The organism is Providencia sp. (genome assembly GCF_052096715.1).
In the GTDB taxonomy this organism is placed as follows: Bacteria; Pseudomonadota; Gammaproteobacteria; order Enterobacterales; family Enterobacteriaceae; genus Providencia.
The window spans coordinates 1-57,671 of record NZ_JBQDNB010000014.1 but is presented as its reverse complement, the minus strand read 5'-3'; the positions used below and the strand labels follow the sequence as shown (position 1 = coordinate 57,671).

The window sequence follows — 57,671 nt, the reverse complement described above, 5'->3', positions numbered from 1 at the left end:
ACCGCGCATGTCACTGGACTGTTGTCATCAGCTTTTTCTTGGTTGCTTTGTCTGGTATCGCACTATTTTTCCCAACATTAAAATGGTTGACGGAAACTTTTGGTACGCCACAAATGGGGCGTATTCTTCACCCATTCTTTGGTGTATTAATCTTTGTCGTATTGATGTTTATGTTTTTCCGTTTTGTTAAACATAATATTCCAGACAGACAAGATCTACCTTGGTTTAAAAATATTATCGAGGTACTTAAAGGTAACGAACACAATGTTGCTGATGTAGGGAAATATAATGCAGGCCAGAAAATGATGTTCTGGAGCATCATGAGTTTGATTTTTGTGCTCTTGATCACCGGAATTATCATCTGGCGTCCTTACTTTGCGGACTTATTCCCTATGTGGATGATCCGTTGGAGCCTGCTTATTCATGCGGTTGCAGCCATTGTGCTTATCCATGCCATTTTGATCCATATGTATATGGCATTTTGGGTGAAAGGCTCGATTGGTGGGATGGTTGAAGGTAAAGTTAGCCGCCGCTGGGCTAGAAAGCATCACCCACGTTGGTATCGTGAAGTAGAAGCTGAAGAAGCGAAAGCAGAATCTAAAGCTAAAACCGAAGAAAAGCATAAATAAACTCATATCGAGTTAAAAATAATCAAGCCACTGTAAGTACAAACGTACTGATTACAGTGGCTTTTTTATTAAAAATGACAGTTTGATTTATTAAATCGCAATTTTATTATCAAATTAAATTAGCGTGATAATTTTGTCTTCAGTTAAGCGCGATTTAGTCAGTTTAGCATTGAAATCGTCTTCAGCGCGGTAACCTAGTGCAACGACAGCGATAGGTTTGAGGCCTTGTGCACTGAGGTTAAATTCGTTATCAAGGATATCAAAATCAATACCTTCCATCGGTACTGAATCAACGCCCAATGCGGCTGCACCGAGTAAAAAACCACCTAAATTGATAAAAACCTGTTTTTCGAGCCAGTGAGGCAAATCGTGCAGATCGTTTTTATGAATATTAAGAAAATAGTTTCTTGCCCCTGCCATCATCTCTTTATGTTCTGGAAGCGCAAAGCGGCCATCGGTATCTTCTTGTTGCAGAATATCCGATAGGTACTGGTCATTGACGTCAATTTTTGCACAAAAGACGACGACATGTGATGCATCAGTAATTTTGACTGTATTGAAGTGATAATCGCCTTGTGTTGATTTTGCTATACGCGATTTTGCATTTTCACTTTCGGCAATAATAAAGTGCCACGGTTGAATATTGACGCTTGATGGGCTGTAACGTAATAGCGTTGTTAATTTATCAAATATTTCAGCGCTGATTTTTTTAGTTGGATCAAATAATTTAGTTGAATAACGTTTCATTGCAATATCAGTAATAGTCATAAATCTTCCCTTTAAAATAAACTCGTTACTATTTAAATTTATGATAACGTATATACTATTAATTAAACAAGTACGTACATTTTTGATACATAGGTACATAATGGATACTGTTAAAAAACCGCGTTATGAAACGTATATTTATGAAGCTTGTCCCGTTGAGGCAACTTTAGAGCTTATTGGGGGGAAAGGGAAAGGCATGATCCTTTACCATCTGATGACCAATGGTACGCTACGGTTTAATGAGCTAAAGCGATTATTGCGATTTATTACGCCGCGGATGTTAACTAAACAATTACGTGAGTTAGAGTCCTGTGGATTAGTTGCGAGAAAGGTATTTGCTGAAGTTCCTCCAAAAGTAGAATACAGCCTAACGGAACGGGGGGAGTCGTTGCAATCAATATTGCTCATGTTGAAAACATGGGGAGAAGAACACGCGCTACCCTTTCTTCCAGAATAAAAATTTACTGAACAAATGGTTATGGAACTAGCCGTAACCACGTCAATAGTGTCTAGGGAATCATTATCTTTATATTTTATTGGATTATTTAAGCTAGCAAATCTGCCGAAAAACGTATTTATTTATTATTCAATCGTACTGAGTTTCATGTGTAAAATAGGGAATGGGTTGCCTTCCCCATCTATTTCCGAACGAGCATATTGTATAAATCCCATATGTTGATAAAACCCAACGGCTTGTGGATTTTGTTCGTTGACATCGACTTCAGTAATGCCTAATTGATCTATGGCATATTGAAGGAGTTTTTTTCCGGTTCCTTTGCCCCGATTATTGGGAGCAATGAATAGCATTTCAAGGCGATTTTCGTCGGTTCCAATAAAACCAATAATTTTTTGAGTTTCATCAACAGCGACAAAAACGGCTAAGTTAGGCAAATATTGCTCTTTAATAGCGATTTTTAAATCTTGGATGTTTTGCTCGGTTATGAAGTCATGTGTTGCCCTAACAGATGATTCCCATACCTGAATAATCTCGTCGTAATTACTAGCAATAGCAGGTTTAATTATCATTTCTATATTCCTAATATTTAAGATGCCAATCTTAAACAGACTAAAAATTGTGTCAATAAATTAGTCAGAATAAAGCTGATTAATATCTATTTTTTAATAATTCATTAATTATTTTATTAAAAATAAACACGCTGATAAATAACCGTTTAATTTAAGTTAAGCGGTAGTTTTGGGAGGTTAGTCTCAGAAAAAAAAGGTAAATCCTTCATTATTGGAATATATTTAAATGGACAGGTTAATTTTTTATTTTCTAACATAATTACAACGTTATGTATTTTTTGCATTTTCATATTTTGATAAAATTGTAGGAGTATTTAGATGAAATATAAACTGCTAACATTGTGTTTATCTGCTGCTTTATTCACCCCTATCGCCCCTGTTTTAGCAAATACCGATAACGCAAGTGATATGGTGCTCGACCAAGTTTTAGTCCTTAGCCGCCATAATTTACGAACGCCAATTGTTAATACGGGTATTCTGACAGAAATTACAGATAAAAAATGGCCAGAATGGGATGCGAAAAGTGGCTATTTAACCACGAAAGGCGGTGCTCTTGAGGTTTATATGGGGCACTATTTTAGGGAATGGATAGATCAAAATAAATTGTTGGCCGATGAACTTTGCCCGACAAGTAGTGAAGATGTTTATATTTATACCAATAGTTTACAAAGAACCATTGCTACGGCGCAATTTTTCGCGACTGGTGCTTTCCCCGGCTGTAAAGTGAATATTCATCACCAGCCTGAAATTGGTACAATGGACCCTGTATTCAATCCTATTATTACCAATGCAACGCCTGAATTTAAACAAAAAGCGATATTCGCAATGGAAGAACATTTAAAAGGTCTTAATCTTAAACCGGGCTATGATGAATTAAATAACCTGCTTAATATAAAAGATTCTCAAAAATGTAAGACGGATAAATTTTGTGATTTAGCGACGCAAAAGAATACTTTTATTGTAGAGGCGGATAAAGAGCCAGGTGTTAGTGGCCCATTAAAAATAGCTAATTCGGCTGCGGATGCGATAGATTTACAATATTATGAAGGTTTCCCATTAAAAGATGTCGCTTGGGGATTGGTTAATTCAGATGAAAAGTGGGTTAAACTGAATACCCTGAAAAATGGTTATCAGGAAACATTATTTTCACCTAAATTGATCGCTAAAAATGTGGCTCATCCAATACTGAATTATATCAACAATGGTTTTGTTTCTGTAGATAAAGGAGAAACCGCTAAATTTATTTTTTTAGTCGGACATGACTCTAATATTGCTTCAGTGATGTCAGCGATGGATTTTAAGCCTTATCAATTACCACAACAATATGAACATACGCCGATTGGCGGTAAGTTGGTATTTCAACGCTGGCACGATAAGCAAGCTAAAAAGGATTTTATGAAAGTTGAGTATGTATATCAAACCTCAGACCAACTTAGAGATAACGCTTATTTATCGTTAAAAACCCCCCCTAAACATGTCACATTAGAACTCAAAGATTGCCCAATTGATAAAAGCGGTTACTGTTCTTGGGATGATTTCCAAAAAGTCATGAAGTCAGCATTACAACAGTAATCAACTTAAATTTATTTTTTGATAGCCTATCTTGTAAGAGATAGGCTTTTTTATCAGTAGAATTAATACGTTATGATTTATAACACCATGATTTTTTTCATGTTTTAACATTGTAGTGCTATTGAATGATGGTTTTGTGGAAAAGGTGCGGATGGATTTTAAGAGAGTAAATATTTAGGCTATGGCTAGAAAGAAAAAACCCTGCAAAATGAGCAGGGCGTGAAAATCACGAAAATGTTTATGAGTCTTTAATCTACCCTAAATAAATATGTAATAGTCATATTTATTGTATGGGTTTATTGTTTTGTGTAACAATTATTAAGAACTTACATGACCTGTGTTTTTTAAGACCTTAAAGCGTTTTATTTGATTTAATTCATCTTAGCGAACGACAAGCACACTAATCTTAGCATAACGAACTACTGAGGCGGCATTCGAACCCAATAAATAGGTCGACATGCTTGGTCTACGGGAGCCGAGTAGAATGATATCGGCATTAATATCTTCTGCTGTTGCTAAAATTTCATCTTTAACTGAGCCAATTGTTGCTTTTACTTGCACTTTATCTTCAGGAATAGAAAACAGCTTAACTTTTTCATTTAATTCTTTGAGAATAATTTCTACTTGCTTTGCATCATCTGGAAAATCGCCAGGTAAAATAGTTCCGCCATAGCGTAAATAATTTGAGATAGGAGCTGTTACTGCAAGGAAATGAACTGTCGAATTATTCAGCTTTTGCAATGAATTTACATGGGGAATGAGCATATTAGTGAGTGAATCTTCGGTAACATCAATCGGAACTAAAATAGTATTGTACATAATTTCTCCTTTTTTCTTTTATATTATAAGTTTAGAACAATATCATGAATTATGATAATAATTGTTAATAAATTAATAATAATAAATTTTAGAACGAAAGGTGTGATCAAGTGTATGTTATTTAATATTTTAGCGTGAAATTTGAAGTATTTATTTTTGAGTAGGCAAAACGCATGGGTAAGCGTATTGCCTATAAAGATGAAAAATAGTTTGTATCATTAGTATCAATTGGATTATTTATTTTGTGTTACGGCTTAGTGCATGCCTCTTTGAGACCCGCTTTACAGGCTAACGCTAAATATTCTGATGCTGATTTTTCGTTAATTTCGGTTCCTTCACCATCTTGAAGCATTTTCCCAACTTGGTATTGTGCGGGTGGAAATTTTTTATCGGCCGACTTTTTAAACCATTCAAAGGCCGTAATATAATTTTGTTTGACTCCAATACCTTGGTAGTAAAACTGACCCATATAGTTTAGCGCTTCGGCATTACCTTTATTTGCGGATTTTTCAAACCATCCCATCGCTGTTTCAAGGCTAACTTCAACACCATTACCATTTAAATACATATCGCCAAGGAAAAGTTGTGCGTCTGAATTTCCCTTGTTAGAGGCCATGGTTAGCCATTTTTTTGCTTTAGGATAATCTTGTTTGATTTCTGTTCCTAAATAATAGCCAATTCCAAGCATCACTTGTGCTTTAACATCACCTTTTTGGGCTTCTTGTTCTATTAGTTTTAATGTTTCTTTAGGAACCGCAGCAAAACTAAGATTAATAGAGAAAATAAACAGTAAAATTAATGAAAAAATTCTGAACATGATATTTTTAATGTCTTCTGTTGGTGATAAGTATTTTTAATAAGCAATGACTGTTAAAATCTAATTGTTAATTGATTTTTAACGTATTGTTTACTGCTTTTTATTAATCAGCCTTAGTTTAAAATGCGAATAAAAATTAATAAGATTAGATTATGAATATCTTATTGAGTTAAACGCCCATTTTAATAATTTAGGGAGGTTAATAGCAAGTTACGACGATCAATTTATTATCCAATACTTTACGACGATATTTGATAAATATCAATATGTAATAATAGATACACATTATGAGAGTTTTTAAATGGGCTGAGCTACAATGCTGAATTAATTATTGAAGTCAATTTCTAAAATAATTCAAAAATGAGTAGCAAATTAACTTAGTCACAATGAAAAAAAAGCTTTAGCGCATTCATATAGGAACAATTAAAGTATAAATTATATGTAAAATACCCATATAGTGATTTATTCTAAAAAATCACATAATTGTTACAAAGTACAGAGTTATTGCGATACTTAATATTAGTTATCATATAATACTGTGATATTTAGCACGTATTAAATTTATGATTGTTGAAATTGTTAATAAGTGAAAACTCCAGTTAATATCAATTAAATATTTAAAAACAATAAGTTAGTTTTTGTTGGGTTACGGTTTGGTGAACAAGTTTTATTTCCTCTTCTAGATAGAGATATTTTTGTCTTAATTCACTTAATAGAGAAAAATTTTCTATAAATAGCCCATTTTGCAGGCTAATAAAGAGTCGTTTTTTCTCCTACATATCCTTTATGATTTGAACATGATAAAAGCCTGCGAATAACTAAGGTTATTAATATAAATAACTATTAAACCGTATTTTAAAATCAAAAAAAGCTTTTCATCACAAACTTAAATATTGAGTGAAAAATTATGGCAACGATCCCAACGATAGATAACAATGAAAGAAAAAACGGCTCTACAGCGGCATCTCGAGCAGGTATGACTCAAGAACAATGGCGCGAAGCGACTAAATTTGATGGTACTGACGCAGGTTGGGTCATCATGAGTATTGGTATGGCAATTGGGGCAGGGATCGTATTTCTGCCTGTGCAAGTCGGATTAATGGGGTTATGGGTGTTTTTGCTTTCATCTGTTGTCGGCTATCCTGCAATGTATTTGTTTCAACGTTTATTTATTAACACACTCGCTGAGTCACCTGAGTGTAAAGATTATCCAAGTGTGATTAGTGGTTATTTAGGTAAAAACTGGGGAATGCTTTTAGGCGCACTTTATTTTGTGATGCTCGTCATTTGGATGTTTGTTTATTCTACGGCGATTACAAATGACAGTGCGTCATATTTACAGACTTTTGGTGTGACCGAAGGATTATTATCAGAAACATCGTGGTATGGTTTGGTTCTAATCTGCATTTTAGTGGCGATTTCATCTCGAGGTGAAAAGTTACTCTTTAAGCTATCAAGTTTTATGGTATTGACTAAATTATTTGTTGTCGCTGCCTTGGGTGTTTCAATGATAGGAATGTGGCATCTATATAATGCTGGTTCTTTACCACCAGTAGGGCGTTTATTAAAAGAAGCGGTTATTACGTTACCGTTTACACTGACTTCAATACTGTTTATTCAAACATTGAGTCCAATGGTTATTTCATTTCGCAGCCAAAATACGAATAGAGAAGTGGCGCGCTATAAAGCGCTGCGTGCGATGAATATTGCATTTGGTATCCTGTTTTGTACGGTATTTTTCTACGCGGTTTCTTTTACGTTAGCGATGGGGCATGAAGAGGCAGTTAAAGCTTACGAACAAAATATTTCTGCTTTAGCCATTGCCGCTAAATTCTTTCCGGGTGGTTGGGTCACCGTTGTGAGTGTCATGCTGAATATTTTCGCTGTAATGACCGCATTCTTTGGTGTTTATCTCGGATTCCGTGAGGCGACCCAAGGTATTGTGATGAATATTTTACAACGAATGATGCCAGTTGAACGCATTAAAGATGAGTGGGTTAAAAATGGTATTATGGTATTTGCAGTGCTACTTGCATGGGGAGCGATTATTCTTAATGCACCGGTACTGAGCTTTACTTCAATCTGTAGCCCAATTTTTGGTATGGTCGGTTGTTTAATTCCAGCGTATTTAGTTTATAAAGTCCCAATGTTGCATAAGTATAAAGGCGCCTCTTTATATCTAATTATTTTTACTGGGATTTTATTATGTATCTCACCATTCTTGGCCTTCGCTTAACCGTTGATGATGTAAGAGAATTTATCGTGATAGCGTAAAACAAAAAAAGTGTGTGCAAGTTAATTTAGCACACACTTTTTGCATTTTTATATATCATTCAAACAATGGTGTTGGTTTACCATTATCATCAACCGCTACAAAGTTAAATTGGCCATGGATCACCTCTTCGCGCCCCTCAGAATACATGTCTTCTAGAAAAATGGAGACATTGACTGCAAGGCTGGTTCTACCCACTCGGCTGACTTTGCCGATCAATTCCACGATGGTGCCAGAAGGAATTGGATGGGTAAAATTAATTTTTTCTGTAGAAACGGTCACTAGGCGCTTGCGAGAAAAACGAGTGGCAGTGATAAAAGAAACTTCATCCATCCAAGCTAAAGCTGTGCCTCCAAAGAGGGTACTATGATGATTGGTTGTCGTTGGAAAAATAACTTTCGATACGCAGGTGATAGATTGTTCAATTTTTTGTGCGATTGTATCTTCAACATCTGGAGACATGTTTAAACCTTAAAATTATTTTATGTATTATATAGCTTATTCACATTGATGAGTCAGTGTAATACTCATCACAAATAAATTCAGCAATTAATCAAATATGAATCGTTCCACTTAAAAATAAAGTCGCTTTGCCTGTTAGCTTTACGCGTTCATTTTCGATATCACATTTGACTAATCCACCACGAGCAGATATTTGATGGCCAACTAAGCTGTTTTTATTTAACCTTTTAGCCCAAAGTGGGGCAATTGCACAATGGGAAGTTCCTGTGACAGGATCTTCATTAACGCCTTTTGCAGGTGCAAAATAACGCGAAACAAAATCGACTTTGTTATTGTCACTTTTTGCGGTAATTGTTAAGCCTGGTAAAGGAAGTTGTGACAGTTTCAGCATGTCAGGTTGGCAGTTTTTAACGTGTTCTACGGTAGATAAAAAACAAATATAGCGGTCTTTAGCCAACCATAATTGTTCAATTTCGACACCTAAAATTTTAGTTAATTGAGGGTATTGCGCATTATCTGCAAGTTTACACTCAAGAATAGGAAAATCGAGAGTAAAGGTATTTTCAGTTTCCGAGACGGTTAATTCACCTGAAATTGATTGAAAAATAATTGGATTATCAGGATGGTGCATAATCTTAGTGAGTACAAAAGATGCAGCTAAAGTAGCGTGACCACAAAGTTTGACCTCCATAATCGGCGTGAACCAACGTATGTGAACGCCCACTAAAAATGCGGTTTCAGATAAGTTGATTTCAGCCGCAATAGAAATAAGTTGTTCATCAGGTAGCCACTTTTCGAGTAAAACAACGGCTGCTGGATTACCTTGAAATAGGGTATCAGTGAAGGCGTCAACATAGTAAACAGGAAGTGAAAATACGCTCATACAATCTATCCTTTGAGGTTGGGCATCATTGATGTATTGGAAGATTATAGCGTAGATATAAATGATAAATATAGAATTACACTGCTCAATAGCCCAGTACAGGTTATCGAGCAGTGAATATTAACGTGGATTAGCTCGCTTTCGCTTCGTTTTTATCCGCATTTTTAAGCATATTTCTAACTGGTATTATCAATATAGCCAAAACAATCGCACAGATGATTAATGCGATTGAGACATGGGAGAACAGCTCAGGCATTGAATCCAGTTGATCTTTACGGATATTTCCACCCATGATCCCCGCCGCTAGATTACCTAACGCACTGGCACAGAACCATAACCCCATAACTTGTCCACGCATTTTATGTGGCGCTAATAAGGTCATTGTAGCCAAACCAATCGGGCTAAGGCACAACTCACCAAGAGTCAGTAATAAAATACTACCCACTAACCAAAATGGCGATACGCCCGTTTGTGTTGCGAGAACGTGGTTTGCTGCCATCATCATCACTGCAAAGCCACCCGCCGCAAATAAAATACCGACTACAAATTTTGACATACTGCTCGGGTTCATGTTGCGTTTAGCCAATGATGGCCAGAACCAGCTGAACAGTGGAGCTAATATAATAATGAACAGCGCATTAATCGCTTGGAACCAGATCGTTGGGATTTCGAAATCACCCATTTGCCTATCAGTATAATCGCGAGCAAAAATATTAAATGAAGTCGGTTTTTGTTCGAATGCTGACCAGAAGAATGCTGCGGCAACTAACAGAATTAAACAGGCCAATAAACGCGAGCGCTCACTGCTATTTAAACCTGCAAAGAAGAACATAAATACGAAATAGATACCGACACATGTTGAGATAATGTAAGCCGAACTCTTCGCTATCATTGAGGCATTAAATGGGATCGTACCATTGTCGATTAAAATAACTAATGCAGCGAGCAGTACCATCACCAAAGAGACCCATTTACCGACATTTTTACGTTGTACAGTAGGGCGGTTCCACGTTGAATCTAATCCAACTTCTTTGTCATAACGGCGCATTTGTGGGATTGCATAAAAACGGAAGACTAACAGCGCAATTAACATGCCTAGGCCACCAAGACCAAAGCCAATGTGCCAGCCATATTTTTCATGCAAAGGGCCAATAATGAGAGGGGCAATAAATGACCCCATATTAATACCCATATAAAATAGTGAGAAACCACCGTCACGGCGTGTATCTTCTTTTTTATACAAAGTACCAACCATTACGGTGATACAGGTTTTAAACAGTCCTGTACCTAACACAATCAGTAAAAGGCCCACAAAGAAGAAGGTGTTGGTTAAAATTGCAGACATGGCAATAGACAAGTGACCAAGTGCAATGATGAGAGAACCGTACCAAACGGCTCTACGTTGACCTAACCAGTTATCGGCTAACCAGCCGCCCGGTAATGACGTAATGTAGACGCCACCTGCAAAGATACCCACAATCGCTGAGGCTTGTTCAATAGGCAGCTCCATACCGCCTTGAAGTAATGCGGCACTCATAAACAGAATGAGTAGTGGACGAACGCCATAGAAAGAAAATCTTTCCCACATTTCAGTGAGGAAAAGTGAACTTAGTGGGTACGGATGCCCGAAAAATGTTTTTGTTTTAGTCGCAGAATTATTCATCTGAGAACTCCGATAAATTATCTCTTGAGATGTGTGTCTGATAAAAAACACCAAGCTAAGTGCTTAGGTGTCAATATATAGATATGTTAACTTTCAGGGTGTAAACATATTTTTAACATACATTATTATAGAATCATCTATAAGCAGAATAAATTTATTGCAATATATGTAGTTTTAAGGTGAAAGTTCGATGTAACTCTCATTTTTCACTATAAGGTAGGGGACAATACAGGATTTTAGTTGACAATAAAAGCAAGAATTTTGAATCGATTAAGTATAATAAAAACAATGCACTAGAGAGATAAAAGATAGACTTATGCATAAAATGCTGTAATACCTATAAATAGCTAGGGTTTTACGCAAAGAATATCAGTTCATTTATTGTTCACTTAACGATTATTCACTGGGCTCAGCACGAAGGCCATCAGATTGTTTTCTGATAACCGACCATGAGTAAATGAGATTAATGAGTACCAATATTGCACTAAAAAAAAATACAGCTCTAAACCCATAAGTCGCGGCGACCAGAGATCCCATTAACGGTCCGGTAACATTACCGACGTCTCGTAGTGCTTGGTTATAGCTAAATATCCGTCCAGTAACTTGATGGGAAATATTGTACAAAATTAAAGTTTGTACCGCGGGTAACAGTGCAGCATTTAAAGCACCGAGTAAAAAGCGTAAAGCACCAAGTTCCCAATAATTACTGACGAGTCCCATCGGGAAAAGAACAAATATTGATGCGCCTAATACTGCCAACAAGACCTTTTCAGGTCCTATTCTATCGCTAAGCTTACCTAGCATAGGGGCTGCTATCAGTGCTGCAACACCAGGAATGGAAGCTATCATACCACTGACAAACGCCAAGTTTTCGATGGAATCAGAGAGTTCTCGAACATAGAGGGTGACTACCGGATTTACTGATCCCATTGCTGCTTGAATAATCATGGTGGTAAAAAATAAACTAATGACTAAGTTTTTATTACGTAAAGAAGCAAAAACCTGTTTGCCAGTTAAGGCATCTTTACGAGAAACGGGTGTAAAACGTTCGCGAACATAAAATAATGTCACAAAAAAGCAAATGAATAATACGCTGGCGGTGATGAAAAATACCGGGCGCAGACCATATTGGTCAGCGAGTAAGCCACCAATCAATGGACCTATCAATGCGCCACTCACTGCACCTGTGGCAAGTACGCCCATTGCCCAGCCGCTTTTTTTAATCGGTATTTGAGTTGCTATCAACGCATTGGCATTGGGAACAAAGCCCCCCAGAAGACCTAAAATGGCTCTGAGGATGAGTAGTTGCCAGATATTTTGCGCAAAACCGATGAGCACCATGACGATAGCCATACCAAGGGCTGAGCGCAATAACATGAGTTTTCGACCTTTTCGGTCAGATAATCGCCCCCAAAATGGGGCTGCAATTGCAGAGAATAGAAACGTGATACTAAAAACTGCACCAGTCCATAGGCTTAATGAGGCGTGGTTAGTTACGCCGAGTTCTTCAATATATAAGGGGAGAAAAGGCATGATCAGGCTAAATGCCGCGCCAGTTAAAAAACAACCGAACCATACGACATACAAATTACGTTTCCAGTAAGTATTCCTGTTAAGCATAGACTCCTAACTTATTCCTTAAGAACGAAACGGCGGTTATATGACTAACGGCCGCTTCATCGATTTAATGATGCAAATCACCATATAAGGAGGGCTCTCCTTCCGGTCGTGTTTTGAAGCGACGATGTAGCCACATATATTGTTCAGGTGCTCTTAAAATTTCTTTTTCAATGAGCTTATTCATCATGGCTGCGGTTGCGACTTCATCATCTTTAGGGAAACCATCAACAGCAGGCTGGATAAGTAGTTCATAACCTTTAGCTGCTGGCATACGACGCAGTGTAAAAGGGATCACTAATGGATTAGCCATTCGTACTAATATTGAGGTACCGGTTGTCGTGGCGGTATCTTTGACGGCAAAGAATGGCGCAAAAACGCTGTTACGTGGGCCATAATCATGGTCCGGTGCATACCACAGAATTTTACCTTGTCGTAAAATGCGTACCATACTTTTAGGATCTTTGCGGTCAATCATGACATCGTTAGAACGTCGGCGGCCTCTGGTTTGAAGCCAGTCGTAGACGGGATTATCATTCGGGCGGTAAACGCCATTTCCCGGGTTATGCATACCAAACATTCGCCCACCAAGTTCGAGGGTCAAGAAATGGATGCCCACAACGATAATGCCGCGCCCGGTTTTTTGCGCTTCCTTCATATTCTGTAGGCCGTCTATTTTGCACCAGCGGCGTGCACGCCAGTCAGGCCAAAACCAAGCCATGCCCGTTTCAAATACGCCCATACCGACAGATTCAAAATTTTTATCGACCATTTGGCGACGTTCTTCTTCGCTCATGTCTGGAAAACACAATTGCAAATTACGGTTAGCAATTAAGGCACGTTTTTTTAGAAAATGTTTGGATAGGCGACCTAAACGTGTCCCTATCCAGTAAATAACTGGGTAAGGCAGTAACACGAGGACATAAAGTACACCTGTACCAAACCAAGTGAGCCAGTAACGAGGGTGTAGAAAACTGAGTTTAAACGTTGGTGCCTGTATCATTAGATTCCGATATAGAGTTGTTTGCTATCAAAGCAATAGCAGGTTATCGATAATGTGGTAATTATAACAAATTATTCATTTAAAATATGAGCAGTTTGTAAGGTGATCATTAATTCAGCTAAATTTCGTACTGCCATTTTGTCCATAACTCGTGAACGATGTACTTCAACGGTACGAACAGAGACACAAGCGATATCTGCAATTTCACGATTGATTAAGCCTTGCAGAACATATTTACAGATATCTTTTTCTCTTGGCGTCAGGGTTTCATAGCGCTGTTTAATTAGGTAACGCTCGGTGGCTTTGGCGGTCTGCAAATGTGCATGTTCAAGTGTTATAGCCAGTTGTTGGCTATCAATAGGTTTTTGCAGAAAATCAATCGCCCCGAGTTTGACTTGTTCGACAGCCATAGGAATATCCCCATGACCGGAAAGAAAAATAACTGCAAGCGTACTTTGTTGCTCTTTAAGTAGATGATGAATTTGCCGTCCATCAAGTTTAGGCATTCTCATATCAAGTAAGACAATACCTTCTTGATGAAGTGATGCTTGCTGAATAAATTGTTCGCTATCATTCCAAACAGTAACCGAATAACCAAGTGTTTCGAGTAAAAATTGGCAGGCATCGGTGACATCGGTGTCGTCATCCACCAGATGAATAACGGGCATTGATTATTACCTCACAGAGTCATGTTATCGATTATTGTGTGGTTTCACATATTATTGAAAATATTCAGCTTATGATTGTCACACATCACCAAGGTGAATGTTATCAATTGTGTGGCAAAACATGCGCTATTGACGGAAAAATTAAGGATAGCTGAAAATTAACGTCACCCTTAAGCCATTAAGTCCATCATCAGTGATATTATTTTCAATCCGAATGTCGCCGCCTTGACTTTGGATAAGTCTCTGGCAAATAACTAGCCCAAGTCCTAAACCTTCCTTTTTTGTTGTCGCAAAAGGGGTAATGCCTTGTTCTAATTGCTCAGATTGCATCCCACCAGCATCATCTTGCAATACTAATAAAAAGCGGTCTTGAGCAAAATGGAACTCAAAACTTAAGGTGTTAGCACCAGCTTGTAGGCTATTGCTAATTAAATTGGAAAGTAACTGGTCGAGCAATGTCTCGGGTAATTTAAGCATAACATCATCAGTATCAGGCAATAATAATTGTGTACCTGAACCATATTGTTCAACTTGCAATAGTTGCCAAATATGGTTGATGGTTTGTTTGACTGACTGCTGATTGAGTTGTTGGCTTGAATCATGACTTGGCTTTCCTGCCCAAAGGCGTAAGTTACGAATGATATCCGCACCACGCTGCGCCTGATGATCAATTTTAGTGAGCGCGCCAATAAGCGGGTGGTCATCAGATTCTTTTTTCAGACGTAAAATACAGCCCTGAGCGTAATTTCGAATGGCAGATAATGGCTGATTTAGTTCATGGGCAAAGCCGGATGCCATTTCACCTAAGATATTCAAACGCTGAGCTTTTTGTAAATTAGCTTCCTGCTGACGCAGGCGGTTGTGGGCAACTTCGAGTTGGCGACTGCGACGCCTGACTAGAAAAGCAATCCAGACATGATTGATCCCTAATAAAATAAAAAATAACGCAATAATACTAATAGTGATTTGGTGTTGTATCGTCCAACTGACAATATCTTGCCAAACTTGGCGTTGCTGTGGATGTTGATTAACATCACGCAATAAGGTTTCGACTTGAGTCACTGAAGCGGGTGCTCCCCAACGCATTGTCGTATTATCTGTGGAAAGTAACGTTTTCGTCACCTTATCGACCAGATTATCAGGGACTCCACTTAATGCCGCAAAGGACCAATTAGGATATAACTCTGTGCTGGTGAGGCAAGAGAGTGAACTTGAATGTTGAATTAATGGGCGAAATTGCTGTTTATCAATCAATCCTTCGCTATCCATGTTCTCCAACAAACAAACAGGAACGATAGCGGCTGACAGCGAACTATCACGTAAAGCATACAGTAAGGCATCCGCAGGAAAACCGAGAAATTGCATTCGGAAATCTTTCTCTGCATCATATCCCATATCGCGTAATACCTTGTAACCTAACAAGTAACCACCAAAAGCATCTGGTGAAATTGCACCGACCTTTTTTCCTATCAAGTGGTTCACATCTTTAATATCGCTATCTGCTCGCACTAATATCAGGCTACCAATCACATTGCGAGTAGTGCTGTTCGGTTCGACATCTGAACGTAACGAAAGCAACCAACGTAGATGGTATCGGCTATCTAATTGAATAAATTGTGCTGGATTAGTCAGTAAAAAATCAATTTTTTGATGAGAAATAGCGTCTTTCATTTCATCAAGATTGAGCGGTTGCAACGTGAAGCGTTCACCAGGAATGGATTCATTCAGCGTATCAATTAATGACTGCCAATGTAATTGGGTTGAACTTGGGCCACGCAAGGCGAGCACGCCAATTGTCCATTGAGCAGCCATAGTCGGTATTGACCACATTAGCAGCACTATTATTAGTATGTGATACAACGGCATAGATGATTTTTTTAACATATTTAGGTTATTCGTTGCGTTAGATCAATTTAGCGATAGGTATGTGGTAAACCACAATAGGGGGGGCGTTCGTCTCTCCCTACAATGAAGCCATTCCCATCATACTTCAAGCTGCACAGGTAGTAAGCATCTTGAATGATTTAGGGTTTATGAGAAACAAAGATAGCATACCGACTTTAAAGAGAAATAAGAATTTCGACGGTTATCTAAAATAGGCTACATCAATAGCCAATAAAACTTTTAAAACCAATAACATATTGATAATTAACTTTTATTTTTGCATTAGCAATGTCAATACTGGAGCCGATTATGGATCTGAGTAAACGAAAATTTCTACAACAAATAGGGGCTGTAACCGCTGGTGCATCGTTAATTCCGATTGCAGAAGCTGGTTTTAGCCTTTCCCCAACGCGTCGAGAAGGTAATCCAGATAAACGTTATGGAATGCTCATCGACTTACGTCGTTGCATTGGCTGCCAATCTTGTACCGTGAGCTGTTCAGTTGAAAACCAGACACCTCAAGGACAATTTAGAACGACAGTTAACCAGTATCAAGTTGCAGTGAAAGGCGAAGAAGGGTTGACTAACGTTCTGCTACCGCGCCTTTGTAATCATTGTGATAATCCACCTTGTGTACCGGTTTGCCCAGTACAAGCAACCTTTCAGCGTGAAGATGGCATTGTCGTCGTTGATAACGAACGCTGTGTGGGTTGTGCCTATTGCGTACAAGCCTGCCCTTACGATGCCCGTTTTATCAACCATTCAACACAAACTGCAGATAAATGCACATTTTGCGCCCATCGCTTAGAGGTCGGATTATTGCCTGCTTGCGTTGAATCTTGTGTGGGCGGTGCACGTATTATCGGTGATCTTAAAGACCCTAATAGCACTATTCGTAAAATGCTCACTGAGCATGAAGCTGAAATTAAAGTGCTGAAACCAGAAAGTGGCACCTTACCACAAGTCTTTTATATCGGTCTGGATGACGCATTTGTTCAGCCATTAGAAGATAAAGGTCAACCCGCATTATGGCAGGAGGTGTTCTGATGAATGGCCAAGTGACTTATATTTCAGAAATAATGGCTCAGCCACAAGAATTCTTTTGGCTACCTTGGGCAGTACAATATTTCTTCTTCATTGGTATTGCGTCTTGCGCGGTGCTTTATGCTTGTTATCTCCATTGGCAAAATAAAAGTGAAAATGGCCGTTTAGAAATGATTTCTGCTTTTATCGCTATCACCATGGGGATTACTGCACCATTGGCATTAACCGCAGATTTGCATCAAACCGCCAGGGTTTGGCATTTCTATGCGCATCCTACCTTTTGGTCTTGGATGTGGTGGGGCTCTGTATTGCTGCCATTATTCACCACATTTATGGGATTATATTTTGTCGCGTTAATTGTGAAACTGGTTTGGAAAAAAGAGTTTAAGGCGACCCGTTGGATTGCGTTATTAGCGGCACTTTCTGCGATTGGACTATTGTTATATACCGGACGCGAAGCATCAGTATTGAATGCACGACCAATTTGGTTTAGCTGGTGGATACCCGTTCTCATGTTCCTTAGCGCGCTGCAAGTGCTACCTGCGTTAGTGAGCCTTGGTGCACGTCGTGAGCCTCAATATCAAAATCGCTTAGCGCGTTTCCAAGTGATTACATTACTTCTGTTCGTGGTGTGTTTTGCGTTGTGGCTGTCAGGCGATACCATTTCCGGCATGGCGGTACGTCAGCAATTAACACTTGCAAGCCCTGGCTGGTGGATGTTAATCGGCGTTTGCGCATTATGGGCAGCGGCATTTGTTATGTCGGTTTGTAATGTTAAAGCTACTCGCTCAGTACCTTACATTACTGTACTTGCACTAGTTTCGATGGCATTGGCTTGGGTATTACGTTGGATTTTCCTGATGGAAGTTCAAGCGGTACCAAAATATAACATTATTGCAAACCCATATCATTTCCCGCTTGGCTCTGATGGATTGATGGCAATCATTGGGACATTCGGTTTGTGGATAGCGTTAATCATTATTGTTCGTGAAGGTGTTCGTTGGTTTGCAAGGAGAGTACAACATGGCTAAATTCTCAAGACGTCAATGGCTTAAAGGTGGTTTAGTTGTCGGTGGTATCGCGTTATTTGGTGCGAGCTACCGCGATGTTGCCAAAAGTGCAGTGGATGGCTTAGTTAACGGTACTTCAGGTAAAGTCACACTTGATAGGATTAACGGTAACTCTTTACGTCCGGAAGGACAGGCAGCCAATGGCTGGCAGGAAAATCCTGAACAAGTCATCGCGATGACTCAATGCTTTGGTTGTTGGACTCAATGTGGTATTCGTGCCCGTGTCGATACCGCTAAAAACGAAGTGCTGCGGATAGCGGGTAATCCTTATCATCCACTTTCCCATGAAAAACATTTTCCTTATGGAATGCCGCTGAAAACTGCATTTACAAAAATGAGCGGAGAGAGTGGACTCGAACATCGTTCGACAGCCTGTGCTCGCGGCGCCACTTTGATGGAGGGTTTAACTAGCCCACTACGTATCCTTGAGCCGATGAAACGCGTAGGTAAACGCGGAGAAGGTAAATGGGAACGTATCAGCTTTGAGCAGTTGATTAAAGAAGTGGTTGAGGGAGGAAATCTATTTGGTGAAGGTCATGTGGATGGACTAAGAGCTATCCGTGACCTTGAAACGCCATTAGATCCAACGCAGCCTAAATTGGGTCCAAAAGCGAATCAATTATTAGTCACCAATGCTGGTGACGATGGGCGCGATGGCTTTATTCGTCGCTTCGCTCAAAATGGTTTTGGTAGTAAAAATTTTGGTGCTCATGGTGCCTATTGTGGTCTTGCATATCGTGCGGGCTCAGGTGCATTAATGGATGATCTGGATAAAAATGCTCACGTTAAACCAGATTGGGATCATGTCCGTTTTGCCTTATTTATTGGCACTTCGCCAGCACAGTCAGGAAACCCGTTTAAGCGTCAAGGCCGCCAACTCGCGACTGCACGTTTGCGTGATTCATTTAATTATGTGGTTGTCGCACCAGCATTGCCTTTAACGACAACGCTGGCAAATGATCATGGGCACTGGGTTCCTGTTCAACCGGGAACCGATGCGGCGTTAGTGATGGGGATGATCCGTTGGATTATCGAGAATGAACGTTACAATGCGCAATATCTGAGTGTACCAAGTGAAAAAACCATGGAAGAGGCAGGTGAGAAAAGTTGGACTAACTCAACTCACTTAGTGATTACCGATGACGCGCATCCATTAGCAGGTAAGTTATTAATTTCATCATATATGACTGGAGAAGGTGAAGATGAGAAAGCCTTTTTAGTCCAAGACGCATCAGGTGAACTAAAACTTGCTGATGATGTGACGAATGCAGACCTGTTTGTGACGCGTTCTGTAACGTTACACGATGGTAGTGAAGTAACAGTAAAGTCCAGCTTCCAGTGCCTTAAAGAAGCAGCAAATCGCATGACTCTTGAAGAATATAGCGAACGCTGCCAAGTTCCAGTGAAAACGATTGAATCACTGGGTAAAGCACTTACTTCTTATGATAGAAAAGCGGCCGTTATTTCACATGGTGGAATGATGGGCGGCAACGGCTTCTACACAGCATGGTCAGTTATTATGCTCAATGCATTAATTGGCAATTTAAACCTTAAAGGTGGTGTTTCAGTAGGTGGCGGCAAATTTAACGGGGAAAATGATGGTCCTCGTTACAAAATGGCCAGCTATCAAGGTAAAGTGAAACCTAAAGGTGTCGTATTATCGCGCAGTAATGAAGTCTATGAAAAATCAGATGAATTTAAAGCACGCATTGCCGCAGGTGAACAGCCATATCCGGCGAAAGCACCTTGGTATCCGTTTGCTAAAGGTCAGCTTACTGAGCAATTGGCTTCAGCATTGATGGGATATCCGTATTCTCTCAAAGCGTGGATTACTAATATGACTAACCCTGTATATGGTATTGCAGGTATTCGTCAGGTAATGGAAGAAAAACTGAAAGATCCAAAACATCTACCATTGATTATTGGTATTGATGCTTTCATGAATGAAACGACGGCACTGGCGGACTACATTGTGCCGGATACTCATAACTTTGAAAGTTGGGGATTTAGTGCACCTTGGGCAGGTGTTCAGGTTAAAGCCAGTACTGCACGTTGGCCAATTGTTGAATCACGCACAGCTAAAACTGCTGATGGTCAGCCGGTTTCGATGGAAACTTTCTGTATTGCAGTCGCAAAAGCGCTGAATTTGCCCGGTTTTGGTGATGACGTAATTGAAGACATGGACGGTAATAAATATCCATTAAACAGTGCAGAAGACTATTACCTGCGTGTTGCTGCAAATATGGCATGGTTAGGTGAAAAACCTGCGCCAGAGGCGGCGACAGAAGATATTCAAATTAGTGGTGTAGCTCGAATTCTACCTGAAATGACGCGTACATTAAAACCTGAAGAGGTGCGTCGCGTTGCTTATATTTATACCCGTGGTGGTCGTTTTGCACCATACGAGAAATCGTGGGATGGTGATGCAACAGGCCCACAATGGAAAAAAGGACTACAAATTTGGAATCCAACTGTCGCGATTAACCGTCATGCTATTACTGGCGAACGCTACAGCGGCTGTCCAACCTACTACCCACCACGTATGGCAAACGGTGACGATGTCAATAAAGTGTTCCCACCGCAAGAGTGGCCATTAAAAATGATGTCATTTAAATCGCATGTGATGAGTAGCTCAACGACGATGATTGAGCGCTTACGACATGTGAAACCAACAAACTTAGTGGCTATTCATCCAGATGATGCTGCTAAAATGGGGGTTAAACACGGTGATTGGGTTCGTATCACGACGCCAGGTGGTCATGGAGAAGCTCAAATCAGTGTATTAGATGGAGTGATGCCTGGTGTGCTTGCTATTGAACATGGTTATGGACATACCGAAATGGGCGCTAAGCAGCACTATTTAGATGGTAATCCAATGCCAATGAATAAGGCAAATGGCTCTGGTATCAACTTAAATGATTTAGGTTTCGCGGATCCAACACGTGAAGTCGCCAACACTTGGTTAGATTGGGTATCGGGCGCTTCAGTTAGACAAGGTTTGCCAGCACGTATTGAGCTTATTAGTTAGTAGTAACGAAGTAGTAAAGGGTTGTTGCCTATATTGCCCTGCATAGCCATAGACGGTTGCAGCCCTTATTTTAAGCAGTTGACATTGCGCAAATACGATGTGGCTACCGCATCGTAAATTCGGCAAGTGCCGGGGAGGGGGAGCCCTCCCTTTTTTCGCTACTATCAGAAAGTTCGTGGCGAAAGGAAAGGCGAAACCACTTCACTCATCATCAAACTTTGGTACATCAATACACCAATTAGTACAAAAATAATACCTGCGACTAGCCTGAGTGCAATACGCCAATAGGGATGCAAATAGATGCCTTTTGACTGAGAAACTCGTAAGGCGCTGTAGCGCATAAAATGAACAAATATAGCAATGGCACAAATAGTGATCGCGGTCCCTACAGCCATAGCTAAAGCGGCAATAATTCCCCAGATATAAGCATCAATTACATAAGAAAACAGCAAGACTAATAAGGCGCCAGAGCAGGGGCGCAGTCCCATAGATAATATAATGAATATTTTTGCTTTTAGGTTCTGTTGTAAATCTTCCTCTTGCACAACATGTTTATGGCCACAATCACATTGTACTGAATTTACTGATAAAACTTGACTTTTGATTAGTGAGATAGGCTTGTTTGAAGAGGGTATAGGTTGTAAATGATGAAAACGGTATGTTTTTGTTCTACTTTCACGCCACCATTGACGTATCGCAGTCAAACACAGAATAAGACCTAAAATAATGACAAAAGCATAGCTAAGTTGTTCAGCATATCGGCTGGCAAGATTTAAATGTTGTGTTGAAAGTTGAAATATAATTAGCACAAATGAAACCAGTAAAATAGCAACAAAACCTTGTAGTAGTGATGCGAGCAAACTGATAATAACGCTTTGTTTTAAATAGGTGGATTGCGTTGCAATATAGGTGGTGATGATTAATTTCCCATGGCCTGGCCCCAGTGCATGTAGCAAACCATATAAAAAACTGACGGCAACGAGTGTACTGCCTGCGTATAGAGGGTCGGTTGAAGTGGCTTGTAATAAGGTTGCTAACCCTTGATTGAGTTCTTTTTGCCAAATCACACTTTGTTGCAACCAAACTCCCCAATACTGATAAATTTCCCAAGCACTGTAACCTATTAAAACAATTATTATCAAATAGATATAGATAGACTTAGTTGATTTTTTTGCTTGTGAAGAAGTTAAGGACATTGAATATTAACCCTTTGAGCAAATTGTTTACCAAGCGCAAGATCTTCATCTGGAGATTGGTCGGTATCTAAAGAAAATGCGTAACTACGCATAGCATCGGTAATTTCTGCTTCTTTCAATATGACATTACAATGAGCTGCGATTTCTAAAGGAACGTCGATTTGTTGTTTGTTTTGATAAGTCATACTGACATAGAACGTTGGATCATAAGTTAATATTTCAACCAGTGAATTAGCGATAGGTAAAGGTTGTGCTAATGAGGTACTGAATGTGAATACCAGCTGAAAACCGTCTTTTTGTAAACGATAGCTATTTGGGATTGTTTTAAATTTTACTTTTTTATTTTGATAATAAAAATCCGTGAAATAATTTTGTACCAAAATATTAGCCATAATGATGGCTTCTTGTTTTTTCCAGCGCGGATCATCATTTTTTATCCCTTTGAGTTCATAAGCTATATCGGCTGAAGTCATCGGATCCATTTTCCAGATATAAGTTATCCCTGAATAATTATCTTGCTGAGTATCAATCGCTATTCTCATATCAATAAAACTATGCGGATGAGCAATAGTTTTTGTCGACGTTAAACAAAAAAGCATCAAAAGGAAAAAAGTTAATTTAATCATTATCATTAGTTAATTGCACATGGGATAGCATGTTATAACATAACAGTGATGAGCAATAAATATATCAGTGTATAAAAATATCACTATTAAATGACAAACAGTTTTTGTTCATGTTCAGCGATAGGGCATGATTCATAAGTCACGCCTATAATTAATCTATGATGATTTCTGCTAACAATAACCTTTCAAAAAAAAGGTTTTTTATTAACATAATTACAGCGATAATATTAGGAATGATCAAATGTGGGCAATTTATGGACGCATTGATATTAAATCGTTAAATATTATCAAGTTATAAAGGAAATGAGAACACCATGCCAGTGTTACATAATCAAGTCTCAAACAAAATTCTTAAAGAACGCATGTTGGCTGAAAGTGAGCCACGTACAACTATCTCTTTTTATAAGTATTTTAATATTCAAGATCCTGCTGCATTTCGTAATAATTGGTATCAGCAATTTAAAGGTTTGAATGTTTTTGGTCGTGTATATATTGCGAAAGAGGGTATTAATGCGCAAATCAGTGTACCCGAATCCAATGTGAATGCATTGCGTGAAGTGATTTATGGTACAGACCCTGTCTTAAACAATTTACGGTTAAATCTTGCAATTGATGATGATGGAAAATCATTTTGGGTATTACGCATGAAGGTGCGTGACCGTGTTGTTGCTGATGGTATTGATGATGAGACGTTTGATCCATCCAATACAGGGCAGTATTTGAAAGCGCATCAAGTCAACGACATGATTGATGATCCGAACACGGTCTTCGTTGATATGCGTAATCATTACGAATATGAAGTTGGCCATTTTGAAAATGCACTTGAAGTGCCATCAGATACTTTCAGAGAACAGCTTCCAATGGCTGTTGAAATGTTACAGCAGCAAAAAGACAAGAATGTGGTGATGTATTGTACTGGCGGCATTCGTTGTGAGAAAGCCAGTGCTTATATGCTGCATAATGGTTTTAAAAATGTTTACCACGTTGAAGGTGGTATTATTGAGTACGCACGTAAAGCGAAAGAACAAGGTTTACCCTTGAAATTTAAAGGTAAAAACTTTGTTTTTGATAACCGTATGGGCGAACGCATAACAGAAGATATGTTAGCACAGTGCCATCAATGCGGTGAACCATGTGACTCTCATACGAACTGTAGCAATGATGGTTGCCATTTATTGTTTATTCAGTGCCCAAGCTGTGCTGAAAAATATGAAGGGTGTTGTAGTGTTTCTTGCACTGAAGAAATGAAGTTGCCTGAAGAACAACAACGTGCTCGTCGTGCAGGACGTGAGGTTAGTAACCAAATCTTTAATAAATCACGCCACCGTTTATCCGATGGCTTATTAAATAATAATAAATGATTTAGTTTATCTATATTTTAGCCCTTATTATAAGGGTTTTTTTAATACAAATATTTAAAAACGTTGTATATAAAAAAAAGTTCAATTCTATTTTTAACAAAAACTTTAGAAGTGATATGTCTTTTTTGTGAATAAACCGTGCTATTACTAATGCCTAACTTTCGAGAGATAATATGATTAGGCGTTTCATTCATCCAGTTGTTAATAATATTTTGTTCTTTCGCTGTGAATATAGATGAGTCAATATTATTTGCAAGCTTGGTTATTTGCTCTATTTGTTCTGGATCTTTGACGACTTTATCGAGCGTTTGAATAATAATATTTTTAGACATAATGAAAAAATTATCTTTTAATAACAATGGTCTATCTGTTGATGGATAGGTGGCATTTATATAGATATAGAAACGAATATTTGCTGAGTTATTTAATAATCTTTTTAACGTTGGACAATAATTAGAATAATGACAGTAATAGGTTAAATTAACTAGCACAATACTTGGAGGTATATCATTTATAAATGTAATCGCTTCATCAATGCACCCTGTACTAATAAACTCTAATTTTTCATTAGAAGATAAATATTCAGTAATACCAAGTCGGGTGTAATAACACTCATCAATAACTAATATTCGCATAGGGAACATCCTTGTTCAGAAAGAGTGTTACAATAAATTGAAAATGATATGGAAGTCAACTAAGTAATAATAAAAATAATCAATAGTGTCTTTATTTTAAATTAATTCTTAGCTAATTATTATTAAATATTAATAAAAACAGTAAATATCTCATGTTACTATTTTTATGGTGAATATTTTAGTTGTATTGATTGGAATTAGGTATTTGATTTTAGCCAAATACCTATTTAGGCAACTAGTGTTTTTTGATATTAAGCTGTATATATTCGCCAGATTCAATTTTATCAATACCTGCTTGAAGAATATTAATAAGTTGTTTAGCGATATCTGTTGTTAACCACATTGTTTTATCAACAATGGCACTCTCAATATTTTCATTTTTTTCTGGGAGATAATGCAGACGTAACATCATTGCATCGTATGCATCAACAGTACTGATGTCCCAGCCAACAACGGAGTGGGTTTGGATCACATCATCTTTTCTATTCATGAAAACCTCCTAATCAAACGGCGTGATAAATAATTAATATCTATAACTGACTAAGAGCAAAGTGCTTACAACGAGCAATATTGAGTATAAGAGGATTTGGCTAATAAGATAGTAAATAAAGATCATTTTTCACATTAATGACAGTAAATGCAAAAATAAAGTGATGTCGTTCAAAGAAATTAAGGGAAGCTTATTCAACTCCCCCCATTAAATTATGCGTTAGTAATAGAGATAGACCAACGAGAGTCTTCACCTGCTAAGAATGGAATTAATTTATCGTTATCACAGTGAATTGACTCGCAAGTTATACTTTCGGTTCTTGTGAGCGTGATATGGCCTTCATTAACCGGGAGACCGTAGAATTTAGGTCCATTCAATGAACAGAAAGCTTCAAAGTGGGCTAATGCACCGAGTTCTTCAAATACTGTTGCATAAGCTTGCAGTGCAGTCGGGGAGTTAAATACACCCGCACAGCCACAAGAAGACTCTTTACGTGATTGAATATGTGGTGCGGTATCCGTTCCGAGGAAGAAACGGTCACAACCGGAAGCGACTGCTTCACGTAGTGCTACTTGGTGAATATTACGTTTTAAAATAGGCAAGCAGAACAAGTGTGGCCTAACACCACCAACAAGCAAGTGGTTGCGATTAAACATCAAATGTTGTGGTGTGAGCGTCGCAGCAGTGAATTCATTAGCTTCTAAGACATACTGGGCGGCTTCTTTGGTTGTAATATGCTCAAAAACAACTTTTAATTGCGGAAATTGAGCCCTTAGTGGCAACATGACTTGCTCAATAAATAGCGCTTCTCGGTCAAAAATATCAATGTGACTTGCGGTGACTTCTCCATGGATAAGCAATGGCATGCCAGCTTGTTCCATAGCAGCGAGCACAGGATATATTTTTTTGATATCAGAGACGCCGTGACTAGAGTTAGTAGTTGCATTCGCAGGATAGAGTTTACAAGCTGCAAAGACGCCTTCATGAAAGCCTTTAATTATTTCGTTAGCATCAGCGCTGTCTGTGAGGTAGCAGGTCATTAATGGTGTAAATTGGTGTCCCGTAGGGACTGCCTGTATGATGCGCTCACGGTATGCTTTGGCGGCTTCAATCGTGGTGATGGGTGGGACAAGGTTAGGCATGACAATGGCTCGACCAAAAAACTGACTCGTAAACGGCACAACAGTCTTTAACATTTCATCGTCGCGAAAATGAACATGCCAATCGTCTGGGCGGCGGATCGTTAGGGTAGTTACAGTTGTCATTAAACCGGCTCCGTAAAGGTAGGATATGAGTTTGAGCTGGATTATAAATTTTAACTTATAAACCGAGTGCTCAGGCCGGGAAAGAATGATAAAGCGAAAGCAAAAAAATAGCTATGTTAATTAATCATTTTTGAAGGGTATGTGAGATTTATTGTTTTGGTTGAGGTGAACTTTAAATAAGGTAGTCAACAGGATTTATAACGTAAGAATAATAGAAAGGATATATTAAGTTGGCTCCTCCAGCTGGACTCGAACCAGCGACATACGGATTAACAGTCCGCCGTTCTACCGACTGAACTATGGAGGAACTCCTTAATACGCAGAGGATATTAGCGTCCTCCACCTTTAATGTCAAAGGGGAAAACAACAAAATTGCACTGACTGCCTGTTATCTGCTCGAATTGTCGGAAGTTTCATCGAAAAGCATTATGGGAATATAAAAATGATAATAAAATGGAAACAACAATCTGATGTTTAACGGTAAATTATAAATAGAGGTAGGTAAAATAAAATCAGAGGGGGAGGTTGATGGGGGTATTTTAGCGTGAGAGGCGCTTTAGCTAGATTAAATTTGTTGGTTTGTTACGTGGGTTTTGCTACGTGCAATTTTTCAAACAATATTATTTCGAAAAACTGCAAATAACAAAAAGCCTGCACAAGGCAGGCTTCTTAAATTTGGCTCCTCCAGCTGGACTCGAACCAGCGACATACGGATTAACAGTCCGCCGTTCTACCGACTGAACTATGGAGGAATTGCATTGTTCCTGAGAACGAGGCGCATATTACCCATCCTGCTTTCACTTGTAAAGCATAAAAATAAAAAAAATGACTAAGTGGGTGTTAAGTAAGCAATTAGGATGTTATTTATTCGAAGATGGATATGAATATAGATGAGAACATTCCTTAATCGCCGAAGTTATTAAATAAAAAGGAATAACGAGTGATGGCATGCAGTGGCGCTAAGTAGAGAAATTGAGCCAAAGAGATGAAAAAGTAGAAGTTATAAAGCAGGCTTATAAGATTGAGAAGAAAAATTAAGTCGTAATAATGAAATAATAGCAAAGTTGAAAATATAATAGCTAGAGATCCACGTCTAGCAAGGGGAGGCGGTATTTTTAAATCGTAATGCAAACGATAGACAACAAAAAGCCCGCACAAGGCAGGCTTCTTAAATTTGGCTCCTCCAGCTGGACTTGAACCAGCGACATACGGATTAACAGTCCGCCGTTCTACCGACTGAACTATGGAGGAATTACTTTGTTCCTGAGAACGAGGCGGATATTAACGACATCGCCTCAGGCTGTCAACGATAAAAACATAAAAAAATTTCAGATGCTTATTCGTTGCTCATTATGACTGATTTTTACGCTAGTTGATTGATATAACTTAATTTTGAGTAGCAAGTTTTGCTTGTTCGGGTGCTGAAACTTCAGGAAAAGCAATGTGATAAATATCGTAAAACGAAATTGTCCCTTTTAATGCTAATAAACGAGAAATTTCTTGCTTGATTGAACTATTAACTTCTTTTGAATCAAGTATTTTACTAATGGCATTATCAGATACGGGTTCAGTGACAAACCACTCACCATTATAGCAGACGCGTAAATCAAGAATACCGATATCGTCAAAATGGTAAACAGGCTTAACATCAAATAATAATACGCTCGTTAATATTAAGAATAATAGGGTGATACCCAGTGTCCAATAGGGGCCAAAGTAAGGTGCGTACCAAAGGATAATAGCTAATGGAATGTAAGCGGCAACCATACCAATACATAAATAGGGATGACCGATCAGAAATTGACTATTGAAATAAGGTTTTCCATCACGTTTTTCATTCTCGTTGATGGTTTGTAAATCTTCTATAAGTATTTGTTTGATAATATTCATATGTGATAGCTCTCTAGTAGAACATCTATGCTATGAGGGTATCATGTGTAGGTGAAATTGTTATATATCAGTTAAAAAAAATATTTAATGTGATTGTCATTGTATCAGATTTTTCTTACTGACATTTTTAGATTTTTTTCACAGTGAAATTTAAAAAATTCTTTAAATTATCAATAAAATGCAAATTCATTGTTAATGAAAAAAGTGAAAAGTGACCTAGTCGAAAAAATAGCAAAAAATTATACTTTGTGGGTATAAAATAGTTGCTATTATCTTTTACTCATGAGTTAATAAACGTCGGCCTGTTTAGCAGTCCTATTTGATGTACGATGACTAAGTTAGTGAGTTATAAAGAAGAATGTTGTCAGTAGCATTATTGTTATTGATGATTTTTTATCCTGACACAATATCTTGGTACTTCCCTATTAAATAGCTGACTCTGGCCATATTATGCCAAAAGGCAAGTTTTTTTGATGTTATATAGGAAAAGTGCAAATGTCCGACAAAATGAAAGGTCAAGTTAAGTGGTTCAACGAGTCTAAAGGCTTCGGTTTCATCACTCCAGCTGATGGTAGCAAAGACGTATTCGTACACTTCTCAGCCATTCAAGGCGCTGGTTTCAAAACTCTGGCAGAAGGCCAGCAAGTTGAATTCACCATCGAAAATGGTGCTAAAGGTCCAGCAGCTGCTAACGTAAACGCTATCTAAGCTAAATTACGTAACTAATTTTCTAAAGCCCGTCATTTTTAATGACGGGCTTTTTCGTATGCGCTACATTGACAGTCTTAGGTTAACTTTAAATTGGAGGATTTTTATATTATGAAAATTAATGATCGCGTTTATGTTAAAACTGATGGGCAAGCGCGTCGCGAAGGGACAATACTATTGATTGAACCTTTTAATGAAGGGGTTATGTATTTAATTTCATTACCTGAATATCCAGGTGGTATTTGGTTCTTTAATGAAAAAGAAAGTACTGAAGGTATTTTTGTTACACCAATAGATGAATAAGAATAAATAAAGAGATTAATAATATTCTATTTATTAACATTTTATTCTTTACTTACAAAAATTACGCCTCTATACTCAGCTCAGCTTTTATTACGGAGATTATTAATTGGACAGTCAGAGTTGTACTAAAAACTTAATGTATGGCAAGTAATTAATCGTCTTTTCTTTTAACTGCTTGCCACTATGGCGGGCGGTGTCTGATATTCCTATCACGCATACCCCTAATATTTATATGAGTATTATTTCATTTTTATGAGTAATTCACTACGGCTGTATTGGGTGAGTATTATGTTGATCTATTTTTATTCTTTATTCCCTCCAGGCAATAGCTAATAGTATTCGAATAACGCTGTTATTCAATAATTAGGCTATATGCTTTTAATTAAGCATATATATCGCTATCCAATTCATTTTTGGAGGAGCAATTATGCTTTTTACTCCTGATATTTTAAATCTAATTGCCGCTATGTGTATGGGGGCATTAATTGGGGCTGAACGTCAATGGCGCCAACGTATGGCTGGTCTGCGAACCAATGCGTTAGTTGCCACAGGCGCGGCCGTTTTTATTCTGAGTTCAGTGACAACATCACCTGATAGCCCAGGTCGTATTGCGGCACAAGTAGTGTCGGGTATTGGCTTTCTAGGGGCCGGAGTGATCATGCGTGAAGGGATGAATATTCGCGGTTTGAACACAGCTGCAACGCTTTGGTGTTCCGCTGGAATTGGTGTTTTATGTGGCCTTGGTCAATATTCCTTAGCATGGATGGCAACGTTGTTAATCCTTTGCGCCAATATTTTGTTAAGAGAAGCGGCATCACGTATTAATCGACAACCTCAGCAGCAAGCGCTTGATGTAGAGCAGCGTTACAAAATGCGAGTAATGTGTCATCAAAGTGATGAGATTTTAGTTAGAACATTGATTCTACAAGCAATTAATGGATTACATATCCGCCTGCAATCTCTCAGTAGTGCTGATACTTTAAAACCGGAACAATTAGAAGTTTGCGCTGAATTCCTTGCGACACCAGCGGAGCAAAAAGAAATAGAAGCATTGGTATGCCGTATTAGTCTTGAACAAAGTGTTAGTGCTATCAATTGGAAAGTGGCATCAGAGCTACCTGCTTGAATGCCGAAAGTTAATTAACTATAGGAGCCGAAATGGACGACCACCCTCCGTCATGGAGATATAAAACGACGCTATCTAGCTGAAAATATAATTCTTTTTCAGTTAGATAGCATTTGAAAAAGCACATAGTGCTGTATTCGAGATAATGTTATGACTGAATTAAGACATCAACGCAAAAGCGTGAAAATACCTGCACGTCAAAAATATATTGTTGGCGAACAAGCGAGTAAAAGCATCGAGCAAGTGCTCAATGAGTATCAAACTAACATGCTTGGGTTATCTGAAAACGAAGCTTTAGATCGCTTGGTGACTGACGGTGAAAATGAAGTTGCTCATGAAAAAGCTCCCCCAGCTTGGAAACAACTAATTTCCTCATTTAAAAATCCTTTTATTTTTGTATTAATCATATTAGCTGTGGTGAGTTTTTTTACTGATTTTCTCATTCCAGAGCGTCATGGAGAAGAAACTGATTTAACTGGCGTTATTATTATCGTCACCATGGTTCTTCTGAGTGGTTTATTACGTTTTTGGCAGGAGTATAGAACGAATAAAGCCGCGGAAGCATTGAAATCCTTAGTTCGAACTACCGCAACTGTTTTTCGAAGAGATAGTAAAACTGGCCGCTCCACGCGTAAAGAAGTGCCTATCAAATGCCTTGTTTCTGGTGATATTGTTTTATTATCTGCCGGAGATATGGTGCCTGCCGATCTCAAGTTGGTTGAATCAAGAGATTTATTTATTAGCCAAGCAATTTTAACGGGAGAATCCATCCCAGTTGAAAAATATGACACGCTTGGGGATATAACCGCCAAAAGTAGTGATGCTATCTCTCCGTCAGAGAATGAATTATTAGAGATCTCTAATATTTGTTTGATGGGAACGAATGTCACAAGTGGGACTGCGAGAGGAATAGTGGTTGCTACAGGTGGAAAAACGTATTTAGGATCGTTGGCTAAATCAATTGTTGGTAGTCGGGCTCAGACCGCGTTTGATCGTGGCGTCAATAGTGTGAGTTGGTTGTTAATTAGATTCATGCTAGTCATGGTTCCAATTGTTTTATTAATCAATGGATTTACGAAAGGAGATTGGTTTGAAGCGACGCTATTCTCATTGGCGGTTGCTGTTGGTTTAACACCTGAAATGCTACCTATGATCGTGAGTTCGAATCTTGCGAAGGGTGCAATCGCAATGTCTAAGCACAAAGTGATTGTTAAAAGATTAAATGCAATTCAAAACTTTGGGGCAATGGATGTGCTATGCACGGATAAAACCGGCACATTAACGCAAGATCGTATTATTTTAGAACACTATCTGGATAGCTATGGGCAAACCGACAATAAGGTTTTGCAGTTAGCATGGCTAAATAGTTTCCATCAAAGTGGTGCTAAGAACATGATGGATCAAGCTATTGTTCGTCGTGGCAGAGGCAACGAAAAGATTGAGCAATTAAAAGGCTATCAAAAAATTGATGAGCTTCCTTTTGATTTTATTCGTCGCAAGCTATCGGTTTCAGTTATGACTCCAGAAGGAGATGCCTTATTAATTTGTAAGGGTGCAGCAGAAGAGATGCTTGCTGCATGCCAATATTATCAACAAAATGGTGAGTTGTGCTCTTTAGATGGATCTGCAAGAGAGAAAATAACAGAACTAGTTAGTCACTATAATAAACAAGGTTTTCGTGTTTTATTACTTGCAACTCGGGTGCTGAATAATTCAGAAGCGCATTTACCTTTATCTGCCAAGGTAGAACAACAACTTGAATTACAAGGTATTTTAACGTTTCTTGATCCTGCAAAAGAAAGTGCTATAAAAGCTATTGCCGCATTACGTGAAAATGGGGTGACAGTAAAAGTGCTTACTGGTGATAACGCGATTATTACTGAAAAAATTTGCCATGATGTTGGGTTAAATGTCAGTGAAATTATGAGTGGACTCGAAGTAGAGGTGCTCAGTGACGAGGAGCTGAGTGAAAGGGTTGAGCAAGTTTCTGTTTTTTGTAAGCTAACACCATTACAAAAATCGAGAATACTGAAACGATTACAAGCTAATGGGCACACAGTCGGATTTTTAGGTGATGGTATCAATGATGCACCCGCTTTGCGCGATGCTGATGTGGGAATATCTGTCGATACAGCAACCGATATTGCGAAAGAATCAGCGGATATTATTTTGCTTGAAAAGGATTTAATGGTTTTAGAGCAGGGGGTAATCAAAGGAAGAGAGACGTTCGGTAATATTATTAAGTATTTGAATATGACGGCGAGCTCAAACTTCGGGAATGTATTTTCAGTCTTAATTGCTAGTGCATTTATTCCTTTCTTACCGATGTTAGCGATTCATTTATTGGTTCAAAACTTATTGTACGATATGTCCCAATTAGCATTACCTTGGGATAAAATGGATAAAGAATTTTTAAAACGTCCTCGTAAATGGGATTCAAAAAATATCGGCCGCTTTATGATTTGGATTGGCCCAACATCTTCTATTTTTGATATCACAACATTTGCGCTTATGTGGTATGTATTTGAAGCTAACAATATATCACATGAGGCTCTTTTCCAATCAGGATGGTTTGTTGAAGGACTGTTATCGCAAACACTGGTCGTTCATATGTTACGAACACAAAAAATTCCATTTATTCAAAGTACAGCTGCCTTGCCTGTATTATTAACAACCGGAATTGTGATGGCGTTAGGACTTTATATTCCATTTTCTTCATTTGGTGAAATGATTGGATTGCAGCCTTTACCTATTGAGTATTTCCCATGGCTTGTTTTAACATTAGTAAGCTATTGTGTTGTGGCTCAGTTAATGAAACAGTTTTATATAAAACGATTTGGAACGTGGTTATAAAATAAAAATGAGGCAGTAGGGACATGCGTGTCTCTACTGCTTATTATTGATAATCTATTTAGATATTATAAGCGAGTTAGACTTAATGTTTCATATTTATTTTTCTTTGATTATAAAATAAATAATAATAAATCAGTGAGTTATGATGTATGACTTTTTATTTTAGATACTAATTTTTTATTAGATAATAAGATGGGTATTCATAGAATGGATTGTATAACAAAGCATAAAGAGGAATAGGTTTAAACAGAAAGAGCCAAAATATGACTCTTTCGTGTACTAAACTGAATTCGGCTTATTACAGACCTAAAGCAGTTTTCATTTGTTTCATTGCATCAATACCTTGCTGACAGGCTTGGTCTTGTTGATCTTTAGGCAGTGCTGCAACTTGTTTTTTGCCTTCTTCCAATTGACCTTTCATCGCATCTAACTGCGCTTTTGCTTGCGGATTTTCTGAAGCTTTTGCAATTAAACTATCAACTTCTGCGAAGTAAGCATTACAAGTTTCAGTTGCACCAGCAACTTCACTTTTCTTTTCTTCTTCAGAACAAGCAGTGATTGTCAGTGCCAATAACCCCATACTACAAGCTAAAATTAACTTTTTCATAATCAACCTTTTAAATTATTTAGTTATAAATATTGCAAAACAAAGTATATAAGAGAAGTTTTTAATATCAATTGTAACAAATCCTAAAAGTAAGATATGATTTTCATGTATTATCGTTCGTGTTAAATGGCTTTTAAATCAATGAATTAAGCTATAACTTTATTAGTGATAGTGTCTTAAATGGCATAATATAAAAATATCACTCTATAAAAATATTAAATAGTAGCTTTTATCTTATTTTTTGTTATCAGTATGTTGGTTTTTTGTTTTTCAATCTGATTTTGGTTATGGCGTTGTTATGTAGTAGATACGTATTCTAACTATTTTGCCATATGACAAACAAACTGTTCACTAAGTAAAAATAACTAAATATTATGAGCGCATTTCAGATATAAACTGAAATTTTAGAGTGTTATAACAATTTCATTCATATTTATAACTTTTTTGTATATGCAGTAAATACAGAATAAAAAATGAAAAGTGTAAATTATTTTTTACGTAATTCGGCATATGTCTGCCTATTCAATATTGTCAGAATTATAAGCTGTACATTTAAGATGCTATTATAGAAGAGAAAAGTGAGCTGAATCACAAATTTACGATTTAAACCTTTGTATGAGTATAAGATTGATTTTTAAATCAAATTTCCTTTGTACGAAACTCGAATTATCAGGTAAAGTCTTCCCCCTTAGGCCGATCGAGAATCGGAATCTTAGGTTAAAATTATGTGTACATAATTAACAATAAATATTTTTTCTTAGTTGACGCTAAATCAAATTCGTATCAAAATTTACTCGTTGTAGAAATTCGCCAAAGAGTGATAGACGAGTTAGAATGTGTCAGACAAAGGGAAATAAAATTTCTTACATTACATTCTCAGGATGAATATTCGCCTAAAGGGAAAGTAAGAAAAATAGATGCGGCTTAGGTCGTATCACTATGCAACATAGTAGACATTTTATTAATGCTATGGGCATGACATGTATGTAACAAGATTTATATTGTTACAATTTTATATTTAGACTTACACACAGGGCTTTACCATTATGTCTGCTTCTATTGTAAAGAAACGGCCACTGAGCCGTTACATCAAAGATTTTAAACACAGCCAAACTCATTGTGCACATTGTCACAAGACGCTTGATCGTATTTCTTTAGTATTCAACGATGACATCTTAAATAAAGAAGCTATCGCTGATATGACTGAATTAGTCGATGAGAGCGCGTGGGTAGAGCTGCAGGGTAAATTTACTGCACTTTGTCGTTTTTGTAGTGAAATTTACTGCAATAGCAATACTGATTATTTTGATATTATGTCATTTAAACAGTATTTGTTCTTACAGACTGAGATGAGCCATAGTACCGTTCGTGAATATGTTGTCCGTCTACGCCGTTTAGACGAACTGCTGTCTTCATCTAATTTCTCGATGAAAGAATTTGCTGCAAGCAAGGTTCAAGAGCAATTAAGTGAAAAAATGACTGATTCTGCATTCAGTAATTATAATATTGCCTTACGTAAGTATGAGCAGTATTTATATTGGGAATCAGAAAAGAACTAATAGACATTAAAACATAATAAAAATTAGGCGGTTAATCTAATTTTTTCTTGTTAATAATGAAATTGGTGTCCTTTGGACACCTTTTGCCGTTTTAGGTACACTCAAATTTTCTCAACCTTAATTAATTTTTTTGTTTGATTTAATCATGCTATTTCTTTTATTAAAAAATAAAATTTTTTTTAATATTGGTGAATGATTAATTAATATTAAGAGATTAATACGTTGGAATGAATAGGGGAGAGAGTGAGTAATATAAAGTATGACCTGAACCTAATTAAATAGGTTCAGGTCTTTGCATTTTAACCTATTGTCATGAGGCTAGCATTTCCACCTGCTGCTGCCGTATTTACGCTTAATGATCGTTCATGAACAAGTCGTTCTATACGTAAATTCGTTTCTCCACGCTCAAAACCTTGAACAGAAATTATTGGTCCTTTACGTGTTGTAACCGCTTGGCAAATGTCTTTTAGTTGGTCGCTATCTCCGTGATAAATAACCCCTTCAATTTGCCCTTGAAATTCTTGCCAGTTTTTTGTCAATGCAATAGTATTGCGCACTTTTTCTGGTAGTGACTTAAATAGTTTCTGATGAAGTTCATCTTCAGGCCACAGTGATTGGCAACCACTTGCTAATACTGCTGCCAATTGGACTAAACAATCTTTTTCATTATCACTAATACACAGTATCGTTCCGCGAGGGCGTAGGGTATAGGTATTTCGTTCACCTGTAGGTCCCGGTAATAAGCGAGAAGTTCCCGCTTGTGTGAGACGAGAAAATTGTTCGATAACCGTAGGTTCAATTAGTTGATCGTGTTTTTGTGCCCATAAAGAGAGTTCATCAAAAGGCATTAGTAACTGGGAGCGTGCACTTGCATCCATTGGCAATTCACTATCTTGTCTTTCTAGCGTGTGACAAACTGCATTTTCTGGACGTTCACTCAGTAAGCGATATAGATACAGTGGACCACCTGCTTTTGGTCCGGTACCCGATAAACCTTCACCACCAAATGGTTGCACACCAACGACAGCACCGACCATATTACGGTTAACATATAAGTTGCCGACTTTAGCTATGGCAATAACTTGATTGATTGTTTCATCAATACGGGTATGAACACCTAAAGTTAGTCCATAACCTGTAGCATTGATTTGATTAACAATTGACTCGAGATCTTCACGCTTGTAGCGAACGACATGTAGAACAGGGCCAAAAACTTCTTTTTTCAATTCACTGACATCATCAAGCTCAATCAATGTTGGCTTAACAAAGGTTCCTTCCATTTGCTCTTGCTGATCATCTTTGTTTTTAAAAGCAGCTTGGAATACCATTTTGCCTTTGCTGCGCATTTGCTGAATATGCTGTTCAATATTTTCTTTGGCTTCCTTATCAATAACTGGGCCAATATCGGTCGAAAGATGCTCTGGATTACCCATTCTGCACTCTTCCATCGCCCCTTTTAACATACGGATTGTACGTTCGGCGACGTCATCTTGAATACAAAGAATACGTAAGGCTGAGCAACGTTGACCTGCGCTATCAAATGCTGATGCAACAACATCAGTGACAACCTGTTCGGTGAGTGCTGATGAATCTACTATCATCGCATTCAGCCCGCCCGTTTCCGCGATGAGAGGGGTCGGGCGACCTTGTGCATCAAGTCTACCTGCAATATTGCGCTGTAATAGTCCGGCAACTTCTGTTGAACCCGTAAACATTACGCCGCGAACACGTTCGTCACCCACCAGTTTTGCACCAATAGTTTCGCCTTTTCCAGGTAGGAATTGCAGCACATCTGTTGGAATACCTGCTTGGTGTAAAATTGAAACCGCAATTGCGCCAACCAGTGGTGTTTGCTCCGCAGGCTTTGCAAGTACAGGGTTACCAGCTGCGAGTGCCGCTGCAATTTGTCCCGTAAAAATGGCTAGCGGAAAGTTCCAAGGGCTAATGCAAACCACTGGGCCAAGAGGACGATGGGTATTGTTATCAAAGTCGTCGCGAACTTGAGTTGCATAATAATTTAAGAAATCAACTGCTTCTCTGATTTCTGAAATTGCATTCTCATAGGTTTTTCCTGCTTCACGAACTAGCACATCTAGAAGTGGCTGCAACTGTTGTTCCATAAGATCGGCTGCACGCAATAAAATAGCTGCCCTTTCAGATGGTGGGGTTGCAAACCAAATTGCGCCCGCATCGTTCGCAATATCTAATGCATGATTGGCTTCTTGTTCAGTGGCTTCTCGTACATGACCAACAATATCACGATGGCAAGCGGGGTTGATGATAGCTATCGCTTCAGGTGTAGGTTGCTCTGATTGGAAGTCTGCACCTAATAATGGTGCGGCTATTTTTTCCTGCATTGCGGCAGTCAATAGTGCACTGGATAAAGATGCTAAGCGGTGTTCATTCGACAGGTCAAGACCCATTGAATTGACTCGGCGTTTTCCATATAAATCTCGAGGCAATGCTATTTTCGGATGTGGTAAACCTATTTGGCCTTCTGTTTTTGCCAGTTCAATAACATCTTTAACCGGATCCGCTACAAGCTCATCTAAAGGAATTGTGCCATCTGCAATACGGTTAACAAAGGATGTATTGGCACCATTTTCCAATAGTCGACGAACTAAATAGGCTAATAGTGTTTCATGGGTACCAACGGGTGCATAAATACGGCATGGGCGATTTAACTTGCCATCAGCAACTTTACCCACGACTTGTTCGTACAATGGTTCACCCATGCCATGCAAACATTGGAATTCATATTGACCTGGGTAATAGTTTTGACCTGCTAATTGATAAATAGCCGAAAGCGTATGTGCGTTATGAGTTGCAAATTGAGGATAAATTAAGTTAGGGGCAGAGAGTAGTTTACGAGCGCAGGCAATATAGGAAACGTCAGTATACACTTTACGAGTATAAACTGGATAGCCTTCGAGCCCATCAACTTGAGCCTGCTTAATTTCGCTATCCCAGTACGCACCTTTAACTAAACGGATCATTAAGCGGCGGTTGCTACGCTGTGCAAGATTAATAATAGAATCAATGACAAATGGACAGCGTTTTTGATACGCCTGAATGACAAAACCAATACCATTCCAGCCTGCCAACTGCGGCTCAAAGCACAGTTTTTCGAGTAAATCTAAAGAAATCTCTAAACGGTCAGCTTCCTCCGCATCAATATTAATACCAATATCATATTGATGGGCTTGTAGTACCAAAGACAATAAGCGTGGATAGAGTTCATCCATGACACGATCATATTGCGCACGGCTATAGCGAGGGTGTAATGCTGAAAGTTTGATTGAAATACCCGGTCCTTCATAAATACCGCGGCCGTTAGATGCTTTGCCGATTGCATGGATAGCTTGTTGATAAGACACCATATAATCTTGAGCATCTTTTTCGGTTAAAGCTGCTTCACCGAGCATGTCATAAGAATAGCGGAAGCCTTTGTCTTCTAATTTACGCGCATTGGCTAAGGCTTGAGCGATAGTCTCACCGGTAACAAATTGCTCACCCATCAAACGCATCGCCATATCAACGCCTTTGCGTACCAAGGGTTCACCACTTTTACTTAGAATACGGTTTAATGATGAAGACAATTTGGCTTCATTATGTGTTGATACTAGCTTGCCGGTAAACAGTAATCCCCATGTTGCTGCATTAACAAACATCGAGCTACTTTGACCTAAATGGGATTGCCAATTTCCATTACTGATTTTGTCACGAATAAGTGCATCACGAGTGGCTTTATCTGGAATACGGAGCAGGGCTTCAGCGAGGCACATTAGCGCCACGCCTTCTTGAGAGGAAAGCGAGAACTCTTGTAATAGCCCTTGTACTAATCCAGCTCGACCTGTGCTGCTTTTTTGATTACGTAATTTTTCAGCGATGGAATAAGCCAGCTTATGCGCTGCTTCTGCTTGCTCTGGGGGGAGTTGCGCTTGCTGCAATAGCATGGATACGGCTTGGGTTTCTGGAATACGGTACGCGGAAGTGATGGCTGAGCGTTTTACAGATTGAGGTAAAATATGTTCTGCGAAATCTAAGAATGGCTGATAATGAGTCTCTATAGCTAAATCTTCATTAATCAATTGGTTATCTTTAGCGTCCATATTGGCTGACAACTCAGGCATAAATTGTTCATTATCTAGTTGTTCTAAATAAGTATAGATAGCTTGTTTGATCAACCAATGTGAGGTGCGATCAAGACGTTGAGCGGCCGCTTTAATGCGTTCTCGAGTTGCTTCATCAAGTCTTACACCCATAGTTGTTGTGCTACTCATCTTAATTCCTCTAATTCATCAGTATTTAAAATAGAAAAGTTACACAACATTATCTCAGTGTTGCAACTTTGTGCAACATTGTTAATCATGATTGTAGCTAAAATGTGAAACAACGCTTGTTTTTATCAGCCTAAAATAATAATTATATATGTATATCAGTTAATTATAACCTTTATAAGGTTGAGGGATTAGTTAATCAATTAATTGATAATTTAACTTATAACTTTAACATTTGTGATATGGCTTCTATTTATAGAATAAAATTCGGTTAATTTCTTGTTAATTACATGTGACTTTGTTTAGCATGTGCTGGTTAAGCTAATAAAATAAGTGCAACGCAAACAATCACAACATAAATGATGAGCATGAAAAAATTGCAACTGTGCAATTATGTGCCACATCATATAGTGACAAGTTATCAATGATTTTTATAAAGATAACTCACTAATAAGTAATTCTATGGAGACAACGGATGAATGTAAGTACTCCGATGATCATCACGTTCATCGTATATATTTTTGGCATGTTGCTGATAGGCTACCTTGCTTATCGTTCAACAAAAAACTTTGATGATTACATTCTTGGAGGACGCAGTTTAGGAAGTGTTGTTACCGCCCTTTCTGCTGGAGCTTCTGATATGAGTGGCTGGTTACTGATGGGGTTACCCGGCGCTATTTTTATTGCGGGTATTTCTGAAAGTTGGATAGCCATTGGTTTGAGTTTAGGCGCCTATTTGAATTGGTTATTTGTCGCGGGTCGTTTGCGTGTACAAACAGAAAAAAATAACAATGCATTGACATTGCCGGACTACTTTACAAGCCGTTTTGAAGATAATAGTAAAATTCTGCGTATTATTTCAGCGGTCGTTATTTTAGTTTTCTTTACGATTTACTGCGCTTCAGGGGTTGTTGCAGGGGGCTTATTATTTGAAAGCACCTTTAATATCAGTTATGAAAAAGCCATGTGGCTTGGTGCATTAGCAACTATTGCCTATACATTCTTAGGTGGTTTCCTTGCAGTCAGTTGGACGGATACTGTTCAAGCGTCACTGATGATTTTCGCGCTGATATTGACGCCGATTGTGGTCATTTTATCTATGGGTGGTATTGATACTTCTATTGAAGTTATTAAGGCAAAAAACCCTGAATATCTGGATATGTTTAAAGGCATGAACTTTATCGCCATTCTTTCATTACTAGGATGGGGTTTAGGCTATTTTGGGCAGCCACACATTTTAGCGCGTTTTATGGCCGCAGATTCACATCGTACCATTCGTTCAGCTAGGCGTATTAGTATGACATGGATGGTGTTATGTCTTGGCGGCACAATTGCGGTTGGTTTCTTCGGTATTGGTTATTTTGAAATGAATCCGGGCCAAGCTGGCGCGGTAATAAAAAATAATGAACGCATTTTTATGGAGTTAGCTGGAATTCTGTTTAATCCATGGATCGCGGGTATTTTATTGTCTGCAATTTTAGCCGCAGTAATGAGTACGTTGAGTTGCCAATTACTCGTTTGTGCAAGTGCGTTAACAGAAGATTTATATAAGCCCTTTGTTCGTAAAAATGCTAGCCAAAAAGAGTTAGTTTGGGTCGGACGCTGTATGGTATTGCTCGTTGCTGCTATTGCGATTTATATTGCTCGCGACCCTAACAATAAGGTTTTGTCTTTAGTGAGTAATGCGTGGGCTGGATTTGGTGCTGCCTTTGGTCCAGTGGTTTTACTGTCGGTCACTTGGAAACGGATGACCAGAACTGGTGCCTTGGCAGGAATGCTTGTTGGTGCCATTACAGTATTAGTGTGGATGAAGTATAAGTGGTTTGATTTATACGAAATTATTCCAGGCTTCTTATTTGCCGCGATTGCAATAGTTGTGGTCAGTATGATAACTAAAGCGCCAAGTGCTATTGCACAGGCTCGTTTTGATGAAGCGGAAGCTGAATATAAAGTTAAATAGATGATAAGTTAACATATTCAGAATATATCACTTAAAAGGCCAGCGAGTTATTTTCAACTCGCTGGCCTTTTTGTCATTCATTCATTCATTCAATCAACTTAACTTACTTTACGTCTTTTAACTATTTGGTAGCCAACAAATAGGATAATAAACCAAACAGGCGTAGCAATCAGCGCTTGCCGAGTATCGTGCTGGAATGCGAGTAGTACAATCATAAAAGCAAAAAAGGCTAAGCTAACCCAAGACATTATGATACCTGCTGGCATTTTGTAACGCGAAGCTTTATGTAGTTCAGGGCGTCTTTTCCGGAAATTGAGATAGCTGTATAAGATCATGCTCCAAACAAACATAAATAATATCGCAGATACCGTCGTCACCAATGTAAAGGCATGCATGATATCGGGGATAAAATAGATTAGAACGATACCAAAACTCAAACAGATACAGGTAAAAATTAGTCCAGTTGCTGGAACGGCTTTTTTCGATAACTGGCTAAACTGTTTTGGCGCATCACCTTCTTTGGAAAGGCCAAATAGCATACGACTAGTTGAAAAAACACCGCTATTAGCTGATGAAGCTGCTGAGGTTAGTACAACAAAATTCACGATACTTGCCGCAGCAGGTAAACTGATTAGGACAAACATTTCTACAAATGGGCTTTTGTCGGCTAAAATTGTGCGCCATGGCGTAACTGCCATAATGACAATTAAAGATAATACATAAAATGCAATGATACGAATAGGTATGGCATTAATAGCTTTAGGAAGTGATTTTTCTGGGTCACGCGTTTCTGCTGCCGCAGTACCAACTAGCTCAATTCCGACAAAGGCAAATATAGCAATTTGGAAACCGGCAAAAAAGCCGCTGATCCCCATGGGGAACATACCACCATCATTCCAAATGTTACTTAATGAAGCAGTATGGCCGGCTGGTGATTGGAAGTTTATTGCAATAAGAGTCCCACCGACTGCAATTAAAGCAATAATGGCAATTATTTTGATCATAGCAAACCAAAATTCCATTTCACCAAAGAGTCGGACAGAAACTAAGTTTAAGGTTAATAGGGTGATGACACAGATGAATGAAGTTATCCATTCAGGGTAGTCGGGTGCCCAAAAGCTGACATAGGCTGTGATTGCAATAATGTCAGCAATACCGGTGATAACCCAGCAAAACCAGTACGTCCAGCCAACAAAGAAACCAGCCCATGGGCCGATTAAGTCTGCCGAGAAATCACTGAATGATTTATAGTTGAGATTAGAGAGGAGTAATTCTCCCATTGCCCGCATAACAAAAAATAGTATGAAGCCGATTATCATATAAACGAATATGATAGAGGGCCCAGCGAGTGAGATAGTTTTACCTGAGCCCATAAATAGGCCAGTACCAATTGCACCGCCAATAGCAATTAGTTGAATATGGCGGTTACTAAGACTGCGTTGTAATTGGTTACGATCAGCTGAGGGCTGAGTCGAGTTTGACGTCGCATTTTCTTCCATACAGTAAAATATCCGGTAGTGATTTATGATGTTTAGCCACAATATTTTTTTATTTATGTGGTTATGTTTGCGTTAAATATTGTGACATAAATCTCAATTATAGTAAGGAAAAGTTAGCTTACTAAAATCGAAGCGGTTATAAATCAATCTGTAGCAAATATATATTTAACATTCGCAACTTAAAATTAACTTACACAATAAAAATAGCAGAATAACATTGACTGTACCAAATGATAGGCGTTAAATATTTGCCATCGGGTTGTTAGCTCAGTCGGTAGAGCAGTTGACTCTTAATCAATTGGTCGGGGGTTCGAACCCCCCACAGCCCACCAAATTTATCAATATATTAGCCACCACTAGCATGTCATTGATTGATAACGAAACTCCAGCTTGAACAAGCTAGCTGGCCCCCTGTGTGCCTTAAATCATGAAACCTTAAGTCTTCAATTCCAGCTCTTTTTAATGCCGAGTTCCAAGAGCGATTATTGTCAACTCTCATTTTTATGATTTCCGGAGTCATTGTTCCGTCATTTCTATTTGCAGCCTCTTTGTGTACAAACACCCATTTATGATGGTTGCCAATTTGGTTACGCAGTACCTGACATGATGTATCATTTAATGCCACTCCAATGGCCTTACCTGATTTGCTATCTTCTGGATTAATCCAAGCAACTTTTCTTTGCATGTCTATATGTTTAATTACTGCAATGACATTGTAATTGGTTAGGCTACATTGGTAACTGGTGCCAATGTAGCAAATCTCAAGCGGTAAGGGAGTGATTTTCAAGCAGTCCTAATGTGTTAATTTGTTGATATTTAACTTAGGTTCAATGAACCAGTGAATGGTTGAGTTAAAAGCTAATAAAAGTGCGATGCTAATAGTTGATAATGTTAATAATATTATTACTAATAAACTATATTCCACATGAAAATAAGTTAAGGTTTGTAATAAAACAAAACAAATAATAGGATGGATTAAATAAACACCTAAAGCATTTTTTGATACTTTTGCATATTTATCAGTTGATAAAGCGAAATAAATAATGCTAGAACCTAAAACTATACTTATAAAGAATTTTAAAATATAAATAACAAAAAAAGATGATATAAAACCAGTTTTAGTCATGTCTATAATTAGCCTATTGATACTTTCCTCATGATAGAGTGCGGTTATAGCTAAAGCTGTAGTGATTACAATTATAAAATAAGGTTTTTTTCTAAGTGAAGATACTTTTTCATTATTAATTAAATAAGCAATTATAAAGAATGGGAAATATATAATAATAGAGAAAAAGCTTGATAAGTTAATTAAGTAATTACTTGCTAAATAAGAAAAAACTAATGATGCTATCAAAATACAAAATAATATTAATCTATTGGATTTTAATTTTGGAGGTAACAATAAAAAAAAAGCTTGCCAAACAGGCGTGGCTAAAAAAAACCATACTCCATTCTGGGGTTCAAAGATATAAAGTTTTAAACTTAATTCACCTGAAAAATACAGTGGAATTGCATCAACTGTTTGAAATGTTATATAAATTATAAGAGACGAAAGTAAACTAAGTTTCAAAGATTTCCACGTTGCATTCTTCGTTACGAATGCAACTATGAATACAAACATAGGAATTAATGTTAAGTCGAAAATACCAATAAGAAATGAAATCTTATTTTTATCAGCTAAATTTAAGTAGAAATTAAAAACAATAAGAGAGCTCAATATGAGCTTCAAAGTAGGCCAATATGGTTGGGTGATATTATCTGACTCAGGCTTGATTTGATGTGTCATATGCACGCCCTATATAGAAATTAGTTCATTGTACTGCATTGATATACTTATTTGAAATGAATTCCTTGGCAATAGTCAAGAAGCAATTTTAACTTATCTTGAATAAGTATTAGTCCTATGAATCTAAATCTAGGCTACTGTATCTAGTAGCTTTCTATTAACTCTAATCACGGAACGCTCCGTAGGGAGTTATTACTACGGCGGAGGAGTGCTTTCTCTTGCTCAACGCTGCTAAAGAAACTCAACTCTGACGATATTCACGGGGCATGTAATGAGCTACGTCGCTGGACTTATGCAGGTGGGAAACAATGGAAAGGACTGGTAACTAAAATGAAGTAATAGTTTTCACACAAATCAAGTGTAAATAAATATAGAAAAGAAAATAAAAATTTGAGCTTCGTTAAATGAATAAGTAAACACTAGAAGATTAAAAATAAATATATCCTCTAGTGTATTAGGTGTACTAGCTCAGACCTGATCTGACAGTTACCAATTATTTATACAGGGGTCTGTCCGATTATATCTGAGCTAGTACACATAAGCTCAGATGTCGTTTGCTTCGAATAGTAGACTGGCCATTTAATTCATTTAAAATTACTTTTTAGTATTAACTTCATCAATTTGATTAATCATCCATTTTCCATCCGTGTTGATTAACCGAACGATTAAATGAAGCGGATAAGGTTTATCTTCACCCAAGATTAAATCTACAATGGCATTTTGTTTGTTAATTGAAAGCACTTTTGCTTTGCGATTCTCAACCCATGAATCAAAGACATCTTGCGATTTTGTATAATAGTTAGCGCCACCGGGTATCCACGTCCCATCCCAATTACACCCTCGTTGATCACATTCTCTCTCTATATCACAAATAGCTTTTTGCTCTGCTGAAAATTCATTTTCATCACCATAATCACATGTAATGGAATTTGAAATTTTATCCAATAGCTCAGGTGTAATAAAAATAGACTCATAGTCGTGGTGAGATGAATAGTCCAAAGGAAGTAGGTCGTTATCATAGAAATCTAAAACAACGATATCAGGCGGTACGACTGGTAGGTCGCTCTGGTTAATGACTCTCGGTTCCAGAGTAAGTTCTTGTGTTTGAAGCCAGCCAAACGTATGAGAGCCTGTAACTGGATGTGTGTAACTCACAAAATAAAAGCCATTGATAGGTTCCGGATAGATGGCCTTAATTCGGTCATTTTCAATTAAAAAACGTTGATTATCCTGACAATGGGGGCGTGGAGCTGTGTATATCGGGGCTTTTGATGAGTTAACGAGGTAGGCTTGTTGGAGCCTATCTTTTTGAGTGTTCAATCTTTCAATTGCCGATTTATTAATATAGTCGCAACTTTCGGGTACTGTTTCCACTTGACGTGTATCGATCCAGCCCGAAACCCCATTATAGTTAAGGAGTACATATGAAGTTTCATCATTAGTGGGCGCCTGAGTTGTGAATCCAACAAAGCCTAACTGATCTCCTGGGATCACAAATATATTTTCATAGCGGCACATTTCTGATGGGAAGGCATGAAAATAGGCTCTTTCATCACCTGTTATAATAAAAGTATTTGAAGTAGATAACGATGCCCTCAATGGCGTATTATCAATTAATGTTTGGCAGGCTATTTCGTGTTGCTGGCATTGTTTAAATTTATCGCTGCTTTGACTGTATTTTTCGCAATTAAAAAGTGAATCCGATGGTTGTGCTAAGGCAATAACCTGACTGCTTAAATAGAGAGCAAAAATCGGTAAAATTGACTTCATTTGCCGGGCTCGCAAGCTAGGGTTGTTAGAGTTGAAACAAGAGATGTTAGTTTCATTATTTTTCTGCCATTTTCGATAGTTCGTAATCCATTTGGTGGGTTAATGGTGTTTTTCAAAAAACGTCAAATTCTAATAATGCCTTTTTCTTTTCTTATGTATTCAATGCAAATATTTAGCAAAGATTCAGTCAGGTAACTTATAAATGCGAGTTCTTCATCCAACCACTGATTTAACTGTTCTTTCGAAACAGTGTAGAACTCGTTATCAAGAATTGTAGAGCTGTCATTTTCTTCATAAATAAAACATCCCATCACGTCATCATATAGAACGGTGCCCATAAGATCCTTGTACAGCTCCATATCTGTGCACATTCTGTCTAGTGGGTCGAATTCCTTCATTTCAAAATATTCATCTAACTCTTCATTAGTATAAACTGCGGCTTCGATGATGTGTTTCCATATGTACTCGGGACAATGTTTTTTAGTGTGAATTAGGCTTAATCGTTCTAAGCCACTTTCTTCAATTGGCTCAGGGTATGGCGTAATGAAAGCGGAATATGCGAAAGTAAATTTACGGCGTAAAGCCTCCATCAACAATGGATTTACCTTTTCGTATTTACAATAGTCTGCATGAAGGGATTCAAACATCATTCTTAAATCAACGTAACAATTTAGTTTATCAAAAATAGTTTTGCATCTAATTACCTCATACACTGCTTGTTTGGCTTCTTTTTCATAATCTTCAATATCATTGTATTCTCTAAAAGTTTTAAGATCTTTTTCGGTTATTGTATGTTTTGCTATGTGTCTTAAGGCGCGTATTCTGCAAATAACAATTAAAATGACTAACAGTAATAACAATCCAAGAAAAAATGACATACCACATCCTTATATATTAATAATTCACATCAATCAAAAGATATAGTACCACTCCTAAGTTAAATTAATTATCGCTAAATTGTGTACACTGAAAAATAAAGTAGAGTTACAGACCTCGTTTGTGATTTCGTAATATTATTTTGTATACATTCCATCTGCCAAAACGCAGGCAATAAACATCAAGGTATTTTAATCAATGGATGCAGGTCAATAATCGCCTATTTGTTGTTTTTTTTGTTTAACTTTGCAAAGATAAGTCGCACACGATTTCAGACTTGCCATGCCATCAGGAACAGGAGCGGCTTTCCAATCTCCATGACCCGACAGCAGCGTATTGCGTGGCAATGTCGACGTCCAACTGGTTCTAGCTTTGAGGATCTCGATATGACTACTTTTCATCAACATACAGCGACTAGTCTTGGTGGTCAGCTTATCTCTATGGGCGACTACGCTGGTAAGGTGGTTCTGGTCGTTAATACCGCCAGCCATTGTGGTTTTACGCCACAATACGGTGGCCTCGAAGCACTCTACAAGAAATATGCCGTGCAGGGTTTGGTGGTGCTTGGTTTCCCCTGCAACCAGTTTGGTAAACAGGAACCCGGAGGCGCTGACGAAATCGCGCAGACCTGTCACATTAACTACGGTGTGAGTTTTCCGATGTTCGAGAAGGTAGAGGTCAACGGAACCTCAGCGCATCCGGTGTTTCGTTACCTGAAAAACGAGTTGCCCGGCCTGCTAGGTGGACGGATTAAGTGGAATTTCACTAAGTTCCTGATTGGACGTGATGGTAAACCACTTAAGCGTTTTGCACCATTTACTACCCCAGAGAAAATGGAAGCTGCAATCCTTGCTGCACTTGAAATTTAGTGTTTTGGTAATTTGAGACATTCAATTGCAGACACAGAGTTGTCTCAAGAGCCACAAATTCTGTGTGGTCTAAAATCATATATAGTTAACCCATGCCCCATATCAATAATTCAGCAAATAAAAATACAATATCCAAACATTCAGACTATTTACCTTTAGTTCAGTCAAATAATCGACAAGATGTAGGTAATAACCATGATGTTATAAGGGTAAATAAATGTCTGAGAATAATAATCCAATTGATTTACTTATTAATACCCAGGAGCCTTACGCGTTAGAGAGAAAAAATGATGCGCTATTTAATGCTGCCATGGAATATGCCGACCATTGGCATCGTGAGCATAATGCGAATTATGCAAGATTATGGGATGCTCAGCCAAAACCGATACTTCCGGTTAATTTATTTAAAACTCTCGACTTGGCCACGCAAACGAATAGTGATGGAATATGGTTAAGTAGCTCAGGCACCGGTAAGCAGGGTAAAACGGCAGTTTTCTTCGATAACCTTAGCTTAAAACGCATTGAAACTGGCATGGTTCAGATTTTCTTACATAACAAGCTAATATCTCCCTCACCAGCTCGTTTTCTACTTTTATCTCCAGATCCTGCTAAGGGCGATCATGCGGGGTTTGCCACCGCGTTTTTAAAGTTCACCCAATGTGCACCTATTGAAGAATTAGTATTTACCGTGTCGCCAGATGGTGAATTTGACCATGAGCAGGCTTGGTCAACCTTAAAGCGTTGGGCACAAGATGACGCGCCTATCTATATTTTTGGTTTAACGCTCTATTTTGAGTACCTTTGTCTTAGCCGCCCAGAAGCTTTCACATTAAAAGGCTCTGTCAGAGGGTTAAGTGGTGGTGGATGGAAAGGAATGACAAAGCAGTTAGACCGCGAACAGATTGTTCAAGGATTACAACAAACCTTACAAGCCCCCTTAGTGGATATTCGTGACATTTATGGGATGACAGAACACCCATTGCACTATATCAGCTGCCCTGAAGGTCATTTCCATATTCCGATGTTTTCTCGTTTTGCGATTATTGATGAACAGGGTGAACAAGCTCCTGAAAACCAAGTCGGTGTTATTGCTTTAGAAAGCCCATTATTTGCTTCGTTGCCGTCTCAACGCTTGCTAACTCAAGACCTCGGTTCTTGGGGACAACAGTGCGTCTGTGGTCATCCGTTACCGTTTTTACGCTATATTGGGCGAGCGACTTCTCCTGAAGGAACATGTGCGGCGCAAGTTAAATGATGGAGCAAGTAGTCACTAGAATTGCGAATATTCAGAAATGTTTAGTGGATTGTGTGAGTGAGCAGTGGCAATTTTCCAAAGATAGCGCCACACAGGCTTTTTGTCTCTCACGATTAGCTCATCTTAGCCAATCTGACAGCATTAAAGACAAATTTGAGCAGGAGCTTGGGGGGCGAAATTGGCGTCCTCCTCACCGTCTGCTGATTGTGGTTTCAGAAAACGATCCTTTGGGTACGCTTGAAGCCTTGTTAGCGGCGTATTTGATTGGCTGCAAAATTCGCATTAAATCACGAATTTCCACTCAGTGGTTACAAGTGCTTCGTCAACGTCTTGGGCTGAGTGATGATGAATGTCAAATTAGGGAGTGGGATAGCCAATCCCAAGATGACTCGCAAATCTTGTTAGGCGTCGATACTATTTTGCTAGCAGGGGGAGAAACACTCATTCGACACTATCGCCAAGTGGCACCGGCAAATATCAAACTGGTTGAGCTAGGGCCTAAAATCAGTGGGATGGCAATTATTGGTGATGTGCTTCCTCCAATAGATTTTTTACTACAAGATTTTTGCTTATTTCAGCAGCAAGTGTGTAGCTCCCCACGGTTTATTTTACTTGATAAGCCTGAATGCGCAGATGAGCTTTATCAACAACTTAAAGCCAAGCTCGATACACTCAGTGTGCTGCCTGATACTTTGCGTTTGCAACAGATGGTGCAGTATCAAAACTTCAAGTTTACTCAATTTCTTAATAAAACAGCTTTTCCTGCTTGCTACAGTGGTGCTACTGGTTGGGGGCTGACTTATCAAACGGAGTTTAACCCGACCCAATGGTTACCTGCGGGCTTCCAACTGGTTGTTGCCCCCATAGCCGAAAGTTTATGGAAGATTAAGCAACAATGGGCAGGGCAGCTACAGACATTGGGTTACCAAGGGGAATTACGCCACTTATCCTTAAATAGCTATAGTTTTACGCGCTACTGCCCAATTGGCAGTATGTTACTCCGCCCAATGAATGCTGCGCATGATGGCTTTTTCATGCTCTCTGCATTGGTATATTTTATCAATCAAGAGGGTGATGGTTTTGCTTAATCAATCCATTTTTATGACGGGGGGAACTGGTTTTATTGGCTCCCATTTAGTCAATAAACTCAGCGCATTGGGATATCAAATCACGGTATTGCAAAGAACGTCAACCTCACGAGCCGTTATAGGTCGCCCAACATTACCGACAACGATTAAAACAGTCGTTGGCGATATTTTGCATCCAGAAAGTTATCAAGATGCCATGATGGGGCATGATACGGTTATCCATCTAGCGGCAGATTACCGTGTGGGACTTCCACCTAGCCGCCAAGCACATCAAGGGATGTACCAAACCAACGTTGTTGGCACTGCGCAAGTTATTGAAGCTGCTGAACGGGCAAAAATACCGCAAATTCTGTACATGAGTACCACCGCTGCTTTTGGTGAGACTCATGGGCAACTATTGGATGAAAGCCACCGTCATAATGGGGTATTTCGTAGTTATTATGAAGAAACTAAGCATATTGCCCATGAGCTGGTGGTTAAACGTCAGCAGCTAGGTTCGCCAATTAATATTGCGATTTGCAGTGGGGTATTTGGGCCAGGGGATAATAGTGTACTGGCGCAAACAATAGAGGCGTATTTTCGTCAAAAAATCCCATTCCAAATTGCTACCACTAGTACTTTCCAGCTCTGTCATGTGAACCATATTTGTGATGGGTTAATTAAACTTCTGTCACCGGAGATCCAACGTCAAAGCTATTTATTGACGGGGGCAACGTTCTCAATGCCTGAGATTTTTCAGTTATTAAGCCAGATAACCTACAAGGATGAATTGTCCTCTAAATCGGCATCATCTTTAAAACCATTAGCTTGGATAATGGACAAACTGGCAGGTTTAGGGTTAACCATGCCGCTTTCACAAGAGGCCTTACGCATTATGGATGGCAGCTCTTATACCTATTCGAGCGAGAAAGCGCAGCGGGAGCTGGGCTGGTGTGCAGGAGAGAGCAAAAATGAGTTGATTGATGTGATAATTCAACAAAAAAACGCTTTTGATATCATAAACAAGGATGGCATATGAAACCTCAGCATTTAACTTGCCCATGGGGAACTGTTGTTGTTGCGCTTGAATCAAATCAACTGTTATCCATTAAAGCAGATACAGACTGCGCGGTATTTTTTGGCCAAGGTTATGGCACAGCAAAACTACGACTTTGGCAGTTAGATTTGAGTCGCCGGGTTGCCAGTGGGCGCTTATCGGAGATCATGGGAAATGAGGCTTTACGTACGGATATTTTTCAACGTCGATTAGGTTTACCGGAACTGGCTAAACGGGCGGCTAATCAAGATAAACTAGCTGTCAGTGACTCGTGGCAAGCTCAACAATATTTGCATATTCAAGCTTATATTGCGGGGATAAACCATGCATTGAAACAGATGAAAATCTTACCTATTGAATGCTTATTACTGCGTTATCGCCCCGAAGAATTTACGGTAGAAGATAGCTACTTATTAGGGCAACTTAAATATTTTATTAACTCTGCTTGGCAATATGAACTGTTTCATACTCGTCTTGCGAATAAACTTTCTGCCACACAACATCGTCAGCTACTGACCACATTTAGCCTAGAGGGTGAACAAATCGCTCCACTACCTTTGGATGAACAAGGTAACTACCATCAGGAAGTGCTTCAAGCATTAAAAGATGGGCTAAAGGGATTGCAATATTTAGGGTTATCTTCTCCTGATACTGGGTCGAATGTGTTTGCCGTGAATGGAACGTTAACTGCGTCCGGCAAGCCACTACTCGCCTCTGACCCACATATGGGGCAAGTTAATCCTAATTTTAATTTGTTATGCCGTTTAGAAAGTCAAGAGGGGCTAAATGTGCTTGGCTCTCACTTCCCCGGTGCGCCGGGGGTCATTGTGGGGCGAAACACACAAGCCGCTTGGGGAATGGTTGGCATTATGGCCGATAACCAAGATCTCTTCTGGGGCAAAATGGATGTGGATAAGCGGCAAGTGGAAACCGCAGCGGGCACGTTACCACTAACGCAGCGGGTACATGAGATTAAATTAAAATCAGGTAAATCACATACATTGACAACGTATGATTTTGCTCAAGGGCAGTTAGTCTCTGAAAAGAATGGCTATGGCATGTTTTTACGTTGGCCAGCGCTGGATGACCCATCTGGGGATATTACTTTTTATTCCCTCGCAAAATGCCATGATTGGAACTCATTTCGTGACTCGCTACGTTACGTAAGAAACTCCCCCATGATGGTGGGATATGCTGATGTTCATGGCGATATCGGTCTACAAACAATGGGTTATATCCCCCAACGTCATCAACAACTCGGGAGTCTACTGCTGAAACTTAGCGAACCTCAGCATCAGTGGTTAGGTTATGTTCCTTTTGATGAATTACCTTTTGAGCATAACCCAGAATGTGGTTATGTGATTTATGCGAATCAATATCAGCAGTCGTTATTCGATAATAAAGTGCCATTATCCAATCGTTGGCACTCTCCTAGCCGTGCACTGCGAATTGAGACGCTTCTCAAGCAAAGTGATCAGCACACGCTAAGCTCATTAAAAGTTATTCAAGATGATAAAACGGACTATTTTGCCCAGAAAGCATTGCCGTATTTATTGGCTTACGTGCCTGAGGATATCTATTTATCAACGTGGGATGGGAATACGGAAAATATTACCGCTTCTCGATTGTTTGAAGTGTGGTTCCAATATATTACCGATTACCTACTCAAAAAAACCCTCCGACGTGGAGCCAGAACGTTATATACCGATTTTTGGCCGAGTTACCGCTGGAATGTGTTAGCTATTCTTCAGCATCATAGTGAGGATTGGCAATATAACAGTAACGATATTGAAATGTTATTACGTGAAACCTACGCACGGGCATTGATGGCGAGTCAAAAAATGGTACTGCCACAAGTTGAATTTCAGCACAGTATCAAAAAGCCATTGTGGCTCAATAAGCTATTAACGGGGCATTATGCTTATCATGGTGGCAATCGTGAAACTATTCACGCGACTCGGCAAAATGCTGATTTTCTAACGCAATCCCACGCGGGGGAAAATAAATCCATCAAAACCAAACCTTACACATTTGGGCCGGGTTTTAAACTTCTGTCGGATTTAGATAATCAAAAAGCATGTTGGTATCTTATTAATACGCCCGCCAAAGGTTCGCCTTTTTCTTGGCAATTAAAATCGGTACTTAATGCATGGAGAAATGGCATAAGAATAGAGACTCAACTCTCTAATAATTAAAAGGAAGTGATAAAATGGCGATTATGAAGCAATGGCAAAAAACGGGGTATCCTGCGCGTTTATGGCACCCGATAGCCAATGGTGCAATACAGTGTGAATTGTGTCCACGTGCTTGCAAAATTAAGCTAGGCCGCGTGGGGACTTGCAAAATGCGACGTAATGAAGAGGGGAAACTAGTCACTCTCAATTACGGCAAATCAGTGCCAATGACCCAAGAATCCATTGAAACTGAAGCGGTATATCACTACGCCCCCGGGGAGCGCATTCTTTCCCTTGGTAATATCGGTTGTATGCTACGTTGTGATTTCTGCCAGAACTGGAGTACCAGTCAGGCTCGTTATGTCCAAGACAATAATGTGGCTTATTACAGCCCTGAAGAGGTGGTTAACTACGCGTTAAAGCATAATATTCGCGTATTATCATGGACTTATAATGACCCGATTGTTTGGCATGAGTTTGTGATGGATACCGCTAAGCTTGCCCGTGAAAAAGGGTTAAAAAATCTTTATAAAAGTGCATTCTATATTAGCGAAAAAGGCATTGATGAGTTATTAACTGTGATGGATATTTTCAGTATCTCGTTGAAATCAATGCAAGATAGCTTTTACCGTAAGCATACGGGAGGGCGATTACGCCCTGTGCTAGATGGGATCAAACAGGTTTATGATGCACGCAAAGGCACTAATTACCCACATTTAGAAGTCTCTAACCTGTGCGTGACAGAGCGCAATGATAGCCTTGACGAAACGCGTAAAGTGTCCGATTGGATGCTCAAACATTTGGACGCGGATATTCCACTGCACTATGTTCGTTTCCATCCCGATTATCAATATACCCATGTTGAGCGCACCTCTATTCCATTCTTAGAACAAGCACGTTTACAGGCTATTAGTGATGGTATGCGTTATGTGTATGTGGGGAATGTGTTTGATACTACGAGCGCGAACTCTTATTGTCCTGAGTGCCAGACCTTACTAGTGAAACGCAGTGGGTTAATTGCCGAGCCTCATCTTGATAATGGGCACTGCCCGAGTTGTCATTTTAAAACGTCGATTATTATGCCATGGGAAAAATCCAATGCGGATAAGCAATCAGTGACAATTCCTGACGGATTGATCTGTATTCATCATACGTTTCGTGGCCCAGTGCAAGCCTGCCATATTGAACAAGTGAATGAATCTGAAATTTTCTACCAGTTTGTCGCCAAAGATGGCTCTCCTGTAGGAACGATTAATACCAACAGTTGTACCCGTTTTATGCTATCGAAAAGTGATGCTAAGTCCACAGGTATCCGCTTATATCATAGAGAGAATGAGCCTTGCCAGCTTTTTGAAGTGTATGATCGAGCCCATTTTCCGGTGACTGAAGTAGAAAAAACACATCAGGGTAGTGAGAATGTACCAGTGACTTTTATTCCACTAAAAGGACGCTAGTATGCCGTTAAATCGCGGTTACTCTTACCTACGAGCCCGAATGATAATGGCGCAGTTGAGCCAACATAAACTTACCGCAAAAGTGCCCAACATTCCCATTATTTATCTACCGGGAATATTGGGCAGTAAGCTATTTGATAGAACTCAACAACGATTTATTTGGGGGGATTATCGCGGAGTGTTTACACATAGTGACTATGAATATCGTGAAACCACTGAGAATGACATCCCTAACGTATTAGCGACAGAGCAATTACACCAATTTACCATCATCCCTAAATTACTTACCACCTTGGTCACTCAAGAACTGAAAGATGTCTTGGAAGTGGGGTTAGGCTATAGGGAAGGGCAAGATTTATTCTTTCTCGCCCATGATTGGCGAGCCGATCATCGTCAACTCGTGGTGCAATTAGACCAAGAAATCGCGAGGCTAACGGCCTTATTTGGTCAGCAACAGCCATTTATTATTATTGCGCAATCAGCATCAAATTTAGCTGTACGCTATTGGTTACGTCATACCAGTGACGAGAACCGGCAAAGAATTGCCAAATGGTATGCGTTTGGTCCACCGTGGGAGGGGACATACCATGCTTGGTCTATGATGGAAACGGGGTATTATGCAGGAAGTCGGCATTTCAATGGTTTCTCTCCTGATGATATTGCAGGGTATCCTAGTGCCTACCAACTCCTTCCTTGTGATGCAAAAGCGCTAGATAGCCATGGTGGAGAGATTGAGAATTTTGATTTATATAATGCCGATTGCTGGCAACAATGGCGAATAGGCCCTTATAAAATGGGCAATGTGACGGCGCAAAATCAGCGTGTACGAGATAACCTCCCACGCTATTTAGCGAATGCGAAAACATTTCGTGAAGCTATTGCTGGCGAATGCCTGAAAGAACAAGTGGTACCGCAAACATGGTACCTCAGTGATAATAATTTAGCGGTTACTCAGGCGATTTTTGCGAGGGATCGCTGGTATTTACAGGCTAAACCCATCGCCAAACATTTTCCGCATATAGCGCCGAAGGTACTGGCAAAAGGGGACGATCACCTCCCTCTTGCTGGTTTATTAAAGCAGCGCTGCGGCCCCTTAGTGCGGGATAAATATTTCCAACCTTGGGGGGAAAGTTTTGTGTTTATAAGCCAAGCTTCAACCCATCGAGCACTGATTAACCACACACCAAATTTACGTAGTTTGGCTTTTGATATTGCCACAATTCGCAAGCAACGTAATCGTTAAAGGTTGGTTCAGATATAAGTTATAATCGCCTAAGTGGTAATTTATTTATCCCAAATTGACGAATAAAACACCCGTCAGCAGGTGTTTTATCTTGTCAGGCTGTGTGACTTATTCTTCGAAGTACCAATATCCTTGATTGATAAATTCTGTTAATTCTGCGACAAAAACTGGGTTCTCTAGCGCTTCACCGAGTTCATTCATTCCGACTTCCGTAAGCTGGCACAATATATCTGCACCTTTCATTTCTGTGGTAATCCAGCCTTCTGTATTAACGAAGAAATGTTCTCCGGCACGCATGACACGCAGGCCGCTCAGTCGTATCAGTTTTTCACCGGCATTCAGGGCGCTCAGAACTTCTTCCGGCTGATACGGTGGTTCCGCAGGTGCAATATCCAGCTCATGGCGTGGGGTGGTTGCAAAACGGCCTAACCACTGTTCAAAATCACCGGGCTTGTTGATCATTTCAATCATCATGGCACGTAGCACGGCTTGCGCATGAGTTAAATAGTTGTTAAGTCCCAAATAACACGTGCTCTC

46 protein-coding genes, 4 tRNA genes and 2 pseudogenes (1 of these 52 running past the window's edge) are annotated in these 57,671 nt (G+C 38.9%); 23 read left to right on the top strand and 29 right to left on the bottom strand.

What is annotated here, in order from left to right:
- A protein-coding gene (gene fdnI, locus ACTH6U_RS12310; protein ID WP_294107250.1) for a formate dehydrogenase-N subunit gamma crosses the window boundary here: on the top strand, positions 1–629 show its 3' portion. 43 nt of this gene lie to the left of the window's left edge; 629 of the gene's 672 nt are visible here — the last part of the coding sequence; its start codon lies beyond the left edge, outside the window; the stop codon is at positions 627–629.
- A 114-nt stretch (positions 630–743) separates the two neighbouring features.
- Here fdnI and nfsB read toward each other — a convergent pair whose 3' ends face one another.
- Positions 744–1,397, bottom strand: coding sequence for an oxygen-insensitive NAD(P)H nitroreductase (gene nfsB, locus ACTH6U_RS12305; RefSeq protein WP_441832294.1), 654 nt, complete (start codon positions 1,395–1,397; stop codon positions 744–746).
- Positions 1,398–1,497: 100 nt separating this feature from the next.
- On the opposite strand from nfsB, the gene ACTH6U_RS12300 reads away from it, so the two are divergent.
- Positions 1,498–1,854, top strand: a complete 357-nt coding sequence (locus ACTH6U_RS12300; RefSeq protein WP_294107248.1) for a winged helix-turn-helix transcriptional regulator — start codon at positions 1,498–1,500, stop codon at positions 1,852–1,854.
- A gap of 125 nt (positions 1,855–1,979) precedes the next feature.
- Here ACTH6U_RS12300 and ACTH6U_RS12295 read toward each other — a convergent pair whose 3' ends face one another.
- Entirely contained in the window at positions 1,980–2,423 is a 444-nt protein-coding gene (locus tag ACTH6U_RS12295; RefSeq protein ID WP_441828946.1) for an acetyltransferase, read from the bottom strand.
- Between the two features lie 318 nt (positions 2,424–2,741).
- On the opposite strand from ACTH6U_RS12295, the gene agp reads away from it, so the two are divergent.
- Positions 2,742–3,995, top strand: a complete 1,254-nt coding sequence (gene agp / locus ACTH6U_RS12290; protein ID WP_294107247.1) for a bifunctional glucose-1-phosphatase/inositol phosphatase — start codon at positions 2,742–2,744, stop codon at positions 3,993–3,995.
- A gap of 381 nt (positions 3,996–4,376) precedes the next feature.
- On the opposite strand, the gene ACTH6U_RS12285 is transcribed toward agp, so the two are convergent.
- Both ACTH6U_RS12285 and ACTH6U_RS12280 read right to left on the bottom strand, forming a co-directional pair.
- On the bottom strand, positions 4,377–4,814 hold the full coding sequence (locus tag ACTH6U_RS12285) for a universal stress protein (RefSeq protein ID WP_294107246.1): 438 nt from the start codon (positions 4,812–4,814) through the stop codon (positions 4,377–4,379).
- A 247-nt stretch (positions 4,815–5,061) separates the two neighbouring features.
- Positions 5,062–5,631: a tetratricopeptide repeat protein gene (locus ACTH6U_RS12280; RefSeq protein WP_294107245.1), complete on the bottom strand. Its 570-nt coding sequence runs from the start codon at positions 5,629–5,631 to the stop codon at positions 5,062–5,064.
- A gap of 907 nt (positions 5,632–6,538) precedes the next feature.
- Between ACTH6U_RS12280 and ACTH6U_RS12275 the strand changes: the two genes are divergently transcribed.
- Positions 6,539–7,867, top strand: a complete 1,329-nt coding sequence (locus ACTH6U_RS12275) for a hypothetical protein (RefSeq protein WP_294107244.1) — start codon at positions 6,539–6,541, stop codon at positions 7,865–7,867.
- 93 nt (positions 7,868–7,960) lie between these two features.
- Here the strand turns inward: ACTH6U_RS12275 and ACTH6U_RS12270 are convergent, their stop codons facing one another.
- From ACTH6U_RS12270 to ttrS, 7 genes are all read right to left on the bottom strand, one after another.
- On the bottom strand, positions 7,961–8,365 hold the full coding sequence (locus ACTH6U_RS12270; RefSeq protein ID WP_336430799.1) for an acyl-CoA thioesterase: 405 nt from the start codon (positions 8,363–8,365) through the stop codon (positions 7,961–7,963).
- Positions 8,366–8,456: 91 nt separating this feature from the next.
- Positions 8,457–9,248, bottom strand: a complete 792-nt coding sequence (locus tag ACTH6U_RS12265) for a PhzF family phenazine biosynthesis protein (protein ID WP_441832293.1) — start codon at positions 9,246–9,248, stop codon at positions 8,457–8,459.
- Between the two features lie 130 nt (positions 9,249–9,378).
- Entirely contained in the window at positions 9,379–10,911 is a 1,533-nt protein-coding gene (locus tag ACTH6U_RS12260; protein ID WP_441832292.1) for a peptide MFS transporter, read from the bottom strand.
- Positions 10,912–11,307: 396 nt separating this feature from the next.
- The gene (mdtG, locus tag ACTH6U_RS12255; RefSeq protein ID WP_294107242.1) at positions 11,308–12,531 is read right to left on the bottom strand and encodes a multidrug efflux MFS transporter MdtG; all 1,224 of its coding nucleotides are present in this window, start codon (positions 12,529–12,531) and stop codon (positions 11,308–11,310) included.
- Between the two features lie 64 nt (positions 12,532–12,595).
- Positions 12,596–13,531: a Kdo(2)-lipid IV(A) acyltransferase gene (locus tag ACTH6U_RS12250; RefSeq protein WP_441832291.1), complete on the bottom strand. Its 936-nt coding sequence runs from the start codon at positions 13,529–13,531 to the stop codon at positions 12,596–12,598.
- A 71-nt stretch (positions 13,532–13,602) separates the two neighbouring features.
- Complete coding sequence (ttrR, locus tag ACTH6U_RS12245) at positions 13,603–14,199, bottom strand: tetrathionate respiration response regulator TtrR (protein ID WP_294107240.1); 597 nt, start codon at positions 14,197–14,199, stop codon at positions 13,603–13,605.
- Between the two features lie 141 nt (positions 14,200–14,340).
- Positions 14,341–16,065 carry a tetrathionate respiration histidine kinase TtrS gene (gene ttrS, locus ACTH6U_RS12240; protein WP_441832321.1) on the bottom strand — a complete coding sequence of 575 codons (1,725 nt, stop codon included), beginning with the start codon at positions 16,063–16,065 and terminating at the stop codon, positions 14,341–14,343.
- A gap of 327 nt (positions 16,066–16,392) precedes the next feature.
- Here ttrS and ttrB point away from each other — a divergent pair, with 327 nt between their 5' ends.
- From ttrB to ttrA, 3 genes are read left to right on the top strand one after another with little or no spacing between them, the layout of a single operon-like run.
- A complete protein-coding gene (gene ttrB, locus ACTH6U_RS12235; protein ID WP_336430797.1) occupies positions 16,393–17,130 on the top strand; it encodes a tetrathionate reductase subunit TtrB in 738 nt (245 codons plus the stop codon).
- Positions 17,112–18,158 carry a tetrathionate reductase subunit TtrC gene (ttrC, locus tag ACTH6U_RS12230; RefSeq protein WP_434718641.1) on the top strand — a complete coding sequence of 349 codons (1,047 nt, stop codon included), beginning with the start codon at positions 17,112–17,114 and terminating at the stop codon, positions 18,156–18,158. Before ttrB ends, ttrC begins: the two co-directional genes overlap by 19 nt.
- Complete coding sequence (gene ttrA / locus ACTH6U_RS12225; RefSeq protein WP_441832290.1) at positions 18,151–21,225, top strand: tetrathionate reductase subunit TtrA; 3,075 nt, start codon at positions 18,151–18,153, stop codon at positions 21,223–21,225. The genes ttrC and ttrA overlap by 8 nt, the downstream gene beginning before the upstream one ends.
- 164 nt (positions 21,226–21,389) lie before the next feature.
- Here the strand turns inward: ttrA and ACTH6U_RS12220 are convergent, their stop codons facing one another.
- Both ACTH6U_RS12220 and ACTH6U_RS12215 read right to left on the bottom strand, forming a co-directional pair.
- Complete coding sequence (locus tag ACTH6U_RS12220) at positions 21,390–22,421, bottom strand: nickel/cobalt transporter (RefSeq protein ID WP_441832289.1); 1,032 nt, start codon at positions 22,419–22,421, stop codon at positions 21,390–21,392.
- On the bottom strand, positions 22,412–23,020 hold the full coding sequence (locus ACTH6U_RS12215) for a DUF1007 family protein (RefSeq protein ID WP_294107329.1): 609 nt from the start codon (positions 23,018–23,020) through the stop codon (positions 22,412–22,414). The genes ACTH6U_RS12220 and ACTH6U_RS12215 overlap by 10 nt, the downstream gene beginning before the upstream one ends.
- A 341-nt stretch (positions 23,021–23,361) precedes the next feature.
- On the opposite strand from ACTH6U_RS12215, the gene trhO reads away from it, so the two are divergent.
- On the top strand, positions 23,362–24,408 hold the full coding sequence (trhO, locus tag ACTH6U_RS12210; RefSeq protein WP_441832288.1) for an oxygen-dependent tRNA uridine(34) hydroxylase TrhO: 1,047 nt from the start codon (positions 23,362–23,364) through the stop codon (positions 24,406–24,408).
- A gap of 41 nt (positions 24,409–24,449) precedes the next feature.
- Here trhO and ACTH6U_RS12205 read toward each other — a convergent pair whose 3' ends face one another.
- From ACTH6U_RS12205 to ACTH6U_RS12175, 7 genes are all read right to left on the bottom strand, one after another.
- Positions 24,450–25,043, bottom strand: a complete 594-nt coding sequence (locus tag ACTH6U_RS12205) for a LuxR C-terminal-related transcriptional regulator (protein WP_434718645.1) — start codon at positions 25,041–25,043, stop codon at positions 24,450–24,452.
- Positions 25,044–25,278: 235 nt separating this feature from the next.
- Positions 25,279–25,533, bottom strand: a complete 255-nt coding sequence (gene bssS / locus ACTH6U_RS12200; RefSeq protein ID WP_441832287.1) for a biofilm formation regulator BssS — start codon at positions 25,531–25,533, stop codon at positions 25,279–25,281.
- 212 nt (positions 25,534–25,745) lie between these two features.
- Positions 25,746–26,798 carry a dihydroorotase gene (gene pyrC, locus ACTH6U_RS12195; RefSeq protein ID WP_441830203.1) on the bottom strand — a complete coding sequence of 351 codons (1,053 nt, stop codon included), beginning with the start codon at positions 26,796–26,798 and terminating at the stop codon, positions 25,746–25,748.
- A 231-nt stretch (positions 26,799–27,029) separates the two neighbouring features.
- Positions 27,030–27,105, bottom strand: a tRNA-Asn gene (locus ACTH6U_RS12190).
- Positions 27,106–27,474: 369 nt separating this feature from the next.
- Positions 27,475–27,550, bottom strand: a tRNA-Asn gene (locus ACTH6U_RS12185).
- Positions 27,551–27,973: 423 nt separating this feature from the next.
- Positions 27,974–28,049 (bottom strand) — tRNA-Asn (locus tag ACTH6U_RS12180).
- A 135-nt stretch (positions 28,050–28,184) separates the two neighbouring features.
- Positions 28,185–28,688 carry a YlaC family protein gene (locus tag ACTH6U_RS12175; protein WP_294107231.1) on the bottom strand — a complete coding sequence of 168 codons (504 nt, stop codon included), beginning with the start codon at positions 28,686–28,688 and terminating at the stop codon, positions 28,185–28,187.
- A gap of 495 nt (positions 28,689–29,183) precedes the next feature.
- Here ACTH6U_RS12175 and cspE point away from each other — a divergent pair, with 495 nt between their 5' ends.
- The 4 genes from cspE (at position 29,184) to mgtA (ending at position 33,678) form a co-directional block, all read left to right on the top strand.
- Positions 29,184–29,396 carry a transcription antiterminator/RNA stability regulator CspE gene (gene cspE / locus ACTH6U_RS12170; protein WP_294107230.1) on the top strand — a complete coding sequence of 71 codons (213 nt, stop codon included), beginning with the start codon at positions 29,184–29,186 and terminating at the stop codon, positions 29,394–29,396.
- Positions 29,397–29,507: 111 nt separating this feature from the next.
- Positions 29,508–29,699: a protein DsrB gene (dsrB, locus tag ACTH6U_RS12165; protein WP_294107229.1), complete on the top strand. Its 192-nt coding sequence runs from the start codon at positions 29,508–29,510 to the stop codon at positions 29,697–29,699.
- Positions 29,700–30,126: 427 nt separating this feature from the next.
- Positions 30,127–30,825 carry an MgtC family protein gene (locus ACTH6U_RS12160; RefSeq protein ID WP_441832286.1) on the top strand — a complete coding sequence of 233 codons (699 nt, stop codon included), beginning with the start codon at positions 30,127–30,129 and terminating at the stop codon, positions 30,823–30,825.
- 150 nt (positions 30,826–30,975) lie between these two features.
- Positions 30,976–33,678 (top strand): magnesium-translocating P-type ATPase, encoded by a 2,703-nt coding sequence (gene mgtA, locus ACTH6U_RS12155; protein ID WP_441832285.1) that lies wholly within the window; start codon positions 30,976–30,978, stop codon positions 33,676–33,678.
- Between the two features lie 298 nt (positions 33,679–33,976).
- Here the strand turns inward: mgtA and ACTH6U_RS12150 are convergent, their stop codons facing one another.
- The gene (locus ACTH6U_RS12150; RefSeq protein ID WP_294107226.1) at positions 33,977–34,285 is read right to left on the bottom strand and encodes a DUF5339 domain-containing protein; all 309 of its coding nucleotides are present in this window, start codon (positions 34,283–34,285) and stop codon (positions 33,977–33,979) included.
- Positions 34,286–35,331: 1,046 nt separating this feature from the next.
- On the opposite strand from ACTH6U_RS12150, the gene fliZ reads away from it, so the two are divergent.
- Positions 35,332–35,844 (top strand): flagella biosynthesis regulatory protein FliZ, encoded by a 513-nt coding sequence (fliZ, locus tag ACTH6U_RS12145; RefSeq protein WP_294107225.1) that lies wholly within the window; start codon positions 35,332–35,334, stop codon positions 35,842–35,844.
- Positions 35,845–36,143: 299 nt separating this feature from the next.
- On the opposite strand, the gene putA is transcribed toward fliZ, so the two are convergent.
- Positions 36,144–40,127 carry a trifunctional transcriptional regulator/proline dehydrogenase/L-glutamate gamma-semialdehyde dehydrogenase gene (gene putA / locus ACTH6U_RS12140; protein WP_441832284.1) on the bottom strand — a complete coding sequence of 1,328 codons (3,984 nt, stop codon included), beginning with the start codon at positions 40,125–40,127 and terminating at the stop codon, positions 36,144–36,146.
- 472 nt (positions 40,128–40,599) lie between these two features.
- On the opposite strand from putA, the gene putP reads away from it, so the two are divergent.
- Positions 40,600–42,084: a sodium/proline symporter PutP gene (putP, locus tag ACTH6U_RS12135; RefSeq protein WP_294107223.1), complete on the top strand. Its 1,485-nt coding sequence runs from the start codon at positions 40,600–40,602 to the stop codon at positions 42,082–42,084.
- A gap of 98 nt (positions 42,085–42,182) precedes the next feature.
- Here the strand turns inward: putP and cycA are convergent, their stop codons facing one another.
- Entirely contained in the window at positions 42,183–43,583 is a 1,401-nt protein-coding gene (cycA, locus tag ACTH6U_RS12130) for a D-serine/D-alanine/glycine transporter (RefSeq protein WP_294107222.1), read from the bottom strand.
- Positions 43,584–43,839: 256 nt separating this feature from the next.
- On the opposite strand from cycA, the gene ACTH6U_RS12125 reads away from it, so the two are divergent.
- Positions 43,840–43,915 (top strand) — tRNA-Lys (locus tag ACTH6U_RS12125).
- A 37-nt stretch (positions 43,916–43,952) separates the two neighbouring features.
- Here ACTH6U_RS12125 and ACTH6U_RS12120 read toward each other — a convergent pair.
- Positions 43,953–44,280: pseudogene (locus ACTH6U_RS12120) on the bottom strand (tyrosine-type recombinase/integrase); the annotation flags it as partial.
- Between the two features lie 96 nt (positions 44,281–44,376).
- Positions 44,377–45,369 carry an acetyltransferase gene (locus ACTH6U_RS12115; protein ID WP_441832283.1) on the bottom strand — a complete coding sequence of 331 codons (993 nt, stop codon included), beginning with the start codon at positions 45,367–45,369 and terminating at the stop codon, positions 44,377–44,379.
- A 210-nt stretch (positions 45,370–45,579) separates the two neighbouring features.
- On the opposite strand from ACTH6U_RS12115, the pseudogene ACTH6U_RS12110 reads away from it, so the two are divergent.
- Positions 45,580–45,708, top strand: a pseudogene (locus tag ACTH6U_RS12110) (glycoside hydrolase family protein); the annotation flags it as partial.
- 255 nt (positions 45,709–45,963) lie between these two features.
- Here the strand turns inward: ACTH6U_RS12110 and ACTH6U_RS12105 are convergent.
- From ACTH6U_RS12105 to ACTH6U_RS12095, 3 genes are all read right to left on the bottom strand, one after another.
- Entirely contained in the window at positions 45,964–47,139 is a 1,176-nt protein-coding gene (locus ACTH6U_RS12105; RefSeq protein WP_441832282.1) for a hypothetical protein, read from the bottom strand.
- A gap of 122 nt (positions 47,140–47,261) precedes the next feature.
- Entirely contained in the window at positions 47,262–48,017 is a 756-nt protein-coding gene (locus ACTH6U_RS12100) for a DNA-binding protein (RefSeq protein WP_336430857.1), read from the bottom strand.
- 207 nt (positions 48,018–48,224) lie between these two features.
- Positions 48,225–48,416: a hypothetical protein gene (locus ACTH6U_RS12095; protein ID WP_441832281.1), complete on the bottom strand. Its 192-nt coding sequence runs from the start codon at positions 48,414–48,416 to the stop codon at positions 48,225–48,227.
- On the opposite strand from ACTH6U_RS12095, the gene ACTH6U_RS12090 reads away from it, so the two are divergent.
- The 7 genes from ACTH6U_RS12090 to ACTH6U_RS12060 all read left to right on the top strand — a co-directional run bounded on the left by ACTH6U_RS12090 (position 48,402) and on the right by ACTH6U_RS12060 (position 57,134).
- Positions 48,402–48,884 (top strand): glutathione peroxidase, encoded by a 483-nt coding sequence (locus ACTH6U_RS12090; RefSeq protein ID WP_441832280.1) that lies wholly within the window; start codon positions 48,402–48,404, stop codon positions 48,882–48,884. The two genes, ACTH6U_RS12095 and ACTH6U_RS12090, sit on opposite strands and share 15 nt — an antisense overlap.
- Positions 48,885–49,101: 217 nt before the next feature.
- Positions 49,102–50,139, top strand: coding sequence for a LuxE/PaaK family acyltransferase (locus ACTH6U_RS12085; protein ID WP_441832279.1), 1,038 nt, complete (start codon positions 49,102–49,104; stop codon positions 50,137–50,139).
- Positions 50,136–51,227: an acyl-CoA reductase gene (locus tag ACTH6U_RS12080; RefSeq protein ID WP_441832278.1), complete on the top strand. Its 1,092-nt coding sequence runs from the start codon at positions 50,136–50,138 to the stop codon at positions 51,225–51,227. The genes ACTH6U_RS12085 and ACTH6U_RS12080 overlap by 4 nt, the downstream gene beginning before the upstream one ends.
- On the top strand, positions 51,214–52,245 hold the full coding sequence (locus ACTH6U_RS12075) for an NAD-dependent epimerase/dehydratase family protein (RefSeq protein WP_336430854.1): 1,032 nt from the start codon (positions 51,214–51,216) through the stop codon (positions 52,243–52,245). The genes ACTH6U_RS12080 and ACTH6U_RS12075 overlap by 14 nt, the downstream gene beginning before the upstream one ends.
- Positions 52,242–54,458: a penicillin acylase family protein gene (locus ACTH6U_RS12070; protein ID WP_294349576.1), complete on the top strand. Its 2,217-nt coding sequence runs from the start codon at positions 52,242–52,244 to the stop codon at positions 54,456–54,458. Before ACTH6U_RS12075 ends, ACTH6U_RS12070 begins: the two co-directional genes overlap by 4 nt.
- Positions 54,459–54,472: 14 nt before the next feature.
- Positions 54,473–55,891 carry an AmmeMemoRadiSam system radical SAM enzyme gene (gene amrS / locus ACTH6U_RS12065; RefSeq protein ID WP_294107834.1) on the top strand — a complete coding sequence of 473 codons (1,419 nt, stop codon included), beginning with the start codon at positions 54,473–54,475 and terminating at the stop codon, positions 55,889–55,891.
- 1 nt (position 55,892) lies between these two features.
- The gene (locus tag ACTH6U_RS12060; RefSeq protein WP_441832277.1) at positions 55,893–57,134 is read left to right on the top strand and encodes a lipase/acyltransferase domain-containing protein; all 1,242 of its coding nucleotides are present in this window, start codon (positions 55,893–55,895) and stop codon (positions 57,132–57,134) included.
- Positions 57,135–57,242: 108 nt separating this feature from the next.
- Here ACTH6U_RS12060 and ACTH6U_RS12055 read toward each other — a convergent pair.
- Positions 57,243–57,671 (bottom strand): winged helix domain-containing protein (locus ACTH6U_RS12055; RefSeq protein ID WP_441832276.1); only part of this gene is annotated, 429 nt, incomplete at its 5' end.

Coding starts and splice junctions, on each gene's coding strand:
- ttrR (WP_294107240.1), bottom strand. CDS start 14,199: ATGCCCGTTATTCATCTGGTGGATGACGACACCGATGTCACCGATGCC.
- ACTH6U_RS12260 (WP_441832292.1), bottom strand. CDS start 10,911: ATGAATAATTCTGCGACTAAAACAAAAACATTTTTCGGGCATCCGTAC.
- amrS (WP_294107834.1), top strand. CDS start 54,473: ATGGCGATTATGAAGCAATGGCAAAAAACGGGGTATCCTGCGCGTTTA.
- ACTH6U_RS12060 (WP_441832277.1), top strand. CDS start 55,893: ATGCCGTTAAATCGCGGTTACTCTTACCTACGAGCCCGAATGATAATG.
- ACTH6U_RS12275 (WP_294107244.1), top strand. CDS start 6,539: ATGGCAACGATCCCAACGATAGATAACAATGAAAGAAAAAACGGCTCT.
- mgtA (WP_441832285.1), top strand. CDS start 30,976: ATGACTGAATTAAGACATCAACGCAAAAGCGTGAAAATACCTGCACGT.
- ACTH6U_RS12085 (WP_441832279.1), top strand. CDS start 49,102: ATGTCTGAGAATAATAATCCAATTGATTTACTTATTAATACCCAGGAG.
- ACTH6U_RS12265 (WP_441832293.1), bottom strand. CDS start 9,248: ATGAGCGTATTTTCACTTCCTGTTTACTATGTTGACGCCTTCACTGAT.
- bssS (WP_441832287.1), bottom strand. CDS start 25,533: ATGAATAGAAAAGATGATGTGATCCAAACCCACTCCGTTGTTGGCTGG.
- ACTH6U_RS12100 (WP_336430857.1), bottom strand. CDS start 48,017: ATGTCATTTTTTCTTGGATTGTTATTACTGTTAGTCATTTTAATTGTT.
- ACTH6U_RS12270 (WP_336430799.1), bottom strand. CDS start 8,365: ATGTCTCCAGATGTTGAAGATACAATCGCACAAAAAATTGAACAATCT.
- ACTH6U_RS12150 (WP_294107226.1), bottom strand. CDS start 34,285: ATGAAAAAGTTAATTTTAGCTTGTAGTATGGGGTTATTGGCACTGACA.
- ACTH6U_RS12160 (WP_441832286.1), top strand. CDS start 30,127: ATGCTTTTTACTCCTGATATTTTAAATCTAATTGCCGCTATGTGTATG.
- ACTH6U_RS12220 (WP_441832289.1), bottom strand. CDS start 22,421: ATGTCCTTAACTTCTTCACAAGCAAAAAAATCAACTAAGTCTATCTAT.
- ACTH6U_RS12175 (WP_294107231.1), bottom strand. CDS start 28,688: ATGAATATTATCAAACAAATACTTATAGAAGATTTACAAACCATCAAC.
- dsrB (WP_294107229.1), top strand. CDS start 29,508: ATGAAAATTAATGATCGCGTTTATGTTAAAACTGATGGGCAAGCGCGT.
- ACTH6U_RS12280 (WP_294107245.1), bottom strand. CDS start 5,631: ATGTTCAGAATTTTTTCATTAATTTTACTGTTTATTTTCTCTATTAAT.
- ACTH6U_RS12115 (WP_441832283.1), bottom strand. CDS start 45,369: ATGACACATCAAATCAAGCCTGAGTCAGATAATATCACCCAACCATAT.
- pyrC (WP_441830203.1), bottom strand. CDS start 26,798: ATGACAACTGTAACTACCCTAACGATCCGCCGCCCAGACGATTGGCAT.
- ttrB (WP_336430797.1), top strand. CDS start 16,393: ATGGATCTGAGTAAACGAAAATTTCTACAACAAATAGGGGCTGTAACC.
- ACTH6U_RS12205 (WP_434718645.1), bottom strand. CDS start 25,043: ATGCGAATATTAGTTATTGATGAGTGTTATTACACCCGACTTGGTATT.
- putA (WP_441832284.1), bottom strand. CDS start 40,127: ATGAGTAGCACAACAACTATGGGTGTAAGACTTGATGAAGCAACTCGA.
- putP (WP_294107223.1), top strand. CDS start 40,600: ATGAATGTAAGTACTCCGATGATCATCACGTTCATCGTATATATTTTT.
- agp (WP_294107247.1), top strand. CDS start 2,742: ATGAAATATAAACTGCTAACATTGTGTTTATCTGCTGCTTTATTCACC.
- ACTH6U_RS12250 (WP_441832291.1), bottom strand. CDS start 13,531: ATGATACAGGCACCAACGTTTAAACTCAGTTTTCTACACCCTCGTTAC.
- ACTH6U_RS12070 (WP_294349576.1), top strand. CDS start 52,242: ATGAAACCTCAGCATTTAACTTGCCCATGGGGAACTGTTGTTGTTGCG.
- ACTH6U_RS12285 (WP_294107246.1), bottom strand. CDS start 4,814: ATGTACAATACTATTTTAGTTCCGATTGATGTTACCGAAGATTCACTC.
- ttrA (WP_441832290.1), top strand. CDS start 18,151: ATGGCTAAATTCTCAAGACGTCAATGGCTTAAAGGTGGTTTAGTTGTC.
- fliZ (WP_294107225.1), top strand. CDS start 35,332: ATGTCTGCTTCTATTGTAAAGAAACGGCCACTGAGCCGTTACATCAAA.
- ACTH6U_RS12075 (WP_336430854.1), top strand. CDS start 51,214: ATGGTTTTGCTTAATCAATCCATTTTTATGACGGGGGGAACTGGTTTT.
- ACTH6U_RS12295 (WP_441828946.1), bottom strand. CDS start 2,423: ATGATAATTAAACCTGCTATTGCTAGTAATTACGACGAGATTATTCAG.
- cspE (WP_294107230.1), top strand. CDS start 29,184: ATGTCCGACAAAATGAAAGGTCAAGTTAAGTGGTTCAACGAGTCTAAA.
- ACTH6U_RS12090 (WP_441832280.1), top strand. CDS start 48,402: ATGACTACTTTTCATCAACATACAGCGACTAGTCTTGGTGGTCAGCTT.
- ACTH6U_RS12105 (WP_441832282.1), bottom strand. CDS start 47,139: ATGAAGTCAATTTTACCGATTTTTGCTCTCTATTTAAGCAGTCAGGTT.
- ttrS (WP_441832321.1), bottom strand. CDS start 16,065: ATGCCGTTGTATCACATACTAATAATAGTGCTGCTAATGTGGTCAATA.
- ttrC (WP_434718641.1), top strand. CDS start 17,112: ATGGCAGGAGGTGTTCTGATGAATGGCCAAGTGACTTATATTTCAGAA.
- ACTH6U_RS12080 (WP_441832278.1), top strand. CDS start 50,136: ATGATGGAGCAAGTAGTCACTAGAATTGCGAATATTCAGAAATGTTTA.
- ACTH6U_RS12215 (WP_294107329.1), bottom strand. CDS start 23,020: ATGCTTTTTTGTTTAACGTCGACAAAAACTATTGCTCATCCGCATAGT.
- ACTH6U_RS12300 (WP_294107248.1), top strand. CDS start 1,498: ATGGATACTGTTAAAAAACCGCGTTATGAAACGTATATTTATGAAGCT.
- nfsB (WP_441832294.1), bottom strand. CDS start 1,397: ATGACTATTACTGATATTGCAATGAAACGTTATTCAACTAAATTATTT.
- trhO (WP_441832288.1), top strand. CDS start 23,362: ATGCCAGTGTTACATAATCAAGTCTCAAACAAAATTCTTAAAGAACGC.
- ACTH6U_RS12095 (WP_441832281.1), bottom strand. CDS start 48,416: ATGAAAAGTAGTCATATCGAGATCCTCAAAGCTAGAACCAGTTGGACG.
- cycA (WP_294107222.1), bottom strand. CDS start 43,583: ATGGAAGAAAATGCGACGTCAAACTCGACTCAGCCCTCAGCTGATCGT.
- mdtG (WP_294107242.1), bottom strand. CDS start 12,531: ATGCTTAACAGGAATACTTACTGGAAACGTAATTTGTATGTCGTATGG.